The 54,435-nt window shown below is 64.2% G+C and carries 59 protein-coding genes (2 of these 59 running past the window's edge); 25 read left to right on the top strand and 34 right to left on the bottom strand.

Features of this window, described 5'->3' with window-relative positions:
• The 6 genes from lpxK to HYH07_RS10825 form a co-directional block, all read right to left on the bottom strand.
• A protein-coding gene (gene lpxK, locus HYH07_RS10850; RefSeq protein WP_220002479.1) for a tetraacyldisaccharide 4'-kinase crosses the window boundary here: on the bottom strand, positions 1-498 show its beginning. The gene continues 519 nt to the left of window position 1, outside the view; the window shows 498 of its 1,017 coding nt (coding positions 1-498); it begins with the start codon at positions 496-498; its stop codon lies off the left edge, out of view.
• Positions 491-1,849 (bottom strand): 3-deoxy-D-manno-octulosonic acid transferase, encoded by a 1,359-nt coding sequence (locus tag HYH07_RS10845; RefSeq protein WP_220002478.1) that lies wholly within the window; start codon positions 1,847-1,849, stop codon positions 491-493. Before HYH07_RS10845 ends, lpxK begins: the two co-directional genes overlap by 8 nt.
• Positions 1,812-2,525 carry a lysophospholipid acyltransferase family protein gene (locus HYH07_RS10840; RefSeq protein ID WP_220002477.1) on the bottom strand — a complete coding sequence of 238 codons (714 nt, stop codon included), beginning with the start codon at positions 2,523-2,525 and terminating at the stop codon, positions 1,812-1,814. The genes HYH07_RS10845 and HYH07_RS10840 overlap by 38 nt, the downstream gene beginning before the upstream one ends.
• Complete coding sequence (locus tag HYH07_RS10835) at positions 2,522-2,770, bottom strand: DUF4170 domain-containing protein (RefSeq protein WP_220002476.1); 249 nt, start codon at positions 2,768-2,770, stop codon at positions 2,522-2,524. Before HYH07_RS10835 ends, HYH07_RS10840 begins: the two co-directional genes overlap by 4 nt.
• Before the next feature lie 62 nt (positions 2,771-2,832).
• Positions 2,833-3,645, bottom strand: a complete 813-nt coding sequence (locus HYH07_RS10830; RefSeq protein WP_220002475.1) for a 3'(2'),5'-bisphosphate nucleotidase CysQ — start codon at positions 3,643-3,645, stop codon at positions 2,833-2,835.
• Positions 3,632-5,029 (bottom strand): TldD/PmbA family protein, encoded by a 1,398-nt coding sequence (locus HYH07_RS10825; RefSeq protein WP_220002474.1) that lies wholly within the window; start codon positions 5,027-5,029, stop codon positions 3,632-3,634. The genes HYH07_RS10830 and HYH07_RS10825 overlap by 14 nt, the downstream gene beginning before the upstream one ends.
• A 283-nt stretch (positions 5,030-5,312) precedes the next feature.
• Between HYH07_RS10825 and HYH07_RS10820 the strand changes: the two genes are divergently transcribed.
• Positions 5,313-5,831 (top strand): DUF6101 family protein, encoded by a 519-nt coding sequence (locus HYH07_RS10820; RefSeq protein WP_220002473.1) that lies wholly within the window; start codon positions 5,313-5,315, stop codon positions 5,829-5,831.
• A gap of 158 nt (positions 5,832-5,989) precedes the next feature.
• Here HYH07_RS10820 and ubiA read toward each other — a convergent pair whose 3' ends face one another.
• Together ubiA and HYH07_RS10810 are read right to left on the bottom strand one after the other, a co-directional pair.
• Complete coding sequence (gene ubiA / locus HYH07_RS10815; protein WP_220002472.1) at positions 5,990-6,922, bottom strand: 4-hydroxybenzoate octaprenyltransferase; 933 nt, start codon at positions 6,920-6,922, stop codon at positions 5,990-5,992.
• Entirely contained in the window at positions 6,919-7,575 is a 657-nt protein-coding gene (locus HYH07_RS10810; RefSeq protein WP_220002471.1) for a hypothetical protein, read from the bottom strand. The genes ubiA and HYH07_RS10810 overlap by 4 nt, the downstream gene beginning before the upstream one ends.
• Positions 7,576-7,782: 207 nt before the next feature.
• Here HYH07_RS10810 and HYH07_RS10805 point away from each other — a divergent pair, with 207 nt between their 5' ends.
• Positions 7,783-8,538: a 16S rRNA (uracil(1498)-N(3))-methyltransferase gene (locus tag HYH07_RS10805; RefSeq protein WP_220002470.1), complete on the top strand. Its 756-nt coding sequence runs from the start codon at positions 7,783-7,785 to the stop codon at positions 8,536-8,538.
• 30 nt (positions 8,539-8,568) lie between these two features.
• On the opposite strand, the gene HYH07_RS10800 is transcribed toward HYH07_RS10805, so the two are convergent.
• Together HYH07_RS10800 and HYH07_RS10795 are read right to left on the bottom strand one after the other, a co-directional pair.
• Positions 8,569-9,384 carry a helix-turn-helix domain-containing protein gene (locus HYH07_RS10800; protein WP_228749374.1) on the bottom strand — a complete coding sequence of 272 codons (816 nt, stop codon included), beginning with the start codon at positions 9,382-9,384 and terminating at the stop codon, positions 8,569-8,571.
• A 202-nt stretch (positions 9,385-9,586) separates the two neighbouring features.
• Positions 9,587-10,093, bottom strand: coding sequence for a hypothetical protein (locus HYH07_RS10795; protein WP_220002468.1), 507 nt, complete (start codon positions 10,091-10,093; stop codon positions 9,587-9,589).
• 264 nt (positions 10,094-10,357) lie between these two features.
• Here HYH07_RS10795 and HYH07_RS10790 point away from each other — a divergent pair, with 264 nt between their 5' ends.
• From HYH07_RS10790 to HYH07_RS10765, 6 genes are all read left to right on the top strand, one after another.
• Positions 10,358-10,522 (top strand): hypothetical protein, encoded by a 165-nt coding sequence (locus HYH07_RS10790; RefSeq protein ID WP_220002501.1) that lies wholly within the window; start codon positions 10,358-10,360, stop codon positions 10,520-10,522.
• A 278-nt stretch (positions 10,523-10,800) separates the two neighbouring features.
• On the top strand, positions 10,801-11,952 hold the full coding sequence (locus tag HYH07_RS10785; RefSeq protein ID WP_220002467.1) for an ATP phosphoribosyltransferase regulatory subunit: 1,152 nt from the start codon (positions 10,801-10,803) through the stop codon (positions 11,950-11,952).
• Positions 11,953-11,955: 3 nt separating this feature from the next.
• Positions 11,956-12,933: an ATP phosphoribosyltransferase gene (hisG, locus tag HYH07_RS10780; RefSeq protein WP_057741773.1), complete on the top strand. Its 978-nt coding sequence runs from the start codon at positions 11,956-11,958 to the stop codon at positions 12,931-12,933.
• 101 nt (positions 12,934-13,034) lie between these two features.
• Positions 13,035-14,126, top strand: coding sequence for a glycosyltransferase family 2 protein (locus tag HYH07_RS10775; RefSeq protein ID WP_220002466.1), 1,092 nt, complete (start codon positions 13,035-13,037; stop codon positions 14,124-14,126).
• Positions 14,123-14,968 carry a ChbG/HpnK family deacetylase gene (locus HYH07_RS10770; RefSeq protein ID WP_220002465.1) on the top strand — a complete coding sequence of 282 codons (846 nt, stop codon included), beginning with the start codon at positions 14,123-14,125 and terminating at the stop codon, positions 14,966-14,968. The genes HYH07_RS10775 and HYH07_RS10770 overlap by 4 nt, the downstream gene beginning before the upstream one ends.
• Positions 14,969-15,091: 123 nt before the next feature.
• A complete protein-coding gene (locus HYH07_RS10765) occupies positions 15,092-15,910 on the top strand; it encodes a DUF2076 domain-containing protein (protein WP_220002464.1) in 819 nt (272 codons plus the stop codon).
• 586 nt (positions 15,911-16,496) lie between these two features.
• On the opposite strand, the gene HYH07_RS10760 is transcribed toward HYH07_RS10765, so the two are convergent.
• Positions 16,497-17,327, bottom strand: coding sequence for a L,D-transpeptidase (locus HYH07_RS10760; protein ID WP_220002463.1), 831 nt, complete (start codon positions 17,325-17,327; stop codon positions 16,497-16,499).
• A 312-nt stretch (positions 17,328-17,639) separates the two neighbouring features.
• On the opposite strand from HYH07_RS10760, the gene HYH07_RS10755 reads away from it, so the two are divergent.
• A complete protein-coding gene (locus HYH07_RS10755) occupies positions 17,640-18,404 on the top strand; it encodes a protein phosphatase CheZ (RefSeq protein WP_220002462.1) in 765 nt (254 codons plus the stop codon).
• 192 nt (positions 18,405-18,596) lie between these two features.
• On the opposite strand, the gene HYH07_RS10750 is transcribed toward HYH07_RS10755, so the two are convergent.
• On the bottom strand, positions 18,597-19,115 hold the full coding sequence (locus HYH07_RS10750; RefSeq protein ID WP_220002461.1) for a hypothetical protein: 519 nt from the start codon (positions 19,113-19,115) through the stop codon (positions 18,597-18,599).
• 317 nt (positions 19,116-19,432) lie between these two features.
• Between HYH07_RS10750 and groES the strand changes: the two genes are divergently transcribed.
• The 3 genes from groES (at position 19,433) to HYH07_RS10735 (ending at position 22,890) form a co-directional block, all read left to right on the top strand.
• Complete coding sequence (gene groES, locus HYH07_RS10745; RefSeq protein ID WP_014491914.1) at positions 19,433-19,729, top strand: co-chaperone GroES; 297 nt, start codon at positions 19,433-19,435, stop codon at positions 19,727-19,729.
• 186 nt (positions 19,730-19,915) lie between these two features.
• Positions 19,916-21,547 carry a chaperonin GroEL gene (gene groL / locus HYH07_RS10740; protein ID WP_057741796.1) on the top strand — a complete coding sequence of 544 codons (1,632 nt, stop codon included), beginning with the start codon at positions 19,916-19,918 and terminating at the stop codon, positions 21,545-21,547.
• 137 nt (positions 21,548-21,684) lie between these two features.
• On the top strand, positions 21,685-22,890 hold the full coding sequence (locus HYH07_RS10735) for a hypothetical protein (RefSeq protein WP_220002460.1): 1,206 nt from the start codon (positions 21,685-21,687) through the stop codon (positions 22,888-22,890).
• A gap of 129 nt (positions 22,891-23,019) precedes the next feature.
• Here HYH07_RS10735 and HYH07_RS10730 read toward each other — a convergent pair whose 3' ends face one another.
• Together HYH07_RS10730 and HYH07_RS10725 are read right to left on the bottom strand one after the other, a co-directional pair.
• Complete coding sequence (locus tag HYH07_RS10730; protein ID WP_220002459.1) at positions 23,020-23,418, bottom strand: META domain-containing protein; 399 nt, start codon at positions 23,416-23,418, stop codon at positions 23,020-23,022.
• A 135-nt stretch (positions 23,419-23,553) separates the two neighbouring features.
• Positions 23,554-25,218 carry an L-lactate permease gene (locus HYH07_RS10725; protein WP_220002458.1) on the bottom strand — a complete coding sequence of 555 codons (1,665 nt, stop codon included), beginning with the start codon at positions 25,216-25,218 and terminating at the stop codon, positions 23,554-23,556.
• A gap of 312 nt (positions 25,219-25,530) precedes the next feature.
• On the opposite strand from HYH07_RS10725, the gene HYH07_RS10720 reads away from it, so the two are divergent.
• On the top strand, positions 25,531-27,294 hold the full coding sequence (locus tag HYH07_RS10720) for an ABC transporter ATP-binding protein/permease (RefSeq protein WP_220002457.1): 1,764 nt from the start codon (positions 25,531-25,533) through the stop codon (positions 27,292-27,294).
• A gap of 210 nt (positions 27,295-27,504) precedes the next feature.
• Here HYH07_RS10720 and HYH07_RS10715 read toward each other — a convergent pair whose 3' ends face one another.
• The 5 genes from HYH07_RS10715 to HYH07_RS10695 all read right to left on the bottom strand — a co-directional run bounded on the left by HYH07_RS10715 (position 27,505) and on the right by HYH07_RS10695 (position 33,468).
• Complete coding sequence (locus HYH07_RS10715) at positions 27,505-28,509, bottom strand: TorF family putative porin (RefSeq protein ID WP_220002456.1); 1,005 nt, start codon at positions 28,507-28,509, stop codon at positions 27,505-27,507.
• Between the two features lie 416 nt (positions 28,510-28,925).
• The gene (locus tag HYH07_RS10710; RefSeq protein WP_057741813.1) at positions 28,926-29,291 is read right to left on the bottom strand and encodes a hypothetical protein; all 366 of its coding nucleotides are present in this window, start codon (positions 29,289-29,291) and stop codon (positions 28,926-28,928) included.
• Positions 29,292-29,360: 69 nt separating this feature from the next.
• A complete protein-coding gene (gene glcF / locus HYH07_RS10705) occupies positions 29,361-30,683 on the bottom strand; it encodes a glycolate oxidase subunit GlcF (RefSeq protein WP_220002455.1) in 1,323 nt (440 codons plus the stop codon).
• Positions 30,680-31,909, bottom strand: coding sequence for an FAD-binding protein (locus tag HYH07_RS10700; RefSeq protein ID WP_220002454.1), 1,230 nt, complete (start codon positions 31,907-31,909; stop codon positions 30,680-30,682). Before HYH07_RS10700 ends, glcF begins: the two co-directional genes overlap by 4 nt.
• A gap of 65 nt (positions 31,910-31,974) precedes the next feature.
• Positions 31,975-33,468, bottom strand: coding sequence for an FAD-linked oxidase C-terminal domain-containing protein (locus tag HYH07_RS10695; protein ID WP_220002453.1), 1,494 nt, complete (start codon positions 33,466-33,468; stop codon positions 31,975-31,977).
• 227 nt (positions 33,469-33,695) lie between these two features.
• Here HYH07_RS10695 and cycA point away from each other — a divergent pair, with 227 nt between their 5' ends.
• The gene (cycA, locus tag HYH07_RS10690) at positions 33,696-34,091 is read left to right on the top strand and encodes a cytochrome c-550 CycA (RefSeq protein ID WP_057741831.1); all 396 of its coding nucleotides are present in this window, start codon (positions 33,696-33,698) and stop codon (positions 34,089-34,091) included.
• 18 nt (positions 34,092-34,109) lie between these two features.
• Here the strand turns inward: cycA and HYH07_RS10685 are convergent, their stop codons facing one another.
• Positions 34,110-35,066, bottom strand: a complete 957-nt coding sequence (locus tag HYH07_RS10685) for an alpha/beta fold hydrolase (protein WP_220002452.1) — start codon at positions 35,064-35,066, stop codon at positions 34,110-34,112.
• Positions 35,067-35,395: 329 nt separating this feature from the next.
• Between HYH07_RS10685 and HYH07_RS10680 the strand changes: the two genes are divergently transcribed.
• Positions 35,396-35,578, top strand: coding sequence for a hypothetical protein (locus HYH07_RS10680; protein ID WP_057741840.1), 183 nt, complete (start codon positions 35,396-35,398; stop codon positions 35,576-35,578).
• 6 nt (positions 35,579-35,584) lie between these two features.
• Here HYH07_RS10680 and HYH07_RS10675 read toward each other — a convergent pair whose 3' ends face one another.
• The 3 genes from HYH07_RS10675 to ykgO all read right to left on the bottom strand — a co-directional run bounded on the left by HYH07_RS10675 (position 35,585) and on the right by ykgO (position 36,856).
• Positions 35,585-35,845 (bottom strand): hypothetical protein, encoded by a 261-nt coding sequence (locus tag HYH07_RS10675; protein ID WP_220002451.1) that lies wholly within the window; start codon positions 35,843-35,845, stop codon positions 35,585-35,587.
• Between the two features lie 125 nt (positions 35,846-35,970).
• A complete protein-coding gene (locus HYH07_RS10670; protein ID WP_220002450.1) occupies positions 35,971-36,609 on the bottom strand; it encodes a tetratricopeptide repeat protein in 639 nt (212 codons plus the stop codon).
• Positions 36,610-36,730: 121 nt separating this feature from the next.
• Complete coding sequence (gene ykgO / locus HYH07_RS10665) at positions 36,731-36,856, bottom strand: type B 50S ribosomal protein L36 (protein WP_006611362.1); 126 nt, start codon at positions 36,854-36,856, stop codon at positions 36,731-36,733.
• A 341-nt stretch (positions 36,857-37,197) separates the two neighbouring features.
• On the opposite strand from ykgO, the gene HYH07_RS10660 reads away from it, so the two are divergent.
• A complete protein-coding gene (locus HYH07_RS10660) occupies positions 37,198-38,082 on the top strand; it encodes an amidohydrolase family protein (RefSeq protein ID WP_220002449.1) in 885 nt (294 codons plus the stop codon).
• Between the two features lie 247 nt (positions 38,083-38,329).
• Here the strand turns inward: HYH07_RS10660 and HYH07_RS10655 are convergent, their stop codons facing one another.
• Both HYH07_RS10655 and HYH07_RS10650 read right to left on the bottom strand, forming a co-directional pair.
• The gene (locus tag HYH07_RS10655) at positions 38,330-38,848 is read right to left on the bottom strand and encodes a hypothetical protein (protein ID WP_228749371.1); all 519 of its coding nucleotides are present in this window, start codon (positions 38,846-38,848) and stop codon (positions 38,330-38,332) included.
• Complete coding sequence (locus HYH07_RS10650; protein ID WP_220002448.1) at positions 38,835-40,250, bottom strand: DUF2252 domain-containing protein; 1,416 nt, start codon at positions 40,248-40,250, stop codon at positions 38,835-38,837. Before HYH07_RS10650 ends, HYH07_RS10655 begins: the two co-directional genes overlap by 14 nt.
• A 135-nt stretch (positions 40,251-40,385) precedes the next feature.
• On the opposite strand from HYH07_RS10650, the gene HYH07_RS10645 reads away from it, so the two are divergent.
• Positions 40,386-42,104 carry a SulP family inorganic anion transporter gene (locus tag HYH07_RS10645; protein WP_220002447.1) on the top strand — a complete coding sequence of 573 codons (1,719 nt, stop codon included), beginning with the start codon at positions 40,386-40,388 and terminating at the stop codon, positions 42,102-42,104.
• Positions 42,105-42,126: 22 nt separating this feature from the next.
• Complete coding sequence (locus HYH07_RS10640; protein WP_220002446.1) at positions 42,127-42,987, top strand: carbonic anhydrase; 861 nt, start codon at positions 42,127-42,129, stop codon at positions 42,985-42,987.
• Between the two features lie 54 nt (positions 42,988-43,041).
• On the opposite strand, the gene HYH07_RS10635 is transcribed toward HYH07_RS10640, so the two are convergent.
• Positions 43,042-43,368, bottom strand: a complete 327-nt coding sequence (locus HYH07_RS10635; protein ID WP_228749370.1) for a hypothetical protein — start codon at positions 43,366-43,368, stop codon at positions 43,042-43,044.
• Positions 43,369-43,768: 400 nt separating this feature from the next.
• Between HYH07_RS10635 and HYH07_RS10630 the strand changes: the two genes are divergently transcribed.
• Both HYH07_RS10630 and HYH07_RS10625 read left to right on the top strand, forming a co-directional pair.
• The gene (locus tag HYH07_RS10630; RefSeq protein ID WP_220002444.1) at positions 43,769-44,500 is read left to right on the top strand and encodes a haloacid dehalogenase type II; all 732 of its coding nucleotides are present in this window, start codon (positions 43,769-43,771) and stop codon (positions 44,498-44,500) included.
• A 52-nt stretch (positions 44,501-44,552) separates the two neighbouring features.
• Positions 44,553-45,020 (top strand): YbaK/EbsC family protein, encoded by a 468-nt coding sequence (locus HYH07_RS10625; protein ID WP_220002443.1) that lies wholly within the window; start codon positions 44,553-44,555, stop codon positions 45,018-45,020.
• Positions 45,021-45,039: 19 nt separating this feature from the next.
• On the opposite strand, the gene HYH07_RS10620 is transcribed toward HYH07_RS10625, so the two are convergent.
• Positions 45,040-45,276 carry a hypothetical protein gene (locus HYH07_RS10620; protein ID WP_220002442.1) on the bottom strand — a complete coding sequence of 79 codons (237 nt, stop codon included), beginning with the start codon at positions 45,274-45,276 and terminating at the stop codon, positions 45,040-45,042.
• 195 nt (positions 45,277-45,471) lie between these two features.
• Between HYH07_RS10620 and HYH07_RS10615 the strand changes: the two genes are divergently transcribed.
• Entirely contained in the window at positions 45,472-46,296 is an 825-nt protein-coding gene (locus tag HYH07_RS10615; protein WP_220002441.1) for an adenylate/guanylate cyclase domain-containing protein, read from the top strand.
• Between the two features lie 6 nt (positions 46,297-46,302).
• Here HYH07_RS10615 and HYH07_RS10610 read toward each other — a convergent pair whose 3' ends face one another.
• Positions 46,303-46,650, bottom strand: coding sequence for a hypothetical protein (locus HYH07_RS10610; protein WP_220002440.1), 348 nt, complete (start codon positions 46,648-46,650; stop codon positions 46,303-46,305).
• 268 nt (positions 46,651-46,918) lie between these two features.
• Between HYH07_RS10610 and HYH07_RS10605 the strand changes: the two genes are divergently transcribed.
• Positions 46,919-47,176: a hypothetical protein gene (locus tag HYH07_RS10605; protein ID WP_220002439.1), complete on the top strand. Its 258-nt coding sequence runs from the start codon at positions 46,919-46,921 to the stop codon at positions 47,174-47,176.
• A 105-nt stretch (positions 47,177-47,281) separates the two neighbouring features.
• Here HYH07_RS10605 and HYH07_RS10600 read toward each other — a convergent pair whose 3' ends face one another.
• Together HYH07_RS10600 and HYH07_RS10595 are read right to left on the bottom strand one after the other, a co-directional pair.
• Positions 47,282-47,803, bottom strand: a complete 522-nt coding sequence (locus HYH07_RS10600) for an REP-associated tyrosine transposase (RefSeq protein WP_220002499.1) — start codon at positions 47,801-47,803, stop codon at positions 47,282-47,284.
• A gap of 221 nt (positions 47,804-48,024) precedes the next feature.
• Positions 48,025-48,963: a LysR family transcriptional regulator gene (locus tag HYH07_RS10595; protein WP_220002438.1), complete on the bottom strand. Its 939-nt coding sequence runs from the start codon at positions 48,961-48,963 to the stop codon at positions 48,025-48,027.
• Positions 48,964-49,091: 128 nt separating this feature from the next.
• On the opposite strand from HYH07_RS10595, the gene HYH07_RS10590 reads away from it, so the two are divergent.
• The 3 genes from HYH07_RS10590 to HYH07_RS36570 all read left to right on the top strand — a co-directional run bounded on the left by HYH07_RS10590 (position 49,092) and on the right by HYH07_RS36570 (position 50,689).
• Positions 49,092-49,790 carry a pirin family protein gene (locus tag HYH07_RS10590; protein ID WP_220002437.1) on the top strand — a complete coding sequence of 233 codons (699 nt, stop codon included), beginning with the start codon at positions 49,092-49,094 and terminating at the stop codon, positions 49,788-49,790.
• Positions 49,791-49,834: 44 nt separating this feature from the next.
• Positions 49,835-50,434: an NAD(P)H:quinone oxidoreductase gene (gene wrbA, locus HYH07_RS10585; RefSeq protein WP_220002436.1), complete on the top strand. Its 600-nt coding sequence runs from the start codon at positions 49,835-49,837 to the stop codon at positions 50,432-50,434.
• Positions 50,435-50,554: 120 nt separating this feature from the next.
• Complete coding sequence (locus HYH07_RS36570; protein ID WP_271600739.1) at positions 50,555-50,689, top strand: hypothetical protein; 135 nt, start codon at positions 50,555-50,557, stop codon at positions 50,687-50,689.
• A 4-nt stretch (positions 50,690-50,693) separates the two neighbouring features.
• On the opposite strand, the gene HYH07_RS10580 is transcribed toward HYH07_RS36570, so the two are convergent.
• The 4 genes from HYH07_RS10580 to HYH07_RS10565 all read right to left on the bottom strand — a co-directional run.
• On the bottom strand, positions 50,694-51,578 hold the full coding sequence (locus HYH07_RS10580; RefSeq protein ID WP_220002435.1) for a protein-L-isoaspartate O-methyltransferase: 885 nt from the start codon (positions 51,576-51,578) through the stop codon (positions 50,694-50,696).
• 75 nt (positions 51,579-51,653) lie between these two features.
• Positions 51,654-52,796 (bottom strand): GNAT family N-acetyltransferase, encoded by a 1,143-nt coding sequence (locus HYH07_RS10575; protein WP_220002434.1) that lies wholly within the window; start codon positions 52,794-52,796, stop codon positions 51,654-51,656.
• A gap of 153 nt (positions 52,797-52,949) precedes the next feature.
• Entirely contained in the window at positions 52,950-54,302 is a 1,353-nt protein-coding gene (locus HYH07_RS10570; protein WP_220002433.1) for an O-antigen ligase, read from the bottom strand.
• A 50-nt stretch (positions 54,303-54,352) separates the two neighbouring features.
• On the bottom strand, positions 54,353-54,435 hold the 3' portion of the coding sequence (locus HYH07_RS10565; protein ID WP_220002432.1) for a glycosyltransferase family 1 protein. 985 nt of this gene lie beyond the right edge of the window; 83 of the gene's 1,068 nt are visible here — the last part of the coding sequence; the start codon falls outside the window, past its right edge; the stop codon is at positions 54,353-54,355.

Genomic DNA, 54,435 nt, shown 5'->3' with positions numbered 1-54,435 from the left:
CTTGCCATTGCCGAGTCCGCGCTCGCTGTCGATCACGATCAGCGAGGCATCCTTGAGCAGTTTTGGATTCTGGAAGCCGTCGTCCATCAGGATCACGGTGGCGCCTTGCGACTTCGCCAGCGCGACACCGTCGAGGCGGTCGCGCGCGACAGCGACGGGGACGTCGCGCACCATCATCAGCGGCTCGTCGCCGACCTCAGTGGCGGTGTGACGCATCCGATCGACCATGACCGGGCCGCGCAAGTGCCCGCCATAACCGCGGCTGAGCACGACCGGGCTCTCGCCAAGCTCGCGCAGCAGCTTGGTCAGGGCCAGCACGGTCGGCGTCTTGCCGGCTCCGCCGACATGGTAATTGCCGACGCAGAGCACGGGGATGCCGGCGTCAAATCCCCTGCGCGCCATGCGGCGCGCGGTGATGGCGCCATAGAGTGCGCCGAGCGGGCTGAGCAGATGCGACTTCGGAGAACGCGGCCGGTACCAGAAGGCCGGCTCACGCATTGGCGGCTCCCATCTCGATCCGCAACTGCATCAGATACGGCTCGAGCGCCGCCATGGTGCGATCGAGCGCGCCGCCGAGCTGCTCGACCACGCCGCTTCCCGCGCGCTGCATCTTGTCGCGCACACCGGGATCGGCCAGCAACAGGCCGAGCTGTTTCGTCAGCGCCTCCTGCGTGTCGGCCTGGCGCGCGCCGCCGCTCTGGTCGAGGGCCGCATAGAGTTCGCTGAAATTGGCAACGTTCGGGCCGTGGACGATGGCAGCGCCAAGCTTGATCGCCTCGATCGGGTTCTGGCCGCCCTCTCCCACCAGCGACTTGCCCATGAACACGATCGGCGAGAGGCGATAGAACAGGCCGAGCTCGCCCATGGTGTCGGCGACATAGACATCGGTCGTCGCCGCCAGCTGCTCGTCGCGCGAGCGCAGCGCCGGCTTCAGGCCCGATGCCGCGATCATGCCTGCGATCGACGAGCCGCGATCCGGGTGCCGCGGTACGATCACGGTCAAGAGCTGCGGGAAGATGCCGACGAGGCTGCGATGGGCCGCGACCAGCATCTCGTCCTCGCCCGGATGGGTCGAGGCCGCGACGATGATCGGACGGCCGCGCGTCATCGTCATCAGCCGTTCGAGCTTGGCGGGATCTGCCGGCGGCGCCGGCACGTCGAGCTTGAGATTGCCCGTGGTGACGACGTCACGGCCGCCGAGCGCGGCGAAGCGTTCGGCATCGGTCTTCGACTGCGCGAGGCAGATATCAAAGCGCGACAGCAGCGCCGAGATAGTGCCGTGCATCCGCCGCCAGCGCGGGAAGGAGCGCGGCGACATCCGCCCGTTGATCAGCACCATGGGCACGCGGCGCGCCGCGCCGGCCAGGATCAGGTTCGGCCACAGGTCGGATTCGATGAACAGCGCCAGCGACGGCTTCCAATGGTCGAGGAAGCGCGCGACATAGCGCGGAGAATCATACGGCACGTATTGATGGATGACGTCGGGCGGAAAGCGTTTTGCCACGACGGCCGCCGAGGTGACCGTGCCCGACGTGAGCAGGATGCGCAGGTTGAGATCGCGCAGGCGCTCGATCAGCGCCGCAGCGGCCAGCACCTCGCCGACGCTGGCGCCGTGGATCCAGACCAGCGGGCCGTGCGGCCGCACGTCCCGGCTGAGGCCGCGACGCTCGCCGACGCGCGCGGGGTCCTCCTTGCCCTGCTTCAGCCGCCGCTTGATCAGTGCAGGCGCGAGTGGCACGAGGCCGGTGGCGAGGCGCCGATACATCCGCAGCGTCATTGGCAGCGACTTGGGAAGCGCGTGGGGCAACGAGCTAGCCATCTGCAGGCCCCTTGCGGCCGAGCTGCGCATAGGCGCGGCTGGTGGCTTCGTTCAGCGTGTCTTCCAGTTCCTGCCGCAGCTCCTCCATCTTCGCGGCATCGGCGTCTGCGGGAACGTGGATTTCCTTGATGCCGACCAGAGCGCCCCGGCCGAACGGCAGGTTGATGGTGGTGCGGTCCCAGTTCCTGAGCCGGATGAAGCGGCTGGTCGCCATCGCAAAAGGCATGATCGGCCGCCCCGATTCCCGTGCCAGCATGATGATGCCGAGGCCGGCCACGCGCGAACGCTTGGGGACATCGGCGGTCAACGCGACATTACAACCGTCTTGCAGCGTGTACACCATTTCCCTGAAGGCGCCGACACCACCCTTGCGATGGAACGCGCCGCCGTGATCCCCGGACCCCCTGATGGTGCCGATGCCGAGCCGCTCGGCGGCAACCGCGTTGAACTCGCCGTCGCGGTGGCGGGAGATCAGAACCTTGGCGCGGTAAGAGTCCTTGTTCTTGATGAACGGGGTGAGGAAATGCTGGCCGTGCCAGAACGCGAAGATCGCCGGCATCTGCGGCTCGACCAGCTGATAGACGTCAGGCGGATCGAACGTGAACCTGTTGGTCCGCCACACCAGACGCAGATATTCGGCCGCCAGGACCCCGACGGCACGCTGAAACCAGCTGCTTCGCAGCGTATTGCGAAGCAGTTTTTTCAACGCGCCGGCTTCGTTTCTTGGTTCGGGTCGAGCAGCCGGTGCAGGTGGACGATGAAATAGCGCATCTGCGCGTTGTCGACCGTGCTCTGCGCCTTGGCGCGCCAGGCGACATGGGCGGACGCATAATTCGGGTAGAGGCCGACGATCTCGACCTCGTCGAGGTTCTTGAAGACATTGTGCTCGAGATCGAGCAACTCACCGCCGATGACGAGGTGAAGCAGTTGTTGCGGGGCACTATCTGACATGAGTTCGGTTCCTAAGGGGCTGCCCGGCAAAGCAGTGGTCGACAAGGAGGCCGACGGGCGCTTCAGGGCAAGGGACGATTGCGAAAATGCGCGACAATGCTCGCATGACGATCGCGTCCCGCTGCCACCAGCACCCCGTGCGTCACTTCCCGGCGATTATAAAGGATGGGACCTCCAGAGAGGTCGCTCATCCTACCATCCGCTTCCTGCACGATCAAATCGGCCGCCGCAAGATCCCAATCATGGCTATTGCCGCCCGCGAAAGCCGCATCCAGGGCGCCATTGGCGACCCGGCACAGCCGTAGCGCAAGCGAACCGATTCGCGGATGCAGTTTGACGTCGCCGACTTTTGCATTGAGTCGCTCGACCATCGGCTTGGGGCCGGCCATGCGGGCGAAGTCGAGCAAGGACCCGGGCGTCGCCCGGACCCGATGGCCATTCAGCGTGGTGCCCTGGCCGCGGGCGGCAAAAAAGAACTCGTTCGTCACAGGCGCGTAGACCGCGGCCAGCACCGGCGCTGAAACCTCGACCAGCGCGACGCTGACGCACCATTCGTCATGACCATTGAGGTAGTTGCGGGTGCCGTCGATGGGATCGACCACCCAGGTCAGCCGCCGCGACAGCCGCGCCTGATCATCGGCGCTCTCCTCCGACAGCCAGCCATAGTCGGGCGTGGCACCGCGCAGGCGCGCTTCGAGCAGATCGTTGACGGCGATGTCGGCTTCCGAGACCGGCGAGGACGCGCCCTTGATCCACTTCTTCAGTGTGGTGCGGAACATCGACTGCGCCAGGCTCCCCGCCTCCCGCACCGTGTCCTGCAGCAGCGCTGCGTCGCGCGTCAGTGTCGTCGTGTCGGAAAAGTCAGCGTCCGCCAAGCGTCAGTCCCTCGATGCGCACCGTCGGCGCATTGATGCCGTAGCGGAACTCGAGATTGTTGGCCGGCTGCATCGACTTGAAGATCTCGAACAGATGGCCGGCGATCGTCACCTCGCTGACGGGATAGGTGAGCTCGCCGTTCTCGATCCAGAAGCCGGAGGCGCCGCGGCTGTAATCGCCGGTGACGCCGTTGACGCCCGAGCCGATCAGATCGGTGACGTAGAAACCTTGGCCGATGTCGGCGATCAGTTCGGCCGGGCTCAGCGTGCCGGCTTCGAGATGCAGATTATACGGCCCGGGCGAGGGCGAGGAGGAGACGCCGCGATGGGCGTGGCCTGTCGTGGTGAGACCGAGCTCGCGCGCGGTGGCGCAGTCGAGCAGCCAGGTCGTCAGCACGCCGTCGTCGACTAGCGCGGTCCGCTTCACCGCGACGCCTTCGGCGTCGAAGGTCTGCGAGCGCAGGCCGCGCTTGCGCAGGGGGTCGTCGATGATGCGGATGTTTTTCGAAAACAGCTGCTGGCCGAGCCTGTCCTTCAGGAAACTGGTCTTGCGCGCGATCGAGGCGCCGTTGATGGCGCCGACGAGATGGCCGACCAGCGAGCCGGCGACGCGCGGATCGAACACCACGGGCACCTTGCAGGTCTCGACCTTGCGCGGATTGTAGCGCGCCACGGTGCGCTCGCCGGCGGAGCGGCCAACGGCTTCCGGCGACAACAGATCGGCAGCGTGCGGCGCCGAGGTGAAATCGTAGTCGCGCTCCATGCTGGTGCCTTCGCCGACGATGGCGGTCGCCGAGATGCCCTGGCTGGAACGCAGGTAAGAGCCGTGGAAACCGGTCGAGGTGACGAGCACCATGCCGCCCATGCCGGCGGAGGCGGACGCGCCGCCGGATTTCGACACGCCCTTCACGGCAAGCGCGGCGGCCTCCGCTTCGAGCGCGCGGCGCTCGAGCTCTGATGTCGCGGGCACATTGGGATCGAGCAGGTCGAGCTCGGGGAAGTCACGCGCGAGCAACGCGGGATCGGCGAGGCCGACATATTTGTCATCAGGCGCGACACGCGCCATCGCCACCGCACGTTCCGCGAGCTTGGTGACGGCATCGCCGCTCGCGTCATTGGTCGAGACCACGGCCTGGCGCCGGCCGACCAGCACGCGCAGGCCGACATCGTCGCCCTCGGACCGCTCGGATTCCTCGACGCGGCCGTCGCGCACCTCGACGCCCTGCGAGACGCCGCGCACCGCGACCGCGTCGGCCGCATCCGCGCCGGCGCGCTTGGCCGCCTCGACCAAGCGTTGCGCCAGATCCGACAGCGCGGATTGGTCAAACAGGGCGCTGGTGGCTTTGGACTGAAGCGTCGAGCTTGCAGATGGTGAAGAGTTCACGAACGAAATCCTGTTGGGGCGCGCGGGAGGTTTCGGGGCGATCTTAGGCCCTGAACACCAGATGTGCCCAAATGGTGCGGACTTCAAGCATTTTCAGTCCGCAGAAGGCTCAGATTCGCGGCTTTCGCGCAACGTCTCGTCAATCATGCGCGCCAAGGTCTTGTCAATCATGGCGGACGGTGAGGTTGGATTAACCAGCCTTTTTAAGCGGTTTTCGGAAGCCGCCGCGCTAAGGTCCTCGCATCGACCGGGAACATAATCCTGGCGGGGAGAACGAAGGGCCGTGAGGCGTCAAACAGCAATATGCGGGGTCAACCCCGCCGGGTCGAGCCGCTCTCTGCGGCTCGACCCTCTTTCCCTTCCGGTCCGCTTCGACGCGCATGACCCGCGCGCCGACGGCTACACCAGGCAGATCGAGCTTCATCGCGAGCGTGTCGTGCTGCGCCGTGCCGTCCGCGGCATGCAGATGGCGATCAATGTCCGCGTCAGCGACTTCACCGGGCTCGCGCTGCGCGGCAATGACGAGGCGCAGACCCTCGTGCTCGTGCACCGCGATCCCTCGCTCTCCGTTCCGCTGCTGGTCAGCGCCGATGGCGACGAACTCAACGAGGCCTGGGCGATCTGGAGCGAGATCCTTGCGCTGCCGCAGCTCGACGAAGGCGCCCGCAAGCCGGCGCCGCGCCGCCGCCGCGCCAACGCGATCCGCGCGCGCCGTCCGAAATTCCTGATGCGCCGCCGCAGCGCCATGGCGCGCGAGCTGCCGGTTCATCGCGAGGAACGCGAGATCATCGCGCGCAACTAGGCGAGATGCCGTAGGGTGGGTTAGCCCCGTGATTGCGCGAAGCGCAATCACTCGGCGTAACCCACCTCTTTGCTTTCCGCACGGATAGAAGTCGGTGGGTTACGCCCTGCAGATGCGCTTCGCGCAGCTGCAGGGCTAACCCACCCTACGCATTTGCGTCAGGCCGCGCGCATCACTGCGTCCGCGAGCAATCCCGCAAACAGCAGCGCTCCCGCATGCTTGTTCGAATAGAACAGGCGCTTGCACAGTTCCGGATCGTCGATCCGAAGCCGTCGGATCTGCGAGGCCAGATGCACGGCGAAGGCCGCAAGGCCAAGCCAAGCCGGCCAGCGCACATCGCCTGACGCCAGCGCAACGCCGATCAGCACCACCGCAAGTCCATAAAACAGGATCAACGCCTGGTGCGTATGCGCACCAAACAGGCGCGCGGTGGATTTGACGCCGATCAGTGCGTCGTCCTCGGAGTCCTGATGCGCATAGATGGTGTCATAGCCGATCACCCAGGCGATCGACCCCGCATAGAGCACCAACGCGGTGATATCGATGCGTCCGAAGATGACGGCGAATCCCATCAACGCGCCCCACGAGAAGGCAAGACCGAGGAAGACCTGCGGCCACCAGGTGACGCGCTTCATGAAAGGATAGATGGCGACGATCACGAGCGAGGCGATGCCGGTCGCCACCGCAAAGCGGTTGAACTGGAGCAGCACTGCAAGGCCGATCAGCGCTTGCGCGATCATGAAGACCAGCGCCTGCTTTACGGTGATCTGCCCCGCGGGCAGCGGCCGTGAGCGGGTGCGCTCGACCTTGGCATCCAGGTCGCGGTCGGTGATGTCGTTCCAGGTGCAGCCCGCCCCGCGCATCACGAAGGCGCCGACGAAGAACAGGACGATGGTGAGCGGCAGGGAACGGATATCGTGCGCCATTGCGCTGGCGAGCGCCGCCGACCACCAGCACGGCATCAACAGCAGCCAGGATCCGATCGGACGATCGAAGCGGGACACGCGCAAGTAAGGCCGTGCCCATTGCGGCGCGAGCGTATCGACCCAGTTGCCGGTGGAATCGGCAACGCGGGCGGATGTGTCGCTCATCGCGTGAGGACGTTGCCGTTGAGCGTGTCGAAGGTGCTGCCGCCCTTCTTGCTGGCATTGGCCTCCGGCGCCGCGCCCGAACCCACCACCTCGCTCAGCGACGGACCGGCCGGACCGCGCTGCCCGTTCGCCATCTGCTGTGCGACGTTGCAGACCTTGGTCTGCATCGACTCGGTGTTCTTGTGACCTTCCTTCATCTGCGCGGCGACGGTCGGCGGGATCCCGCATTTGGCGGCATGGGCCTCGACATACTTGATCATCTTGAGCTCGGCCTGGCCGAAGCCCCTGATCAATTTGCAGGCCTCGTCAGGCGGGGCGTGGCGATCGCTCGCGGCCTTGATCATCTTGCCGCGCTTCTCGGCGTCCTCGCGCAGCGGGATGAACGCCTTCATGCAATCCTCGCCGGGACCGGCCTGGGTCGGCGGAGCCGCGCTGAAGGCGCCTGCGCCACCGATCGGAGCTGCACCATTGACCGGGAACGAAGCCTGCGGCGCGCCGACGGAGGCGACCGGCGCCTGGCCGTTCACGGGCGGAAATGCGGAACTGGTTGCGGCCTGGTTCGGCAGCGGCGCCGGGAATCCCTGGGCGTAAGCGCCCGCGGCGCCCATGACGACCATGGCGGCAGTAATCGGAACCATCAAACGACGGATCATCAAAAGTGTCTCTCCGGCAGGAGCTACGGGTTCAGGCGTCTTCCCAATTGAAGCGAACCAGCGTGCTGGCGTTTCTACGATTCCCGCCGGCACTTAACAACCCGTCGAATAGGGCAAGAGCGCGGCGTGCCGACACACCGATCCGGCGATATTTACCCCCCAAACTACCGCTTTCGGTTAAGAACGGCGACAAATCGGACCTGAAAGATGCCCTCCCACGATTTTCGCGCCCCCCGCCTGTTCGTTGAGGCCCCCCTGGCCCAGGACGCCAGGATTCCGCTCGACCGCGACCAGAGCAATTATCTCGGCAATGTGCTGCGGCTTGCCGCTGGAGCCGAGGTTTTGGCCTTCAACGGCCGCGATGGCGAATGGCAGGCCGCGATCGAGGGCCGCAAGCGGCCCGATAGCCTTGTGATCCTCCAGCAGGTCCGTCCCCAGGACCGGCTGCCCGACCTCGCCTATGTCTTCGCCCCGCTCAAGCACGCCCGGCTCGACTACATGGTCCAGAAGGCCATCGAAATGGGCGCCGCCAAGCTGCAGCCCGTCCTGACCCGGTTCACCCAAGCATCCCGGGTCAACACCGAGCGGATGCGCGCCAACGTCGTCGAGGCCGCGGAACAATGCGGCATTTTGAGCATCGCCGCGGTTGCCGAACCGGTGCCGCTGGAGCGGTATCTCAGTCAGCGCTCCACGCATCGCCTGCTCATCTTCTGCGACGAGGCGGCGGAGGTCCAAAGCCCCATCCAAAGCCTGCAAGGCGCCAGCGCGGCCGGCCAAGGTATCGACGTGCTGATCGGCCCGGAAGGCGGCTTTGCCGAGGAAGAGCGCGCCCTGCTGCTGCGGCAGCCGAACATCATGCGGCTGGCCCTGGGCCCGCGGATCATGCGGGCCGACACCGCCGCCGTCGCCGCGCTTGCCCTGGTCCAGGCCGTGCTGGGCGATTGGGGCGGCGGAAGCGGTTAGCTGGTCGCGCCTGGCGAACCGTCAGCGCATCTAGCTGCGCTCGCGCAGCGATCGATGCAGGGTCTCGGACGGCAACTCTCCGAACGCCGCCCGATAGCTCGCCGCGAACTCGCTCAAATGCCAGAAGCCATGCGCGATGGCGCAGGCCTTGACGCTGCGCCGTGCCGGGCCGGTGCGCAGCTGCCGGCGCACCGACCAGAGGCGCAAGACCCTGGAATAGCGATGCGGGCTCATGCCGCAGATGGCCTGGGTCGCACTCTGAAGAGTCCGGACCGACACGCCCACACGCTCCGCCATTTCGGTGGTCTTGTGCCAGATCGTCAGATCGTGCCGGATCAAGCTTTCCATCTCGGCGACGATCCGCAGATAAGTCGAGGTCGTCGCGTGCGTAGAACGGCTGTCTATGCTCATTGCGATGGTGGCGTCCATCACGCTGAGCAACGATCGTTCGACAGAGGCTCGCGACGCCGGCTCGTTCAGGACGTCCGGATCGTTGGCTGCAGTTTCAAGCGTCGTGGAAATCCGGCCGCGCAGGGCGGCAAGCATGTCCGATGCCGGGCTCAGCAAATGATAGCCATCCAGGCGAGACCATGGCTCGCATGCGGGCGGCGTGAAGTAGATGACACCGATCAGACGGCCGACCGGTTCATGGACAAGGCAGTCGGATGCACCCTTCAGAACGACGATGGAGCTGCCGATTGACTGCCCATTGATCCGCGTCGAGGTCACATGATCCATCGGCACCACCACGGCCGCGGCATGTGCCAGATGGTACCCTCTGACAATCCGCGGGAAGGTCTTCACCAGCGACAGGCTCAGATTCGGCAGGCCGAGGCGCGCACGCATGATCGCCGTCGAGCCCGAAGACAACGGCATGCTCGACGCGCCGGCATATTTCTCACTGTCGCCGAAATGATCGATGTCGTAGGTTTGCAACTCGAGCGCCGAGGACGGCTTGAGATCCTGGAACGACAACAGGCGTTCCGCCGCACTCTTGTTCGCTCCATCGCGGGCGATGTCGAGAAGGCTTTGATCCATATCCCGTCGCTTACTTCGCTTCCTTTGCCGCGACCGCGAATTTGGCGGCGCTCAGATCATCCGGTCCGCTGATGCCGGCGCGCTTGAGATCGCGAAGCAATTTCGTCAGCAGCAGCATGTTGGTCTTCTGCAGTTCGTGATTGTTGCCGAACCTGAATGCGTTCTGCTCGGTCACGATCAGTCCGGCCTTGGTCTCGGCGAGAATCTTCCGCCGCTTCAGTCCCGCCACGCGACGGCGAACCGTCTCCAGCGGCAGGCTGAGGAAACGAGAGAGCGCCGCGCGCGACACGCCCTGCTTGATCGCGTCAGGCTCGACGGCGTGAATGCTCGAAAACTTCTCGTCCAGCGCCGGATCGTTCATCACATTGATGACGTTCGCATTGAGAATCGCATGAACGATCAGAAGGTCCATCGGATCGAATTCTTCGTAGTTCCGGAACATCTCGCTGATCGAAAACAGCATGTAGGCCAGCGTGTGCCGCGAGACCGTCCGGATGACATCAGAAGCAGTACGCATGAATCGGCAACCAGCATTGATCTTGTAAACGAAGGCAGCAGCGAACGTACCATTGAGCGTACCCAAATTGAGTATGTGACAACTTGCCAAGCAGTCTCAATCTCTCACTGTGACTCACTGTGCGGGGGGACGCGCGGGTCGGACGATGTCCCGTCGACATCGCGGCTGCGAAGCGATCGTCAGGTCGGCGGCTGCCGTGACTTCGATGCACGACAGCGCTCTTTCGATGCTGCCTGCTCCGTTCAGCCGACGGGACGAATGGCCATGCACGATGATGTTTGCGAGCGCCAGGCATCAGGTCTGATCAAAGCTTTCCGCGGCATCGCGGACCCGCGCAAGCGGCAGAGAATTCTCGATCTGGCAGAGCAACTCGCCAATGACCCGCCGTCGGACACCGCAGAAGCTGGCGTGCAAGAAGCACCGAATTGAGTGAAGCAAGGCAGCTCCGGCAGGTTTGACGACGCCGCGGAAACCGGCATATAGGTATAATGTTACTTTTATCGCGAGCGTCTTCCGGTTTGGAGAGCCGTGCAGGGGATCCAGGCGAGACCGGCTGCGCGGCTCCAAAGTCGTTAAGCGATTGATCCTTTGGAGGTCGAAACCGTTTTCCGGCCATGCTAAGGGCTGCGCCAATATCGGTGCCTGCCTTTGACGCCTCCCCTTGCCTCCCTTGCCTGCCCGGTTCTTCCGGGACGATGGACCCCGAGATGACCGCGACTGCCACCTCAAATGCTGCCGGCTCCGCCGCCTGGGCGGACACGCTGCTGTTGTCCTTCGCGCAGGCCGGCTATGTCAGGGCCGAGCCCGCCATTCTGCAGCCGGCCGAACCGTTCCTGGACCTGTCGGGCGAGGACATCCGCAAAAGCCTCTATCTGACCACGGACCTGTCCGGCGAAGAGCTTTGCCTGCGTCCCGACCTGACGATCCCCGTGGCGCGCGATTACCTCGCATCCAGCCGCGCCGGCCAGCCGGCCGGGTTCAGCTATCTGGGTCCCGTGTTCCGCTATCGCAGCGGACAGGCCAGTGAATTCCTTCAGGCCGGAATCGAGTCGTTCGGCCGCCAGGACCGCGCTGCCGCCGATGCCGAGACGCTGGCGCTGGCGCTGGAGGCGACCGCCGCTTTCGGCGTGCGCGACATCGAGGTTCGTACCGGCGACGTCGCGCTGTTCAACGCGCTGCTCGACGCGCTCAATCTCTATCCGGTCTGGCGCCGCCGCCTGGTCAAGGACTTCAACCGCAAGATCAGCCTCGAGCAGGATCTGGAGCGGCTGGCGGCCGAGACCACCGCCACCCGCAGCGAATATGAGGGCGTGCTGGCGGCACTGGCCGGCTCAGACCGCAAGGCCGCGCTGGCCTTCGTCACCGACCTGATGTCGATTGCCGGCACCACCAATGTCGGCGGCCGCACCACGGCCGAGATCGCCGACCGCTTCCTCGAGCAATCGACCTTGAAGAGCGGCAAGCTGCCGCGCGATGCGATCACTGTCCTGAAGCGCTTTCTGTCGATCTCGGGCAATCCGGACGAGGCGGTCGCCGCGCTGCGCGCGCTCACCGCCGAGGCAAGGCTCGATCTGAATGGCGCGATCGACCAGCTCGAGAGCCGGGTCGGCTTCATGGCCGCGCGCGGCATCGACGTGAAGAGCACGCGCTTCTCGACTGCGTTCGGGCGCGGCCTCGACTACTACACCGGGTTTGAATTCGAGCTGCATCACAGGGGTAACGGCGCCGAGCCGCTGGTTGCCGGTGGTCGCTATGATGGACTGATGACCCAGCTCGGAGCCGCCGCTCCCATACCGGCGGTCGGCTTCTCGGTCTGGGTGGATGCGCTGACGAGTATCGGCCGCAAGGTGGGAGCTTAAGCCATGAGCGCGCCATTCGTCCTGGCCGTTCCCTCCAAGGGCCGCCTTCAGGAAAATGCCGAAGCCTTCTTCGCCCGCGCCGGGCTCAAGCTGTCCAAGGCCGGCGGCGCCCGCGACTATCGCGGCACCATCGCGGGCCTCGACAATGTCGAGGTCGCCTATCTCTCGGCGAGCGAGATCGCCGCGCAATTGTCGCGCGGCTACGCGCATTTCGGCGTCACCGGCGAAGACCTGGTGCGCGAGAACATCGCGGACGCGGACAAGCGCGTGTCGCTGATCGACGGGCTGGGCTTCGGCCATGCCGACGTCGTAGTCGCGGTGCCGCAGGCCTGGATCGACGTCCGCACCATGGCCGATCTCGACGACGTCGCCACCGGCTTTCGCGAGCAGCATCACATGCGGATGCGGGTCGCGACCAAGTTCATCAATCTCACCCGCGCGTTCTTCTCGCAGCGCGGCATCAGCGATTACCGCATCGTCGAAAGCGCGGGCGCGACCGAGGGCGCGCCGGCGGCCGGCAGCGCCGAGCTGATCGTCGACATCACCACGACGGGCGCGACGCTCGCCGCCAACGGCCTGCGGGTGCTCGACGACGGCGTGATCCTGCGCAGCCAGGCCAATCTGGTCGCCTCGAAAGATGCCGACTGGTCGCCGCAAGCCCGCGAGACCGCACGAATCATCCTCGACCACATCGCGGCCCGGGCCCGCGCCAACAAATACCGCGAGGTCCGGACCCGCTTCCGGCAATGCGACGCCGCCCTGCTCGGCGAAGCCCACAGCCGCTTCGGCGTCGAGGCTCCGTTCGGCGGGCCGACCTCGTCGGGCATGCTCACGCTGCACTGCCCACCCGGGCAGCTCTATGCGCTGGCGAGCTTCCTGCGCGAACATGGCGCCGAAACCGTCTCGGTGGTCTCGCTCGACTACGTGTTCGACCGGGAGAACCCGCTGTTCGCCAAGCTCGAAGCGTTCCTGCGGCAGTGAGCCCAAAGTCTATTGAGCAGCTCCGTTCAGCGTAGCGACAGCAGGCTGCAGCTACCATATGCTGCCCCGATGACCTTGAACGCGCTCTGGAACCTTGATCGATGACGCTGGGCTCTGACGTTTCCGCCCTGACGACCACCGCAGTGAATGCCGCCGCGAAGGGGCTGTCGATTGTCGTCCCCGTCTATAACGAGGCGGCGGGCCTTGCCGCCCTGCACCAGCGTATCTGCGATCTCGCCAAGACCTTGCGGCAACGCTACCGCCTGTCCTGCGAGGTCGTCTATGTCGACGACGGCAGCAAGGACAGCACGCTGTCGATCGCACGCTCGCTGCCGGCCGACGCGATCGACGTCCAGGTGGTGTCGCTGTCGCGCAATTTCGGCAAGGAGGCGGCGCTGATGGCCGGCCTCGACCATGCCCGGCTCGGCGCCGTCATGTTCATGGACGGCGACGGACAGCATCCGCCTGATCTGATCGAGCAATTGGTGCAGCACTGGATCGATGACGGCTATGACGTCGTCTATACCGCCAAGGCGCATCGCGACAACGAGCCCTTCCTGCGCCGCCTCGCCGTGCACGGCTTCTACGCGCTGATCAATTGGGGCGCACGCCAGAAGATTCCGGAGGACGCCGGCGACTTCCGCCTGCTGTCGCCACGCGCGGTCACCGCGCTTCGGCAGCTGCCGGAGCGCAACCGCTTCTTCAAGGGGCTGGCCAGCTGGATCGGCTTCCGCCAGATTCGCGTCGATTACGAGCCTGCGGCGCGCGCCCATGGCGTCACCACCTTCAACGCCGCCCGCCTGCTCGGCCTGTCGATCGAGGGCCTGACCTCGTTCTCGGTGGCGCCGCTGCGCTTTGCCAGCCTGCTCGGCGTCGCGCTTGCCGGCGTCGCCTTCCTGTTCGGCCTCTCGATCCTCTGGGAGGTGTTCACGACGGGCAAGCAGGTGCCGGGCTATCCCTCGCTCGTGGTCGGCCTGATGACGATCGGCGGCGTGCAGCTGATCATGATCGGCATCGTCGGTGAATATATCGGCAAGATCCTCTCCGAGCTGAAGGCGCGTCCGATCTACTTCGTCGCCGAGCACAGCGAGAGGCATTTCGAGGCCGGCAAGGCCCAGGGCACTTCAAGTCAGGGCACTTCAGGTCAGGATACTTCAAGTCAGGCCGCATCCGACAGGACCGCGGCCGAATGAGCACGGCCGCGCGCCTGCGGCATGTCTGGCTCTGCGCCGACGATTACGGCATCAGCCCTGGCGTCAACCGTGCCATTCGCGACCTGATCGAGCGGGGCCGCCTCAACGCCACCTCGGTGATGATGGTAGGCCCCGCCATCGATCAGAGCGAGGTTGCGGCGCTTTCTGCCGCCGCGAAAGCAAGCCCGCGCTGCGCGATCGGACTGCACGTGACGCTCTCGGCGCCGTTCCGGCCCCTCACCATGCATTTCCGCCCGCTCGACGGCGACATGTTCATGGCTTTTCCCAAACTGCTGCGCGCCGGACTGATGCGCCGGCTCGACAGCGAGTTCTTCCGCAACGAAGTGAGAGCGCAGCTTCTGGCGTTCGCGGAAGCCTTTGGCCGCCCGCCCGACTTCGTCGACGGGCATCAGCACGTGCAGCTGTTTCCGCAGGTGCGCGACGGCTTTGTCGAGGCAGTCCGCGAGATCGCGCCAAAGGCCTGGGTGCGCCAGGGCGGGCGTGATTTGCCGCTGGCGAAGCGGCTGTCCTCTCCGAAAGCCCTGGTGCTCGATGTGCTCAGCGCACAATTCCGACGCCGTGCGGGCAGCGCCGGTCTTGCATTCAATCCCGCCTTTGCCGGCGCCTATGATTTCACCGGCGTGGCCGATTTCGGCGAGCTGATGCGGCAATTCCTCGATGGCCTGCCCGAAGGCGGCCTCGTGATGTGCCATCCCGGCTTCGTCGACGAGGTTCTCACCGGCCTCGATCCGATGACTGACGTCAGGGAGCGCGAACACGCCTATCTCGCGGGCGATGCGTTCGCGCGCCTGTTGGCGGATAGCAATGTGACACTGGGATGACCGGCGAAAAGCGCGCCAGAGGCAGTCTGTCGCATACCGAAATTTAATCCGGCCGGCACTGTTGGGGCCATAATGGAACCCTACATCTCCTCCGCGCTTGGTTTTGCGCGAAGGAGACAGATCATGACGCCGCAGGAACGCCAGCTCGTCGACGACCTTTTCGACCGGCTTTCAAAGCTGGAAAATGCACCGCGCGATCCCGATGCGGTCGCCGCGATCTCCGACGGTCTGCGCAAGGCGCCCGGCGCCGTTTATGCGCTGGTGCAGACCACGCTGTTGCAGGACGAAGCGCTCAAGCGCGCCCATCATCGCATCCAGGAGCTGGAAGCGGCCCAAGCGCCCGCGCAGCAGCAGTCCGGCGGTTTTCTCGACACCATGCGCGACACGCTGTTTGGCACGAGCCAATCGCGCGGCTCGGTTCCGAACGTGCCGCCGCGTGACTCCCGGCCGGTCTGGAACAGCGGTCAGGCGATGCAGCAGGGTCAGCCCGGCTATGGCCAGCCGCCTTATGGTCAGGCCTATGGACAAGGCCAGGGATATGGACAGAGCTACGGCGCGCCGCCGATCGGCGGCGGCGGCTCGTTCCTGGGCACGGCGGCGGCAGCCGCGGCCGGCGTGGTCGGCGGCTCGCTGCTGCTCTCCAGCATACGCGGCATGATGGGCGGCGGATCGCATCAGGCCTTTGGTGACACCACCATCATCGAGGAGCGTGGTGGCGGCGGCCCATGGGGCGGCAGCGGCGACCAGTCCGGCGGCTCGCTCGCGCGCGATGCCGGCCTCGATGACATCGGATCGAACCGGGATTCGCGGCAAGGCTTCTTCGACCAGGCCTCGAACGATCGGGATAACGACGATCCGGGCTATGACAACAACGACAATGTGGACACGGCCGACGACAGCGACTTCGGCGGCGGAGACGACGGCGGCAGCGATTACGCCTAGGCCATTCGACCGACAGATGTGGAACGGCCGCCTCCGGGCGGCCGACTTCTTTTCAAGAACAGCTCAACGCGCGCTGCTCTGCACCATAGGCCAAGAGGCCGTTCGATATAATATGACTAGTGCTGCAGAGCGAAAACCTCCTCCGACACACGCTGCCGTAGACTCCCGGATTTCCAAATTTGGACATGGGTGTTCAACTGGAAGAACACGTTGCTTATGCCACACGTCGTGGCTGCCTCTCTTGGCACAGTCGGGGGTTTAAGAATGAGTCCACTTCAGCAGCGCATTGCGACCTTGAGCGACGTCGCAACACATCTCATCACCGAATTGTACGAGTTGGAGGGACTGCACGAGCGCCTCAGGAAGGCAGAGCTGTCGCTGCGGCGGCGGCTGAACCGCTCGCCTCGCGCACCGCATTCGGCTTCATCGACCCCTCGTCGTCGGTCCGCTGTCCCTCGTCTCGTGTCGAGGCACCGGACATAGACCATTCAGGCAGGCGTTCGGCGGCGGCAGCGTCCCCTTCGCTGCCGCGCATTTCGCGCCGACGCGGCACGCGGATTGATCGCCCCATCGAGCGCATGACGCTTCACATCACCACGACCTTGGTGCCGACATTGACGCGGCCATAGAGGTCGATGACATCCTCGTTGCGCATGCGGATGCAGCCGGAGGAGACGTTGGTGCCGATGGTCCAGGGCTCGTTGGAGCCGTGGATGCGATAGAGCGTCGAGCCGAGATACATCGCGCGGGCACCGAGCGGATTTTCCGGGCCGCCTTCCATGTGCCTGGGCAGATCGGGACGGCGGGCGAGCATTTCCGCCGGCGGCGTCCAGTCCGGCCATTCGCGCTTGGCGGTGATCGATTTCACGCCGGTCCAGGTGAAGCCCTCGCGTCCGACGCCGATGCCGTAGCGCAGCGCCCGGCCGTTGCCCTCGACGAGGTAAAGGAACTTGTTGTTGGAATCGACCACGATGGTGCCGGCGCTTTCCTTGCCGCTATAGTCGACCAGCTGTTTCTCGAATTTCGGATCGAACGGACGCTGCCGCGGATCGATCGCTTCCTGCTGGTAGCTTGGGCCTTGCTGATAACCGCCTTGTTGATATCCGCCTTGCATCTGCGGGTCGCCGACCGGCGGCAGGCGACGCGGATCGTTGTAGGCGGGCTGCTGCTGATAGATCGGCTGCTCCGGCGCATAGGCCGGGCCGCGGCCGGGCCCGTCGCCGAACAGGAACTCGATGAAGCCGCCGCCCATATTGGCGTTGGAGGCGACGCGCACCGGCGCCGGGGCGACACGCGGCCGGTAGAGCACCGCGGGCGGATCGTTCGGCGCGCTATTGTCGAAGGCGCTGGCGCCGGTGGCGCCGACGATGAAGGCGCATGCGCTGCCGAGCAGCGCGACAGACGTTTTCTTGAACATCGACGTACTCTGTACTGTTTCGTCTAGTTGCATTCGCCGCCGAACGCGCTGGCTGATCGCGTCCTCGACGTGGTCAATAAAGAGCAAACTCGGTTTCGTTTGGTAAACAGAACGGGCGTTTCGATTCACCACGTTGCGAGCAACGCTGCAATTTCCCGATCAGCGTTTATTTTCGATGAAAGGCAAAGCCTCATGGTTAATCGTGCGTTTGCGTGCCGTCGCGCGCGGCTGCACAACAGTTCCTGGTGTGAACCTCGTGTTAAATCGCTTCTGTTTACAAAGACGCGTGAGTGAGGTGGGGGGAGTATCCTGATGGCTGTTCACCGCAAGCGTTTTCGTGTCGAGGATCTCGCCGGTGGCGAGATGCCGATTCTGGACATGACTGAAGAGGCAGGCCCGATGCATAGCGAAATCATGGCGGAGCTGCGCGCGATCCGCGCACAGATGGCGCGAGGCGGCCACGTCGCACAGCCGCAGAGCGACACCGTCGTGGCGCACGAAGTTGCCGAAACGCGCGCGCTGCTGGAGACCTACCGCGCCCAGATCGAGCAGTGCGAGAAGCTGAAAGTCGAGCTCGACCTCATCCACGATGCCATCGACCGTACCAAGCGCGAGATCGCGACCTTGCACGGCAAGAGCTTCGACGGCGGCGAGATGGCCAAGGTCAACGGCGAGCTCGGCGCGGTGGTCGGCGGCACCGAACAGGCGACCCAGCAGATCCTCGAAGCCGCGGAGTCGATCGACCAGGCGGCGAGCGCGATGTCCAAGGTGGACTCGATCGATCAGCAGAAGCGGCTCGCCGACGACATCCAGGAACGCGTCATCTCGATCTTCGAGGCCTGCAACTTCCAGGATCTGACCGGCCAGCGCATCAGCAAGGTCATGAGCACGATGAAGTTCATCGAGCAGCACATCAACGCGATGATGGAGATCTGGGGTGGCGTTGACGCCATCAAGGCCCACGTGCCCGCCCCTGTCGACAACCGCAGCGAGGACGAAAAGCTGCTCAACGGCCCGAAGCTCGCCGGCGACGTCGGCCACGCCTCGCAGGACGACATCGACGCGCTGTTCGACTAAGAGCAAAGCGGGATAGAGACAGCAAAACGCCGGCCCGAGGGCCGGCGTTTTTTGTTTCGGGGTCATTCCCTCTGTTGTCATCGCCCGGCCTCGACCGGGCGATCCAGTATTCCAGAGGCAGCAATGATTGAGCCGAGAGGCCGCGGCGTACTGGATGCCCCGGTCGAGCCGGGGCATGACGGAGTAGAGAGACTACGCCCGCGGCGCGCAGCGGACGTAGACCATGTTGCCGTAGCGGGTGGCGGCATCCTTGTCGACGAAGCGGGTGATCATGACGCGGCCGTCGAAGGAGACGATCTCGCGGTCCTGCTCGCCCGGCGTCGGGCCGGATGGGCCGATATAGTTCTTGCCGCTCGGCGAGCCCTTCAGCCGCAGTTCCTGCGGCGTGGCCTGGTCGGCCAGATGCATGATCACCCCGCCGGAGGAGCCGGCGCCGATGACGTAGGGGTTCTTGCACTGGGCCCGCGCGGCCGCCTCGGTGCGGGCGCGGTCGGCCGGGTTCTGGAACGAGGCGAGGCCCCAGCGGCCGACGATCTCGTCGGCGCGGATCGAGGCCGGCATTTCCGGCGCGACGCCGGGCTCGGCCTCGGGCGCCGGCTGGGACGAGAAGGACGGCAGGCTCATGCCGCCGCCGCAGGCCCCCAGCAGCAGCGCCAGGCAAGAGGCCGCCGCCAGATTGGCAAGCGTGCGCGCGTGAGCTGAACTGATCATGGCATTCCCCCGAACAAGACCATGGCCGCATCCCTCCCGCAGCCAAGCGCAAAACCGCAGCCAGGGCAATGACGTCCTAAGATACGCCTCTGCCCCAAACGAGTTTCCAGTGCCACCATCCTATATCCGCCTCACCAATCGCTTAACCACCTTTGCTTGACAGGATCACAGCCAAGCCATATCCCCTGCGCCCTATTAGCACTCGGAAAGACCGATTGCTAAGCGCGCCGCTCGCCCCTCGCAAGAGGGAGAACGGCAGCGCCGCCCCCACTCACTTCCGCTGCTTATCGAAAAGCGAGCCTCCAAAGGGAAACGTCATGGCTAAGTCCAAATTTCGTCCGCTGCATGACCGTGTCGTGGTCAAACGTATCGACGCCGAGGAAAAGACCAAGGGCGGCATCATCATCCCCGACACCGCCAAGGAAAAGCCGTCCCAGGGCGAAGTCGTCGCCGTCGGGCCCGGCGGCCGTGACGAGGCGGGCAAGCTGATCCCGATCGACCTCAAGGTCGGCGACCGCGTGCTGTTCGGCAAGTGGTCGGGCACCGAGGTCAAGATCGACAACGAGGAGCTCCTGATCATGAAGGAGTCGGACATCATGGGCGTGATGGCCTAGAGCCATCCGTCTGAACGGCCGCTGAATATCTCATCGTCATGCCCGGGCAGAAGCGCGAAGCGCGTCTTCGCGCTAGATGACCCGGGCATCCATCATTCTTCGCAGTGAGATGGATTGCCGGGGCAAGCCCGGCAATGACGAACGGAGTGCGACAGACACATCACGGATTAAGAAGGATTGCAGACAATGGCTGCCAAGGACGTCAAGTTTTCCGGAGACGCGCGCGATCGCATGCTGCGCGGCGTCGACATTCTCGCCAACGCTGTCAAGGTGACGCTCGGCCCCAAGGGCCGCAACGTCGTCATCGAGAAGAGCTTCGGTGCGCCGCGCATCACCAAGGACGGCGTCACCGTCGCCAAGGAGATCGAGCTCGAGGACAAGTTCGAGAACATGGGCGCCCAGATGGTGCGTGAGGTCGCCTCCAAGACCAACGACCTCGCCGGCGACGGCACCACCACCGCGACCGTGCTGGCCCAGGCCATCGTGCGCGAAGGCGCCAAGGCGGTCGCCGCCGGCATGAATCCGATGGACCTCAAGCGCGGCATCGACACCGCGGTCCATGCCGTCGTCAAGGACATCGAGAAGCGCGCCAAGCCCGTCGCCGCCTCCTCCGAGGTCGCCCAGGTCGGCACCATCTCGGCCAACGGCGATTCGGCCATCGGCAAGATGATCGCGCAGGCGATGCAGAAGGTCGGCAACGAGGGCGTCATCACCGTCGAGGAAAACAAGTCGCTCGACACCGAAGTCGACATCGTCGAGGGCATGAAGTTCGATCGCGGCTATCTCAGCCCGTACTTCGTCACCAACCCCGAGAAGATGACCGCCGAGCTCGAGGACGCCTACATCCTCCTGCACGAGAAGAAGCTCTCCGGCCTGCAGGCCATGCTGCCGGTGCTCGAAGCCGTGGTGCAGTCGGGCAAGCCGCTCGTCATCATCGCCGAGGACGTCGAGGGCGAGGCGCTGGCGACCCTGGTCGTCAACCGCCTGCGTGGCGGCCTCAAGGTCGCCGCCGTCAAGGCGCCCGGCTTCGGTGACCGCCGCAAGGCCATGCTGGAAGACCTCGCCATCCTCACCGGTGGCCAGCTGATCTCCGAGGACCTCGGCATGAAGCTCGAGAACGTCACGGTGAAGATGCTCGGCCGCGCCGGCAAGGTCGTGATCGACAAGGAGAACACCACGATCGTCAAGGGCGCCGGCAAGAAGCCGGACATCGAGGCTCGCGTCGGCCAGATCAAGGCCCAGATCGAGGAGACCACCTCGGACTACGACCGTGAGAAGCTGCAGGAGCGCCTGGCCAAGCTCGCCGGCGGCGTCGCGGTGATCCGCGTCGGCGGCGCCACCGAGATCGAGGTCAAGGAGAAGAAGGACCGCGTCGAGGACGCGCTCAACGCCACCCGCGCCGCGGTGCAGGAAGGCATCGTCCCCGGCGGCGGCGTGACCTTGCTGCGCGCCAAGAAGGCGGTCGGCCGTCTCACCAACGCCAATGCCGACGTGCAGGCCGGCATCAATATCGTGCTGAAGGCGCTGGAAGCTCCGATCCGCCAGATCTCGGAGAATGCCGGCGTCGAGGGCTCGATCGTGGTCGGCAAGATCCTGGAAAACAAGTCCGAGACCTTCGGCTTCGACGCCCAGACCGAGGACTATGTCGACATGATCGAGAAAGGCATCATCGATCCCGCCAAGGTGGTGCGCACCGCGCTGCAGGACGCCTCCTCCGTGGCCGGCCTGCTGGTGACCACCGAAGCCATGGTCGCCGAGACGCCGAAGAAGGAAGCCGCGCCCGCCATGCCGGCCGGCGGCGGCATGGGCGGTTTCTAAAGCCCGTCCTTCCCGCGGATATGATTGCGAAGGCCGCCTCCGGGCGGCCTTCTTTTTTGCCCACCCTGGCCTGCGCTTCAACCGGCGGACAAAACCCACTACGGTGGCGCGCCGATTCTGATTTGAGGATTTCGTCAATGCGCGCGCTTTTTCCGACGGCTCTCTTGGCGAGCCTGCTCGTCATGTCTCCGGGACTCGTATCAGCCCAGATGAAGCTGTCGCCGAAGGCCGCGGCGCCCGGCGGCACCGAGACGCGCTATTTCACCTCGATCGACGGGCTGATGGACGGCAACGCCGACGTCATCCTGAAGGAGACGCGGCAGGGCAAGACGGTCACCGCGGCCGTGCTCGACGTTTGCTATCCCGTGGCGAAAAATTCCGATCGCAAGGACCGCTTCGTCGTCAATCTCCAGGTCTCCGGCCAGACCTTGACCGGCACGACCACGAGCCTCGGCGCCAAGGCGCCCGTCACGGTCAAGCTCACGCGCAAGCCCACCGGCGACACCTTTGAGTTCCGCGGCCAGATCGGCATCGGCCAGGCCGTGACCGAAGTGACCTCGCCCGACAATTCCGATCTCAGCGAGAAGGAGTTTCTGGACAACCAGACCACCGACGACGGCATCACGCCCCAGCCGAAGGACTTTACCGAAGTCTCGCCGGAGGCGATCGCGGTCAAGGTCAAGCTCGATGCCGCGACCGACTTCCTGAAGAGCCTCAAGGGCCAGGACGTCGAGGTGACGCTGGCAAGCCTGACGGTCGGCTGTGACGCGCTGCGCGCCGGCGAGCAGACCATCAACATGTCGGTCGATCCGGAGCGTGCGGCCGCGCTGCTGGCAAAATTCAAGACGATGCCGGGCGTCACCACCGCCGGCTGGACCGCGGGACTGGTGGAAATGGATCGCACCATCCGCATTGGCGCCGCCGACTGGCGCGAGGGCGACAAGATCAACCGCGACAAGCTCGCAGGCGCAATCGCCGGCGTGCTGAGCAAGACGCTGGCGGCCAAGCCGGTCTCGCAGAGCTTCAACGCCGCCACCGGCAAGCTCAAGCTGGTGTTCAAGCGACCGAATCAGGACTTCCCGGCTCTCGAGCTCACCGACACGATCGAGGTCTCAGCCCTTGTCTCCGCCGACAAGCCGGGGACATCGGACAAGCTGATCGTCTGGATCGGCAGCCCCTCGACCACGACATCAGACGAAAGCAGCGGCGCCAAGCTCAACCTCTCGGATGAAGCGACGGCCGATGAGGAAGGCGACCAGCCCGACGACAACGGCTCGATCGAAGCGCTCGCCAAGGAGCTGAAAGGCCAGCGCTGGGACGCAGACAAGTCGGTGTGGAAGTGACGCGCACACCAACTCTCGGTCATCGCCCGGCTTGACCGGGCGATCTAGTACTCCGAGACAGCCGTGTTGAATCGATAAGCCGCGGCGTACTGGGTACCCCGGTCAAGCCGGGGTACGACAGCGAACAACCTAATTCCCGTTCTCGCGAAACCGCAGCGTCTTCGGGCCGATCAGCGTGAGCATGTCGCCCTGGCGTTTCCAGGTTTCGACCGCGGCGAGCGCGGCGATGAGTTCGTCATCGGCCTGAGCTTTGGCCGGCGGACAGGAACGATCCTGGATCTGGCCGGGGACGAAGATCACGGTATTGCCGGCCACCGAGAACTGGCCCTTGCCGCCCTTGCACCAGAGCTCGAGCACCACCTCGCCATTGTCGCCGATCTCGATGTTCGGAATCCGCTTCGAGCCGGGCTGCGGCACGGCCTCCAGCGTCATCTCGGCGCCGAAGGGAAAGCCCTCTTCCGAATGTGCGCCGACGGACATCACAAGCAACGCAGCCGCACCACCCATTATCCGCTTCAACAACACCATAAGACCTCTCGACCACGCCGATTTGCCGGTCTTCTATAAGACGGCAAAGCCCTTGAGAAGGTAGGTCGGCGCTCGACGCAAAAATCCCCGCGGGTCGATCCCGCGGGGATTTTGCGTCGAAGCGGGGCCTCGCTGCTACTTCAGGACGAGCTCCGTGAACGGATAGACATAGGCTTGCAGCGTCACGAACACGCCGACGAGGCAGGCCAGCACGATCGAGTGCCAGAACACGAAGCGCAGGATGGTGCCTTCGTGCCCGTACCAGTTGGTCGCGGTGGAGGCGACGACGATCGATTGCGCGTCGATCATCTTGCCCATCACGCCGCCGGACGAGTTCGCCGCCGCCATCAGGATCGGCGAGAGGCCGAGCTGCTGCGAGGTGATCTTCTGGAGGTTGCCGAACAGGATGTTCGACGACGTATCCGATCCCGTCAGCGCCACGCCCAACCAGCCGAGCAGCGTGCCGAAGAAGGGATAGAGCACGCCGGTCGCGGCAAAGGCGAGACCCAGCGTCGCGTCGACGCCGGAGAGCCGCGTCAAGGTGCCGATCGCGAGCATCGCCGAGATCGTGATCAACGAGATCGCGCACAGCCTGATGGTGCGTCCGTATTCGACCAGCAGCCTGACAGGACCGACACCCATCAGGAAGCCTGAGATGATCGCCGCGATCAACATGCCGGTGCCGGTGAAGGACAGGTAGGTGAAGCCGAACACCGCCGCTTCCTTGGTCGGCGCAGGCGCGACCGGCGGCATCTTGTTGATCATCTGGTGCAGCTCGGGAACCGGATAGTTCCAGACGAAGATCCCGTTCGCCCAGGTCTTGAAGGCTCCGTTGCCCCAGATCAGCATCACGACGCAGACGATGATCCACGGCAGCAGCGCGCTGAACAGCTCGCCCTGGGTGAGCGGCGTCTTGTCGATCGGCTTGGCCGTCGCCATCGTCGCGGCCGATTCGTCATGTCCGCGCAGTGCCGGCGACAACCAGAGCTGCCTCGGCTGCCAGACCCTCAGGAACAGGATCAGCGCGCCCATCGAGATCAGCGAGGCGCCGATGTCGACGATCCAGGGATTGACGAAGTTCGAGATCACGAATTGCGGGACCGCAAACGACACGCCGGTGACGAGGATCGCCGGCCAGACGTCCTTCATGCCTCTCCAGCCCGCGAACGCCCACACCACCCAGAATGGCACGATCAGCGAGAACAGCGGCAATTGCCGTCCGACCATCGCGCCGAGGATGTAGGGGTCAAGCCCGGTGACCGAGGCGAGACCCTGGATCGGCGTGCCCAGCGCGCCGAAGGCGACCGGCGCGGTGTTGGCGATCAGCGAGAGGCCGGAGGCCGCAAGCGGCGAGAAGCCGAGACCGATCAGCACGGCACCGGTGATTGCCACCGGCGTACCGAAGCCCGAGGCGCCCTCGAAGAACGCGCCAAACGAAAATGCGATCAGCAGCAATTGCAGCCGCCGGTCCTCGGTGACGCCGCCGACCGCGCGCTTGAGCAGCTCGAAGCGACCGGTGGTCACCGTCACCTGGTAGAGGAAGATGACGTTGAGAACGATCCAGCCGATCGGGAAGAAGCCGGTCACGATGCCGAGGATCGAGGCGCGGATCGACATGTTCGCCGGCATCGTGAACACGAAGATCGTGATCAGGTTGGTCACGATCACGGCGATGATGGCTGCGATGTGAGCCTGAACGCGCCCGCTCGCGATCAGCACCAGCAGCGTGACGACGGGTACCGCCGCCGCGATCGTCGACAGCACGGGACTGTGCAACGGATCATAGATTTGATTCCACATGGTCTTCCTCCCCACGCTTGTGTACGGCAGGTGACCCGCGTGGACGGCCGGACCTGCTTGGCGCTGGAAGCGATAACCCCCGAGTTGGACGCGAATTCCTCGGATGAGCAGCGGTTCCCGCCTGCTCACAAGGTCGCGAAAATCTGGAGGCCCCCACCCCACACCGTTATGCCCATGCTAGGGTTGCAAGCTGCGGCTCGCCAACGCAAATTGCAGACCGTGCGACTTTAGTCTAAGTGCGCCGCTTTTCCGCTACGGCCAAGCCGCGTGGCTTCGGGGCCGCTGTGAATATCCCTCAGGAGATCTCGCTCTGTGAACAACATCCGCGCCACGCTCGCGATCGTCTGGCGAATCGCCATCCCCTATTTCCGATCGGAGGACAAATGGGCCGGTCGCGGCCTGCTTGCGGCAGTCGTCGCCATGGAGCTGGCACTCGTCGCGATCGACGTGCTGGTGAACCAGTGGCAGAACCGGTTCTACAGTGCGCTCCAGGCCAGCGACTGGGATGCCTTCATCACGCAGATCTGGATCTTCGTCGGCCTCGCCTCGCTCTATATCGCGCTCGCCGTCTACAAGCTCTATCTGAACCAATGGCTCCAGATCCGCTGGCGGCAATGGCTGACCCGGCATTATCTCGGCGAATGGCTGAGCGGCGCCACGCACTATCGCATGCAGCTCAAGGGCGATGCCGCCGACAACCCCGACCAGCGCATCACCGAAGACGTCAAGAACTTCGTCGAGCAAACCCTGACCATCGGCCTCGGCCTGCTCTCATCGATCGTCACGCTGTTCTCCTTCGTCATCATCCTCTGGGGTCTCTCCAACGCCGCGCCGCTGCATCTGTTCGGCAGCGACTACATGATCCCGGGCTATCTGTGCTGGGGTGCCTTGATCTACGCGATCTTCGGCACCGCCCTGACGCACTGGATCGGCGCACCGCTGGTCAACCTCAATTTCGAGCAGCAGCGCTTCGAGGCTGACTTCCGCTTCAATCTCGTTCGCGTCCGCGAAAACTCGGAGCAGATCGCACTGCTGAAGGGCGAAGGCGCCGAGCGCGGTCGCCTGCTGGACCGCTTCGGCTTCGTGATCGGCAATTGGTACGCGATCATGAGCCGGACCAAGCGCCTCACGATGTTCACGGCGAGCTATCAACAGGCCGCGGTGATCTTTCCCTACGTGCTGGTCGCACCGGCCTTCTTCGCCAAGAAGATCCAGCTCGGCGACATGATGCAGACCGCATCGGCGTTTTCGAGCGTGCAAGGTGCCCTGTCGTTCTTCGTCACAGCCTATCGGTCGCTGGCGGAATGGCGCTCGATCGTCGCGCGTCTCGACGGCTTCGAGATGTCGGTCAATTCGGCGGCGAACCTGCCGGCGCATGAGGCCACGATCGAACTCAAGGCGGCCGGCGGCGGCCGCAATATCGGCCTCGAGAAGCTCTGCGTGTATCTTCCCAACGGCACGCCACTGGTCGCAGCCGACGGCTTCGCCATCCAGACGCCAGAACGCGTGCTTGTGACCGGGCCGTCGGGCGCCGGCAAGTCGACACTGTTCCGGGCGATTGCCGGCATCTGGCCGTTCGGCACCGGCAGCATCGTCATCCCCGCCAAGGCGAAGCTGATGATGCTGCCGCAACGCCCCTATTTCCCGGTCGGCGCGCTCGGCGATGCCGTGATCTATCCGGCAGCGCCCGGCGCGTTCCAGGCAGCCCAGATCCGCGATGCGGTGGTATCGGTCGGCCTGCCCGACCTTGCCGATCGGCTCGGCGAGGACGGCCATTGGAACCGGATGCTGTCGCTCGGCGAGCAGCAACGCCTGGGGCTTGCGCGCGCGCTGCTGCATGCGCCGGACTATCTGTTCCTGGACGAGGCCACCGCCTCGCTCGACGAACCGTCGGAGGCCCGCCTCTACCGGCTGCTGACTGAGAAGCTGCCGCAGGCCACCATCGTCTCGATCGGCCATCGCTCGACGCTCGATGCCTTCCACACCCGCAAGGTGGCGATGGTGAAGGACGGCCCGATCCACGTGCTGGGCAAGGACAGTGCCCCCGCCGAACCGGAGCCGAGTGCGGCGCGCTGAGGGGGAGGCCCCAGCTCAGGACTCGTCATTGCGAGGAGCTCTTGCGACGAAGCAATCCAGACTGCCTCGGCGGAAAGATTCTGGATTGCTTCGCTGCGCTCGCAATGACGAAGCTTGTAGCGACCCGCCCGCTAAAGTGAATCTTCAGCTCCCAAAGCAAGAGGGCGGCAGGTTGGCCTGCCGCCCTCGAAAGTCCTCTCGGGATAAAGCTTACTTCAGGTTGGTCATCGCCGTCAGGTCGAAGGACAGCTTGGCGATACCGGCCGAGCCGCACCAGTTGGAGCCAGCGCCGCCCGGGTTGATCGGGGTGACGTTGGTGGTGCCGGTGGCGTTGAAGGCGCTGGTGAAGGCGTTGCAATCACCCTTGTTCAGGTCGGTGCCGGAGTAACGCAGGTCCAGCGTGAACACCTTGTAGGTGAAGCCGACGCCGACGTTCCAGGTGTTGTAGTCCTTGTAGGGGATACCGTTGGCAAAGACGGTGCCCGGACCGGTGCCGTAGAAGGCATCCGAGGTGCCGAACCACTGGCGGCCGAACTCACCCGACACATACATGCCGACGCCCGAGGCGCCGAACACCGTGCTCGGCGCGGTCCACTTCGCGGTCAACGACGCGTAGTTGCCCCAGGCACCCGAGTTCAGGAAGTTCGGCGAGTAGTACTCGTTCACGCCGACGGCCCAGTTGTCGTTGATGGTGTAGTTCATCTTGCCGTAGACTTCGAAGAAGCTGACGTCCTTCTTCATGACGTTGCCGTCGGCAAGGAAGATGGTCGTGGTGCTGGCGGGACAAACGTTGCCGCCGGGAATGCCGCCGGGAGCGACGTTGTCGGCGCAGCTTCCACCCGGATACAGATAGCCCCAGATGCCGACATCGAAGGCGAAGGCGCCGAAGGTCGGGCGGATACCGCCATAGACGTCGACTTCAGCCGCAGCGCGGTTGGCGAAGGAGATGCTCTCGGCCGACACGCCAGCGTACAGCTGCAGGTCCTTGGTGACGTTGTAGCGCGGCTCGAAATAGGCGGCGACCGAAGGCTGGTGGTTCGACTGGGTCACGCCACGGAAGATGTAGTCGCTCATGATCGCGCCACCGAAGGCGATATCCCAGGGATCGAACGCAGGCGCCGGAGGAGCCTTCAGGGCCTTCACAGGCATGTCCGCCGCGAAAGCCGACCCGGTCACCATTGCCAGCGCCGTTGCCAACAAAGTTACTTTCTTCATTTCGATCCCCATCACCAAGTTCTAAACCCCGGTCGAGCTCCGGAAGCCCCCCGGGGCACCCGACCTGATTGCAAATTTCATAACTGAGGCAATCTGGATGGTGGAACGCAAAGCGAGAAGCAAAAAACACAAGCATCTGCCGACTTTTTAGGCGTTCTGGCGATTCCACGAAATGTTGTCGGTGGGTGTTGCTTCTCGATCACATTATTTTCACGCCAAAGTGCACAAAGGTGCCCGGGATACTACGGAGACCCCGGCTCTGTGGCACGCACGCTACGAATCAGGTGACTCAAAAACGGGCAGCCTCCGGCAGCCTCTGACGCCGGCAAAAAGGCCGCAACGTCGCCGCTGCGGCCTTCCTGCTGTCGACCGGTCGACCGGGGGGAAGCCTGGTCCGGTGGACCTGGCCTTCGACCTTAACCCTGGCCTTCGGCCGGCGTTGATTCCGCAGAAGACGAAGGCATCGCCCAGCTTGTCTCAGCGGCAGGCTCGGGGGCCGGCGCGGCTACCGGGGCCGCCGGCTTCGGCGCGGGAGCTGCCTTCGCCTTCTTCGGTGCCGCTTTCGTTGCGGTCGTCTTGGCGGCCTTCTTCGGCGCCGCCTTCTTGGCAGCGGCCTTCTTCGCTGTCTTCTTCGGTGCAGCCTTCTTGGCCGATTTCTTCGCGGCCTTCTTGGCAGACTTCTTGGCCGCCTTCTTCTTCGTCGCCTTCTTCGCCGCTACAACCTTCTTGGCCTTTTTGGCCTTCTTGGCTTTCTTGCTTTTCTTCTTGCTCGCTTTCGCCATCGTGGTCCTCCTGTTGCCGCCGAACACTGGTCGATCGGGCGCCTTCAGCCGTCACATCGGGACGAAGGTTCAGCTCGACGCATTCAATGCCGGCCGCGACCCGCCCGTAGCCCAATCGAGAAGCTCAATCGTGTGTACGACCGGAACTGACGTGCCACCGGCAATCTGCACCATGCAGCCGATATTGCCTGCGGCAATCATGTCCGGCTTGACGCTTGCGATGTTGGCGACCTTGCGATCGCGCAACCTGCCCGCAAGCTCGGGCTGGAGAATGTTGTAAGTCCCCGCCGAACCGCAACACAAATGGCTCTCCGGCACATCTTTCACCACGAATCCATTCTTGGAAAGCAATTCTTTCGGAAGGCCCGTGATTTTCTGCCCGTGCTGCAACGAACATGCGGAGTGATAGGCGACGACGATGTTGTCCTGTTGCGTGCTCGGCGCGAGGCTGAGATCAGCGACATATTCGGTGATGTCTTTCGCAAGGGCGGACACCTTTGCCGCATCGGCTGCGAACACGGCGTCCTCGCGCAGCAGATAGCCGTAGTCCTTGATGACGGTGCCGCAGCCGGACGTCGTCACCAGGATGGCATCGAGCCCCTCGCCCGCGGCCTCCCTGTGCCACGCCGCGACATTGGCGCGGGCGCGCGCCAGCGCATCCTCGTCGTCTCCGAGGTGATGGGTGAGCGCGCCGCAGCATTGCTCGTCCTTGACCAGGACGACCTCGATGCCGTGGCGGGTCAGAAGGCTGATGGCAGCCTGGTTGATGCGCGGCGCCAGGACCTGCTGGGCACAGCCCTGGAGCAGCGCGACCCGGCCCCGCTTCTTGCCGAGCGCCGCGAACACGCTGCCAGGAGGAGCACCCGGCGACGGCAGCCGGCCGGGAGCCAACGCCAGCATCGCCTTGAGACGCTGGACCAGGCCTGGCGTGGCCGAAGGCCGTGGGGTCGGCAGGAAGACGGCAAGGGGCCGGGCGAGCTGTGCCAGCCGCATGCTGATGCGAAACCATCGCGGGTCCGGCAGGATGAAGGCCAGCAGGCGGCGCAACAGCCGCTCGGCGAGCGGGCGCTGATAGCGCTGCTCGATCCGGACCCGGGCCTGGTCGACGAGATGCATGTAGTTCACCCCGGACGGGCAGGTCGTCATACAAGCCAGGCACGACAGACAGCGATCGACATGCTTGACCACCTCCGGCGTCGGCGCCTGGTCCTTCTCCAGCATCTCCTTGATCAGATAGATGCGGCCGCGCGGGCTATCGAGCTCGTCGCCGAGCAGGACATAGGTCGGACAGGTCGCGGTGCAGAAGCCACAATGCACGCAGGCGCGCAGGATCTTGTCGGCTTCCGCGATGTCGGGGTCAGCAAGCTGGACGAGTGAGAATTCGGTCTTCATGCCGTAGCCCGCCTCAGGCGTCCCCGGTTCAGAATCGACTTCGGATCGAAGCTGGCGCGGACCCGTTCGCTCAGGGCGGCGACGCCCGGCGCTTGCGGGTGGAACACGTCGACGCCGCGCCTGACGTCCTCGGTTGCCCGGATCAGCGTGGCATGCCCGCCGATTGCACGCTGGCGCACGATTGGAGCATGCGCATCGGCTGTCGGCGGCAGCGCCGCCCAGATCAGCCCGCCGCCCCAGTCATAGATCACTTCGCCTCCGGTCTCGCGCGCCAATTGCGTGCCGAGCAGCGCCCCCGAGGCCGGCGGGCAGACGATCCGCCACACCGGCCAGGCGCCGAGCGCGCCGCTGGTAGCAAACGGCAGCACGTCGCGGATGGCGGCCCATAGCACTGACGAGGCGGCATCCTCGATCAGGGTCGCCGTGCCGAACGGCGCCAGCAGCTCGCGCAACGATCCGGCCCGGTGAGTGGCGGAGGCCGTGATGCCCTCGAGCCGCAGCGCGGTCACCGCCTCGCCTTGGCCGGCAATATCGCCGAGCTCGTCAGTCCTGGTCCGCAGCGCCGATTTCGGCAGATGCGCGGCACCGGAGACGTCGTAGGGGGAGCCGAGGGCCACGGTCATCGCCTTGTTCGCGGCAGCATCGTCGAGGCCGCGGAGCAGCAGCGTCCGCTCCGCTTCCGGCTTCGGCATCACCTTCAGCGTCACTTCGGTCATGACGGACAGCGTGCCCCAGGAGCCCGCGAGGAGCTTGCAGAGGTCATAGCCGGTGACGTTCTTCACCACCCTGCCGCCGGTCTTAAAACTGTCGCCGAACCCGGAGACGGCATGCGCCCCGAGGAGATGATCGCGCGCCCCGCCCGCCTTGATCCGGCGTGGGCCCGCAAGCCCTGCCGCGATCATGCCGCCGATGGTTCCTGAGACGGGCGTGCCGAGCAGCGACGCGGTGTCAACAGGCTCAAAGGCGAATTGCTGGTTCTTGGCGTCGATCAGCGACAGCACGTCCGCCAGCGGCGCACCGGCCTGGAGCGTGACGATCAATTCGTTCGGCTCGTAGGATGTGACTGCATTCAGCGCCGAGACGTCGAGCACGGCATTGGTCGCCATCGCGTGCCCGATACTGCGCTTACCGCCATGGCCGACAATCTCGAGCGGCTGCTCGTTGGCAATTGCCGCGCGCACCACCTCTTCGACGTCTTTGGCGTCTCTGACTTTGAGCGTATCCACGGGAGAAGGCGGTATCCAAGTTTAGAGCGGAAAGCAAATCTTGCGCATTGCAGCGACGATGAGCGCTAGAACCGCGGAATGTCCGGAAACGCCAGCTTGCCCGCGTGCACATGCATGCGGCCAAGCTCGGCACAGCGGTGCAGGGTCGGAAACACTTTTCCGGGATTGAGCAGGCCTTGCGCGTCGAAGGCGCATTTCAACCGTTGCTGCTGGTTGAGGTCGATCTCGGTGAACATGTCGCCCATGAGATCGCGCTTCTCGATGCCGACGCCGTGCTCGCCGGTGAGCACGCCGCCGAACTCGACGCAGGCGCGCAGGATGTCGGCGCCGAAGGCTTCGGCGCGCTCGATCTCACCGGGCTTGTTGGCATCGTAGAGGATCAGCGGATGCAGATTGCCGTCGCCGGCGTGGAACACGTTGGCGCAGCCGAGCTGGTATTTTTCGCCGAGCTCGCGGATGCGCGCCAGCGCCTTCGGCAGCGCGCCGCGCGGAATGGTACCGTCCATGCAGAGATAATCGGGCGAGATGCGGCCGACCGCGGGGAACGCGGCCTTGCGGCCGGCCCAGAACAGGTTGCGCTCGGCCTCAGAACTGGAGATCTGCAGTGTCACCGAGCCGCAGCCTCTTGCGATGGTCTCGACGCGCGTGATCAGCTCGTCGACCTCGATCTTGGGACCGTCGAGCTCGATGATCAGCAGCGCCTCCACATCCAGCGGATAGCCGGCATGGACGAAAGCCTCCGCGGCGTGGATCGCCGGCTTGTCCATCATCTCCATGCCACCGGGAATGATGCCGGCGCCGATGATGCGCGCCACGCATTCGCCGGCCGCCTCGACCTCGGCGAAGCCGACCATCAGCGCGCGCGCCGTCTCCGGCTTCTGCAGGATGCGCACGGTGATCTCGGTGATGACGCCGAGCAGGCCCTCCGAGCCGGTGATGACGCCCATCAGATCATAGCCGGAATTCTCGCACCCCTTGCCGCCGATGCGCAGGATCTCGCCGCTCATCAGGACGATCTCGCAACCGAGCACGTTGTTGGTGGTCATGCCGTATTTCAGGCAATGCACGCCGCCGGAATTTTCCGCGACATTGCCACCGATCGAGCAGGCGATCTGCGAGGACGGATCTGGCGCATAGTAGAAGCCGGCATGCGCGACGGCCTGACTGATGGCGAGATTGGTGACGCCCGGCTCGGTGACGACGACACGGTTGTCGAAATCGATCTCGCGGATGCGCTTGAACTTGCCGAGGCCGAGCAGCACGCCGTCCTCGAGCGGCAGCGCTCCGCCCGATAGCGACGTGCCCGAGCCGCGCGGCACCACCTTGATGCCATGGGCGGCACAATATTTCAGGACCAGCGAGACCTGCTCGGTCGTATCGGGCAGCACCACGACCATCGGCGGCTGCCGGTAGGCGGTCAGCCCGTCGGATTCATAGGCCCGCATCTCGGCAGGCGTATCGATCACGCCCTCGCCGGGCACGATTGCGCGCAAGGCGGCGACGATCTCGCTGCGGCGCGCCAGCACCGCCTGATCGCTCGCGGGCATCATGATGGCCATGTTGCAAAACCTTCGTCGGGCATTGGAATTTGTTCCGGCAAATCAATCATGTCTGCCCACGTTTGGGTAGGGTCCTCCGAAGGTCGCATTGCTTTGTCGCAGCGCAAGTTCTCTCTGAGGCAAGTCTGCTATCAGGAAACCTGTCAGGGTTTGGCGGCTTGTCCACGTGCACCGGACCTGCCAAAAACCACGATCCCCCCTCTGACCCCGGGAAGAGACGAAGAGCTATGAAAAAATTGACTTTCGGCGCGTTGGTTGCCCTTGCCATGACTGCCTCAGCCTCCACCGCGATGGCGCAGGATGTCGCGGCCGGCAAATCGTCGTTCAACAAGTGCCTGGCCTGCCACGCCATCGGCGAAGGCGCCAAGAACAAGGTCGGCCCCGAGCTCAACGGCCTCGACGGCCGCAAGTCCGGCACCGCGCCCGACTACAATTATTCCGATGCCAACAAGAATTCCGGCATCACCTGGAACGAGGCGCAGTTCAAGGAATACATCAAGGATCCGAAGGCCAAGATCCCCGGCACCAAGATGGCGTTCGCCGGCATCAAGAACGAAACCGAGATCAACAATCTCTGGTCCTTCATCTCCCAGTTCGACAAGGACGGAAAGGTCAAGCAGTAGGCGGACATACGGCGGCCGCTAATCGGCGGCCGCCTGCGCCGGGGCAATGCGACCGATCATCGTCTCGATCTCGGTCTTCACCAGATCCGGCACGGCATTCTGCACCATGTGGCCGAGATCGGGCAGCACGATCAGCTTTGCATTTGGCACCGTCGCGGCGAACGGGCGCGCGTGGACGTCGGTCCTCACCGTCTTGTCGGGCGCGCCTGCGATGATTGTGACGGGCACTCTGATCTCGCCGTAGCGCGGAGCCTGCGCGACCACCGATTCCTTGAGCGTCACCAGATCATAGGCATTGGCGATGAATTCGCGCGGCCGCAGCAATAGCGGCGTTGCGGACTCCTTCACGAATCCATCAGGCATCGTCTGCGGCAGGAAGACGTTGCGTGCGCCCGATTCGGTGACGAACAAGCCCAGCGGCAGCGTGATGGTGGAGGCGAGCAGCGGGCCGATGACAGGTGTTGCGATGATCTCGTTGTAGCGGCCGACGCCGCCGCGCCAGGGATGGGTCACCGGTGCCAGCATGACGAGACCGGCGACGCGGCTTGCATGATCGAGCGCCAGCCGCGCGCCCAGCGCACCGCTCCAGGAATGCGCGACGAAAACAGCGCGATCGATTCCGAGCTTGCCAAGCGCCTCGTCGATCATCCGCGCCTGAATCTGAGGCGTCGAATCCTGCCGTCGCGCACGCGTGCTCCAGCCGTGCCCGGGCCGGTCGATCAGGATGACGCGATGATCCCTGGCGAGCATGTCGCCGAGCGGTCGCCGCATCACTTCGAGATTGGAGCTTGCTCCGTGCAGCATGACGATCGGCAATCCCGCATCGCGCGGGCCGATGTCGACGACGTGCAGCGTTGCACCCTCGACCTCGATCATCCGGCCCTGCGGCGGAAAGGAGCGTTGCACGAGGACGATTCCGGCCTGCGTGACCAGCGCGAGCAGGGCCAGCGCCGCCACGGCTGATAAAACGATCATGAGGACAGTCCGGACGATCCTGGGCACATGGCAGTTACGAATGACGTGGACGGCAGTTTCGCGCGGGGAGGCTCAGGGCTTCCACCGGGAATGCTGCCCTGTGGATATGTGCATAATTGCCGAACTGAAAAATACAATAAAATCAATGCTGCAGCTGGATGACACACAAGCCTCCGACCAGCTTCATGCCGTCGTCATCGCGCCGTCCTTATAATCGCCACGGTCGGTTCCGCCATCTAGACGCGGATGGGCGCCGATCCCTCCTCGCATCCTCAGGGGATGCAGGAAAGACCGGCAGGATTGTCCTGGTTTGAACCGGAGGATTTTCGATGAGCTTCAGATCCAATGACACCGCAATCGACGAGATCGTCGCAAGCTGCAACGGCGATCTGCGCGGTGCGGTGCGGGCGCTGCTGCTCATCAACGAGCATCTCGAGACCGAACTCGCCAAGGCCTACGCTGCGGCGGCCGATCGCGGTTTCGCCGAGCGCGGCACCAACGTCCTGCACTGACCCAGGCTAGCCGGCGCCGTCCTCGGCCTTTTGCTCGTCTGGCGTGAGCACGGGACAGGCGCGGATGGTCGAGCGCGCAAGCTTGGCGTCGTCCTTGGATTTGTAGGGACCGTCGCCGAACCAGATGTCGCCGTAGATGACCGGATTGCTGGTCACGATGTTGCATTTGCCGGTGGCGCGATTGCCGACCACCCAGAACAGCCCGTTGGCAAGGCTGATCGTTCCCGACGCCAACAGCAAGCTACAAGCAAAGATCAAGCGCTTCATGGCTGTGCTCCCTGCCAAGCAGGTAAACCTGCGGCACCGCCGGCAATAGTGCTTGCGACACTGCGCTTGCGATCGTGGTTAATCTCCACGCGCCGCAACCGCTCGAAAGATGATCGAAATATCGGCTAGATGTCGCGGCCTTCGACCTTCTCGGTCAAGGCCTTCACCTGCTCAGGGATCTTCTCCAGGTGCGGATTGACGGCGAGCGCCTTGCGATAGGCCTCGAGCGCGCGCTTCTCGTCGCCGACCTCCTGCATGATCATGCCGAGGCCGGCCAGCGCGCCGAAATGACGGGGCTCGCGGGTCAGCACCTCGCGGATGTCGGCGAGCGAGCGGGCATAGTCGTTCTGCATGTAATAGAGCGTGGCGCGCCGGTTCCAGGCTTCGATGTAGTCGGGCCGGAGCTTGATGACGGAATCGAGCAGCTTGATCGCGACGTCGATCTTCTGCGCATCGACCGCCGCCTTGGCCCGCGTCATCAAGAGCGCGGCGGTGTCGCTCGGGGTCTGCAGCCAGATCGCCCAGATCCGCGCCTCGACATGCTTGGCACTGACCTCATCAGGGGCGGCCTTGAGCGCGCCGAACAGGAAATCGAGATTCTTGGTGCGGTCGGCCCTGGGCAGCTTGGCCGGCGCCTCGGGCAGCTTCTTCTGCTGCTTCGCCGGCGGGGCCGCATCATCCTGCGCCAGCGCCGGCGCGAGGCCGGCAGTTGCAAGCGCCAGGGCCAGGCATAGCGTGCGCGGGATAGGGAATCTCACGGTCATGGTGAAAGTCTAAACGCGCAAAGCCGCCCTTGCAAAGCAAAGGCGGCGTCAAACTCGCGTGAGACCGTGGTCTTGCGGGGGCGCGCGCAGGCCCTCGGCAGGGCTTCAGCTTTTTGGCAGATCAGCCCTGGCGAGCCTTGAAGCGGCGCTGCACCTTGTTGATCACATAGACCCGGCCCTTGCGGCGGACCAGGCGGTTGGCGCGATGGCGACCGCGCAGCGACTTCAGCGAGTTACGGACCTTCATGGCAGAATCCTGGACGTTCGAAAGGCCGTGTTCGGCACACCCGTTTCGGCACGCGCGAATGTGGCAAAATGAGATCTTTCCCGCTGGCGGACCGACCGCCCGGGACGGGGCGGTTCTTAAGGCATGGCGGGAGGTCATGTCAATGTTAACTGGCCGGTTCCCAACGACCAAATCGCGAAAACAACCCCATGCACAGTAGAAGCGGCCGGATCGGTCCGATTCTATCCAGCCGCGGCGAGACCCTGCAAAGATCTTCGCGGGCCGGCGATTTCCCCGCCGGCGACGCTTGCCAAATTCGTTATATTCTATAATCAATTTGGCAACCCGTCGGGAGGACACAAATGCCCAAGCTGAAGCTGCCTGATATCGACAAGGTCATCGCCATCGACATCCACACCCATGCCGAGGAGCCCTGCGGCACCCATCCCGACGACGGCTATGACGATTTCCAGGCGCAGATGGCGGAGTATTTCAAGTCGCCGCACAAGCATCCGCCGACCGTGCCGGAGACCGCGGCCTATTACCGCTCCAAGAACATCGCCGCGGTGATCTTCCCCGTCGACGCCGAGCGCGAGACCGGCTTCCGCCGCTACAAGAACGAGGAGATGCTGGAGATCGCCTCCGACCATCTCGACGTCCTCATCCCCTTCGTCTCGATCGATCCGCACAAGGGCAAGCTTGGCGTGCGCGAGGCACGCAAGCTGATCGAAGAGTACGGCGTGCGCGGCTTCAAATTCCACCCGACGATGCAGGGCTTCTACGCCAACGACCGCATGGCCTATCCGCTCTACGAAGAGATCAACAATGGCGGCGCGATCGCGCTGTTTCACACCGGCCAGACCGGCGTCGGCTCGGGCATGCCGGGCGGCATGGGCATGCGGCTGAAATATTCCAACCCGATGTACATGGACGACGTCGCGGCCGATTTCCCCGACCTCAAGATCATCCTCGCCCATCCCTCCTTCCCCTGGCAGGAAGAGGCGCTGTCGGTCGCGACCCACAAGCCGAACGTCTATATCGACCTGTCCGGCTGGTCGCCAAAGTACTTTCCGCCGATCCTGGTGCGCTACATCAACTCGATCCTGCAGGACAAGATGCTGTTCGGCTCGGACTGGCCCGTCATCACGCCGGACCGCTGGCTGTCGGATTTTGCCAAGATCGACATCCGCGACGACATCCGGCCGAAGGTGCTGAAGGCCAACGCGAGGAAGATTTTGGGGATCTAGAGGCGACTGTGTTGGCGCATGGAGGGCCTCGGTCGTCATTGATCGAAGCCCTCACGCTCATCGCAACAAGGATGCCCCAGGGTCTTTCGCCTGGCAATTCAGGACGTCGTTGGTTTTTCCCAAAGGATCGACACGCTCACCAACAGAACCCACAAAGGAAATACGAGCAAAGTCCAGTCGAGATAATAGCTGCCAATCATGAGCATCAGTGCAATGAGGTACCCTCCGATCGCAAGCCAGCGCGGGATCAGGCGGGTGAGAGCGCGATGGTCGATGTTGTGATCATGAAGACGCAAGCGGTTTTTACCAGGTAGATGTTTATCATTGCGTACGCCAGGCCGCGTCCGAGATGAAATGCTGCGGAATGCTCAAGCGCTTCGGGGCTCGCGCGAAATGCGATGATGATCGCACCAAAAACGGCCGCAGCGGCAAAAAGCATGGCCAGCAGCAGAAAAGCGCTTCCCAGGAACACCGTCGCAAAAAACTGGTCTTCCCGCGAACCAAGCTTGTCGCGAAGCACCCCCACGAACCAAAGAAAGGCTATTCCGGCGAACGGCACGAGGTTCATTGCCGGCGTGACATAGGTCAGACCGCCCCGAAGCCAAGCGCCGGATTCAAAGGGATCACCGGGGATCGAAAGCCGGAGCAGTCCGAACACCAGGATCAACAGCACCGAAAAGAGAATACCGGCGACCGCCGCGGCCCGCGGCGTTCGCAAGTGCGCGTGGGTGAGGCTGGCTTGGTTGGTATTCTCATGCTTCCACAAAGGCTTTGACCTCGCCTTTCTTCACCGCAGCCTTCAGTGCGGCATGGTCCCGCTCAGCCTGATCGGCGTAGTCAACCGCAAACCGGCTCACCGCCTGATCGAACTCGTCACTGGATGATCCAAGATAGCCGCTGATCGTTACCGATATCTCGCTGACCTTGGCATGCGCGCGCGCCAGCACCCATCCGCAGGCGGTCGCATAGACCTCCAGAAGGTGCGCGTCGAAGGTTTCGATCAAGGGTTTTATCTTGGCGTCGTGGAGCTGCCGCACGTAGAACTGGCGGTCGTGCGGCCCGGTGAGCCATCCAAGGAATATGTCCGACGCAGGCTGCATGAGGCGCTGCCCCATGACCACGCGCTGCCCGTGATGACGATAGGTACTCCGTCCAGCATACGGCTCCAGAACGGATTGCGCCGCTTCCTTTACTTGCAAGAACAGCGGACTGTTGGCTTCGGACATCAGGAGGACAATCCAGCATCGCCGGCCCACACTCCCGACGCCGACGACCTTGAGGGCCGCGTCAACCAGCCGGTAGCGATCGAACAGCTGACGCCGGTCATCGGACAGGGAATCCCGATAGGTGCTCAAGATGGATTCGAGCGTCGGAAGGAAATCAGGTGCGCGAGCCGCCTCTGGATGAAAGATGAGAGGAGGCTGTTCCGTGATGCGGATTTGCCCACCGACGCTGCCGGCGAGCTTGGGAAAATCCAGCTCCGATCCCCTATCTTTGGCGGCCTGATCAATCCGCCGCTGCAGCTGCTTCCTCGCACTCTTCGGCGCGATCTTCATCACGTCCTCAGCGCCGATGTTGGTGTACCAGACTGCGAGCGGATCCATTCCGGAAAATTCGCGCATGTGCTCGCGATAGCTGCGCGCAGCGGCGGCAGCACAATCGCGACCCTTGGCGTCGGATAGCCCGATCGATCGCGCGGCGAGCACAACCGAGGCAGCAAGACGTTTGACATCCCATTCCCATGGCGCCGGCGATGTCTCGTCGAAATCGTTGATGTCGAAGATGATGTGGCGCTCGGGAGTGGCAAAGCCTCCGAAATTCGCAAGGTGGCAGTCGCCGCAAGCCTGCACGTTCAGTCCGGTGCTGGGAGTTCGCGCGAGGTCCGCAGCCATGACGCCCGCGGAGCCACGATAGAACGCGAACGGCGATTGCAGCATCCGGCCATAGCGGATCGGCACCAGTTCCTGCACCCGACCGGCATCCGACTTGTGCAGCATCTCGATCGGGCTCGGCCGGTTCTTAGGCGGCTTCCAGCGGCCATGTTGCTCGCGCGGGACCTTGTCGCGAAGAGCTTTGCCTGCGGCGGAGCGATCGTCCGGAGAAACGATGTGAGCCGCCTTGCCTTCGACCGGCTTCGCCTTCTCGAATCTGCTGCTTGCACGATCCATTACAAGACCGGAAGTTGTGAACCGACATGTCTTGGATGTTTCAATGCGGAATCCCGAGAGCGTTGACTTGGATCAAGCAATCGGCCGTTCTGCCGCGTCAGCCTTGCCGTTCATCAGCCGAACAGGCGTGGCACGATGGCCGATGCGACAGAAGGAATGGGCAAGGTCAACGGGCGCACGGCGTGGCTGTCGTGGTTGCCGCCAACCCGATGGCTCGCAAATTATTCCGCGGCCTGGCTTCCATCCGACATCGTTGCCGGAATTACGCTCGCAGCCTACGCAATCCCGGTATCGCTTGCATATGCCGGGTTGGCCGGGCTGCCTCCGCAAGTCGGGATTTACGGCTACCTGCTGGGTGGGATCGGCTACGCGCTGTTCGGATCTTCACGCCAGCTCGCGATCGGGCCGACTTCGGCCATATCGCTGATGATCGCCGGCACGGTGGGCGCGATGGCTGCCGGCGATGCCGTCCGGTACGCGCAGATTGCAAGCCTCGCGGCCTTCACCGTAGCTGCACTCAGTTTGCTGGCCTGGCTGCTGCGATTGAGTGCGCTGGTCAAGTTGATCAGCGACAGCATCCTCGTCGGATTCAAGGCCGGTGCCGGGCTGACCATCGCAATGACGCAGTTGCCAAGCCTGTTCGGCGTCAGTGGAGGCGGTCACAACTTCTTCGAACGAGTTTATCTGTTTATCTCGCAACTTGGTCAGAGCCAGCCGTTGATCCTTCTCGTTGGGGTCGTGGCCCTCGCTCTGCTAATCGCGGGCGAACGTCTGCTGCCGGGGCGCCCGGTCGCGCTAGGCGTCGTCGTGCTGGCCATCGTTGCGGCGACTGTGTTCGGCCTGCCGGCGCTCGGCGTTCCCGTGACAGGCAAGATCCCCTCGGGTCTGCCGAGCCTCGCCGCGCCAGCCCTGCGGATACGAGACGTCGAAGGCATCGTGCCGCTCGCGGGAGGGTGTCTGTTGCTCGCCTACATCGAGGGCGTATCCGCCGCACGAACGCTCGCGGCCAAGCATGGCTACGCCATCGATGCACGTCAGGAGCTTCTCGGCATCGGGGCCGCCAATCTCGCCGCAGCTCTTGGGCAGGGCTACCCTGTCGCCGGCGGATTGTCGCAGTCGGCCGTCAACGACAAGGCGGGCGCGCGCTCTGCCCTGGCGCTCGTCTTCGCCTCGATCACGCTGGCCTTGTGCCTGCTTTTTCTCACGGGGGCGCTTGAAAATCTTCCGAAGGCTGTTCTCGCTGCAGTCGTCCTCACAGCAGTGTATGGACTCCTGGACTTCCCGGCGATGCTCCGCATGTGGCATGTCAGCCGGCTTGATTTTCTGGCGGCGACGATCGCGCTGCTCGCCGTGCTGTGGCTGGGAATTCTGCACGGCATCCTGCTGGCGGCTTTGGCTTCCATCCTGTTGCTGCTCGCACGTGCGTCCCAGCCCCACGTCGCCTTCCTCGGAAGGATTCCGGGAACTGAGCAATTTTCCGACATGGAGCGTCATCCTGACAACGAGCCCGTGCCCGGCGTGATCGTGTTTCGGCCGGAGGCCTCACTGATCTATCCCAACGCCGACGCCGTGCTGGAAGCGGTCCTGACCCGCGTTCAGTCCATCCCCGGCCCGATCCGTCTGGTGGTCTGCGATCTGTCGGCTTCGCCCTTCATCGATCTCGCGGGCTCACGGATGTTGCGCGACCTGGCAGCTGAACTCTCCAGCCGCAGCATCACACTGCGGATCGTAGGCGCCCACGGAAGGGTGCGTGATCTCCTGCGCGCCGACGGCCTCGAGGACAAGGTCGGAGGGATCGACCGCACCGCTACAGTCGAGAAGGTGCTCCTCGTCTCATTGAGACAGACAGGCTGAGTTCTCGGCCAAAGGAGCCGATGTGAAGACGGTCGACGTCATTTATCGATATCAGGCCGACGCGCCGGCGAGATCCCGACCGTCCGGTAGCAGCGAAGCACGGTTTCGTCTTGATGAAGGCAACCGGACATTCGCGGCGCTGCTCGATCAGGTCAAGGACGAGTTTGGGCGGACGGAGAGAGTTGTGCCGGTCGACGCACGTGACCTGGGCCTGATCTCCGGCGAGGTTGGGCTGCCCATCCAGCATCCCTTCGCCGCCGTTCTCGGCTGCTCGGACGCCAGAGTGCCGATCGAGCTCATTTTCAACGAAGGTCCGAACGACCTCTTCGTCGTCAGGGTGGCAGGCAACGTGCTGGGCACAGATGTGCTCGGTAGTTTGAAGTTTGCCGTCGAGCACCTGGGCGGAAGTCTGAAACTCATCGTTGTCCTGGGACATAGCGGATGCGGCGCCGTGACCAGCGCGGTCGACGTGTTCCTGAATCCGAGCGGCTACGTCTCGCTCGCAACGAAGCATTCGCTGCGCAACATCCTGGATCGCTTGCTGGTCGTGATTCAGACCTGCGCAAGGAAGTTGACCACGACTTTCGGACCGGACGTCTTGCAGCGACCACAATACCGAGAGGCCCTGATTGAAGCATCGGTCGTCACAAACGCCGCGCTCGCGGCTTATTCGATCCAGGAGGCAGTAGGGGCGACGAACGACGCGGAAGGCCTGCGAGCGGTCTATGGCGTCTATCTGCTCGAGAATCGAGAGGTATGGGCACCTCGTCCGCGCGGCACGGAAGTCGTTGGTCTTGCGGCAGCCCCACGTGACCTTGCCGCATTTGTCGATCTGGGCGACGCCATTGTCAGGTCGGAGCGAATTGCCCACCTTCTCAGATAGGGCAAAGAACCGGCAGGTCTGCTGGAGCGCGTTGAGGCTCAGTAGGATCTGTCGCTAAGGTCGCGGCGTTGGCTGCGGCGTCGGTGTCGCGGCAGGTTGCTGCGACGCTGGAGCAGAAGGCTGCTGTTGCGGTGCTGTGACCTGTTGCGGATCGCCGCCGCCGTGCGGAACGCACGTCCCCACGTTGCTGAGCAGCCGTTTGGCCTCGATATCGCGGGCCTTCTTGTAGTCGCTGCGGCGGTCGATCCTTGCGGCAGCCGTGCGATCCCACGCATCGAACGCGTCAGCATAGTGCTGCCGCATCTGCTCCTCAGCCGAAAGGCAATCACTGAACTTGTCGAACACCAGATCGGTGTTGACGGGTGAGATGCCGCCGACCAAGACGACCAACATCCATTTCATCGCGCCAGCCTACGTTCGTGCCCGCTAACGGGAACGAAGAGGCTTGGGCAAAGTTCCGAGGGGAGCCCAGATGCTGACGATATGCGCGGGGTAATCGCAATAGGAGAGCACTTCCCGTGTGGCCATCCTTCGAGACGCCCGCCCTTGGCGGGCCCTCAGGATGAGGACCGAGCGTGCGGCCTTCGTTTTGACGAGCGCCGATGCAGCTTGGCCTCATCCTGAGGAGACCGCGAAGCGGTCGTCTCGAAGGACGAGGCGTGCGCGGGTCGCGCAAAATGGCATATGAGCTGGCCTCCTTCCGCTGTCCTTTGGTAAGCTGACGATACACGCACTCTCCAAAGCGGAATTGTTGTGACCGCACCGCCCAAAAGGACAGCCCATGAGCATCAAAGCCGTCGTGTTCGACGCCTACGGGACGCTCTACGACATCCAGTCGGTCGCTGACATCACCGAGGATGCGTTTCCCGGCTATGGCGAGATCATCACGCAGGTCTGGCGGATCAAGCAGCTCGAATACACCTGGCTGCGCTCACTGATGCGGCGCTATCGGGATTTTGCGGCCGTGACACGCGACTCGCTGGCTTATACGCTGCGCATGCTTGGGCTCGCTTATGACAACGAGGCCTTTGAGCGCGTCGTCGAGAAATATCTGCATCTCGATCTCTATCCGGACGCGACCACCGCGCTCACCGCCTTGAAGCCGCGAAAGCTTGCCATCCTCTCCAACGGCAGCCCGGACATGCTGAACGCCCTGGTGCGCAATTCCGGGCTCGACCGCCTGCTCGATGCCACCATCAGTGTCGACGCGAGGAAGATCTTCAAGCCGAGCCCGGAGGCCTATGAGCTGATCGGCGAGGTGCTCGGCACCGCACCTGAGGAGGTGCTGTTCGTCTCCTCCAATCCCTGGGACGTCGCCGGCGCCAAGTCATTCGGGCTGAACGTCGCCTGGATCGAGCTGATAACGCCGGAGGCCATGGCACTGGCTTGCGTCGAGACCGAACTCGTGGCACCCCTGACAATGTTCAAGGCGATCCGCACCCAGATGGACGAGCTCGGCTTTGCGCCGGATTACCTGATGCGTTCGCTGTCGGACCTGCCCGGGATCATCTAGCGATGAGCCTGACATTGCCGCCCGCCCGTAAGTCCTCGATGAGCCCATTGGAATGAGCCTTCAATCCGTTCGCGCCTTTTTCGCCGAGAAAGCCCCCGATATCTCTGTCATGGAATCCCCGATCAGCTCGGCGACGGTGGCGCTGGCCGCCGAAGCCTATGGGGTCGAGCCCGGCATGATCGCCAAGACGCTGTCCTTGCGCATCGGCGAGCGCGTGATCCTGATCGTCGCCGCCGGCACCTCGCGCATGGACAACAGGAAGGTGAAGGCGCAGTTCGGCGGCAAGCCGAAGATGCTGGGGCTGGAAGAGGTCGCCGACATCACCGGCCACGAGGTCGGCGGCGTCTGCCCGTTCGGGCTGAAATCACCGCTGCCGGTCTATTGTGACATTTCGCTGAAGGCGTACGAGGTGGTGGTGCCGGCCGCGGGCTCGACCCACAGTGCCGTACGCATCACGCCGGAACGGATGGCCGAGCTGACCGCCGCTAAATGGGTCGATGTCTGCGAGGTCAGGCCGTAACGCGGCGCGCGTCTCACATCTAGCCACCCCAGCCGCAATAGGGCCGGCAGCGATAGCCTGCACGATGCCAATGGCCCCAGTGCCAGCCGAAACGCGCCTGCACCAGGTCGCTCTCCTGCACCATCGGCCTGGCGGCTCCGGACAAAGCAGTGACTGGAGCTGCCATTGCAGGGGCGCCGAGCAACAGCGCGCCAATCACGAAAGATGCAGCAGGAATTCCGGTCATGGATTTGGTCGCGGATTTGGTTCTGGACATGACATTCCTCCGATCCACAGCTTGCGACCGCAATCAACCTGGCAGAGGGCAATTCGTTGCACCGACATGACGGTTTCGGGACGGGACGGCCGGTCCCTGAACCGTGATGGCGCAAGATGCAATGCCTGATGCATTTGCCGGTCAGCTCCGAAAACCGCTGCACAGTTTTCCGGATCATGCTCTAATGTGGGGACCATGCCCGACGACAAGGTGAAACGACGACTGACCACCGTGCTGTGCGCCGACGTGTACGGCTATTCCCGTCTCATGGAAGCGGACGAGGCCGGAACGCTGGAGGCGCTCCGCCGCTCCCGCGCGGCCATCGCCCGCCTGGTCGAGCGTCATGACGGCCGCATCGTGAACACCTGGGGCGATGCCGTGATCGCCGAGTTCGCCAGCGTGGTCGAGGCCGTGCAATGCGCGATCGAGATCCAGCAGGAAATATCCGATCAGGAATCGGTCGCACCTGAAGCGAGCGCGATGCGGTTTCGCATCGGCATCAATCTCGGCGACGTGATGGTGGACGGCACCAACATCTATGGCGACGGGGTCAATATCGCATCGCGGCTGCAGGAGCTCGCTGACCCCGGCGGGGTCGTGATCTCGAGCTCCGTCTACGACCAGGTGCACAACAAATTATCCGTTGGCTTCGACTGTCTCGGCCAGCGCCCGATGAAGAACATCGCGCCCCTGACCAGCTATCGGGTGACCCTGGGCGGCCAGGCCGCCGCGCAAACCAGCATCCCGATGCAGGAAAACCGGACTCCATCACAGAGCGCGCGCGCTCCGCGGATCGACGACAGGCGCGAGCCATCATCGTCCACGAATGCCGTTTCGGATTGGCTGGGAAGGCTGCCGCGGCCGGTCGCCGTGGCGCTAACCGTCTCGGCCTTCCTGATCACGATCAATCTGTTCACCGGCGCGCACAAGATCTGGTTCCATTGGCCAGTCGCGATCATCCTGCTCGGCGCCGCCTTGCGGACGGTGCTCGGACGTCGACCGGAACGGGACAGAAGCTAGGCAGCGCTAATCATTGTCATAGGGCCGTGGCAGCACCTGCCGAGGGGGCGGCGCATTGTCATAGCGCGGCGGCGGCGCTGCGCGATTGCGCGGGACTTGCTGTTGCGGCGGCATCTGATTGTTGGACTGGAACACAGCGCGGCAGCCGCTGGAGAGTTGCGGCGTGTTCTGTCGCAGGCAAGCGGTGATGCGGCTCACATCCGGAATCTGGTCGCTGCACAGCCGCCAGACGTCCGGCGTGCAGGCCATCTGCTGCTCCAGGGTTCCGCGATATTCTTCGGCGGATGCTGCGCCCTGTGCGACGATGCCGGCAATTGCAAGCGCTACACCCAACGCAATCCGCTCTTCTCGCATGTCTTCTTTCCTTCCCGAGTCCCGTCGAATTGTCGTTAAACAACGAGACGCAGGAAGGTTCGGGATCACAAAAAAATGTGAAGGGAGCTGGAACCTATTCCACCCTCCCGATCTGCTTGACGGCCGCGTTCCTCCGCGGTGTTCGCCGACAGCGTGGCGGTCGGCACGAGCACAAGCCGTTTACGAAGCGTTAGCCATGTTCGGTCCCGTCGGGAACGCATCTCTTCACCCTCCGTTGCCCCGACAGGGCGTGCGGAGGGAGTGTGTTATGGGAAAACTTGCGACCATTGACGTCGCCCTGGACGAGATGCTGGTGAACCTGGCGGCGATCGTCCTGCGGCTTTCAAAGCCCGAGATCACGCGCACGCCGGAAGCCCGCCGCGCCCTGACGCAATCGGTGCAGCAATACGCGGTGTGCGCCGCGCGCTCGACCGACCCGCGCGTGCATGAATTGAAGACGCAGCTGGAGAACACGATCAAGCCGAGCCTGCGCATTGTCGCGATCGACGGCGTGAAGGTGTCGTAGTCAGCAGACAAAGACGTGGGCACGCTTTCGCTTTGCCCACCCTACGATAGTAGCGAGCTGCGGTAGGGTGGGCAAAGGCGCGCTCTTCGCGCGCCGTGCCCACGATCACTCGCCGAAATGCCCGGCAATCTCTCGCATGTCGCCTCCCCAATCCACGGGAAGCGTGCCCTGCTCCACATACTGATGGAAACTGCTGAGCGACCAATCGCGCACCCGGGTGACGAGGCCGTGCTTCACGGGATTGAAGTGAATGTAATCGACGTGTCTCTCCAAATCCGCCTTATCACGAATGGCGTGCTCCCAATAGCGGCGCTGCCAGATGCCCTTCTCGCGCTTTTTCAATTTGCTCATTGAAGGCGGGCCGGCCTCCATACCTCGCGAAAAGCCGCCTTTGATCAGATTCCAGCGCGATGAAAAGTCGATGTCATGGTCCGGAAGCGACCAAATCGCATGGAGATGATCGGGCAGGACACAAATAGCAACCGTCTCGAACGGACGGCGCTGCTGGACGGTCCGATAAATTCGTCTCAGGCGATCAGCTTGATCGACAAGCAGCGTGCTCGAGCGATCTTCGAGTGCGACCGTGAAGAAGAACGTGCTGCCCTGTGCGCGCCGATATCGAGACAGTTGTGATCTCCTCGAGCAAAGGCGTGGGCACGCTTTCGCTTTGCCCACCCTACGATAGTAGCGAGCTGCCGTAGGGTGGGCAAAGGCGCGAAGCGCCGTGCCCACGATCACTCACAAATTGCCCGGCTGTCGCGCATAACCCTGCAAGCACGGCGGCCGCTGTGCGCGCCGATATCGAGACACTGGCGATCAACTCGGGCAAAGACGTGGGCACGTAGTGGCTATCCCGTCGCCTTCGCACGCTTCTGCGGCTTCCGCTTGCAGGTGCCGGGCAGCTTCGCCGCCAAGAAATCGGCGAGCGCTTCGACGCGCGCGGGGCGCGGGCCGCCGGGCGGAGTGACGAGGTGCACGGCGCCTTCGGCCTGCTTCCAGTCTTTCAGGATGACCTCGACGGTCCCGGACGAAATGGCTTCGCCGACGATGAACTCGGGCAGCTCGGCGATGCCGAGGCCGGCGATGAGCGAGGGCATCACGGCTTCACCGTTGTTGACGCGAAGCTGGCCGCCGGGACGGACGCTGGCCTGCTCGCCGGCGGCGTTGGTGTAGTGCCAGAGGTTCGGTGTCGAGAGATAGGCGTAAGCGAAGCATTTGTGCTCGGCGAGATGCATCGGATGCGTGGGACGGCCGTGCTTCCTCAGATAGGACGGCGCGGCCACGGTGAAGCGCGGCATGGTGAACAGCCGCCGCGCGATCAGCGAGGAATCCGGCAGGCGCGCGATCCGCACCGCCATGTCGAAACCTTCGCCGATCAGATCCACGGTCGCATCGCTCAAGTGAAGATCGACCGAGACCTCCGGATAGGTCTCGAAGAACTCCGGCAAGAGCGGCGCCACCGCCTTGATGCCGAACGTCATGGGCACCGCCAGCCGCACCAGGCCGCGCGGCGCCACCGATTGCGCCAGCGCCTCGTTCTCGGCTGCTTCACCATCGGCCAGGAGCCGCGTGGCGCGATCGGCGAGCTTGTGGCCGGCATCGGTCAGCGCGAGACGCCGCGAGGTGCGGTTGAACAAGCGGGCCCCTAACCGCTCCTCCAGGCGGGTGACAGCCTTGGACACCGTCGCCTTGGACATTGTGAGCTCGCTGGCGGCCCCCGCAAACGACCGTAGCTCCACGACTTTTGCGAAAATCGCGAGCGCCTCGAAATCGGGGAGTTTGGCCATGGCTGGGTCCGTCAGGGCTATCCTGGGAAACAATGTGTTTCAACAGTTTCTATTTCTATACCACAGGCGGCGGCTTATCCAAGGTCCATCAGGAATTGAGGACTGGTCCAACCCGGGGAATGACGCAAATGATCGAACTCAGACCTTTCGACAAGCTCGGCGGCGCCGATGACGGCTGGCTGAAAGCCAAGCATCATTTCTCGTTTGCCAGTCACTACGACCCGAACAACATGGGTCATGGCGCCTTGCGGGTGTGGAACGACGACGAGATCGCGCCGAACACCGGCTTTCCCGCCCATCCCCACGCCAACATGGAGATCATCACCTATGTACGCGAAGGCGCGATCACCCATCAGGACAGCCTCGGCAACGAGGGCCGCACGGAAGCGGGTGACGTGCAGGTGATGAGTGCCGGCAGCGGCATCCGCCACTCCGAGTACAATCTCGAGCCGACCAGGACCCGGATCTTCCAGATCTGGATCGAGCCTGTGGCGCGCGGCGGTCAGCCGACCTGGGGCTCAAAACCGTTTCCGAAGGCGGATCGCTCCGGCAAGCTCGTCACCATCGCGAGCGGCCTCGACGGTGACACCGACGCGCTGCCGATCCGCGCCGATGCGCGGGTGCTCGCCACCACGCTGAAGGCCGGCGAGAGCGCGGAGTACGAGCCGCACAAGGCGCGCCACCTGTATCTGGTGCCCGCGGCCGGCGCGGTCGAGGTCAACGGCGTGCGCGTCAATGCGCGCGACGGGGCCGCGATCCGCGACGAGAGCAAGCTGACCATCACGGCGCTCGAAGATTCCGAGCTCGTACTCGTCGACGCGGCGTAACACCCAGCAACCAGCCATCACATCCAATCCCAACGGAGACCACCATGACCAAAGTTCTCGTCCTCTATTATTCCGCCTACGGCCATATCGAAGCGATGGCGAACGCCGTCGCGGAAGGCGCGCGCGAAGCCGGAGCCACCGTCGACATCAAGCGCGTGCCTGAGCTGGTGCCGGCCGAAGTCGCGAAGGCTTCGTATTACAAGGTCGATCAGGCCGCCCCCATCGCCAAGGTCGAGGACCTCGCCAATTACGATGCGATCATCGTCGGCACCGGCACCCGCTTCGGCCGCATGGCCTCGCAGATGGCCAACTTCCTCGACCAGGCCGGCGGGCTCTGGGCCAAGGGCGCGCTGCACGGCAAGGTCGGTGGCGCCTTCACCGCAAGCGCGACCCAGCATGGCGGCCAGGAGACGACGCTGTTCTCAATCATCACCAACCTCCTGCATTTCGGCATGGTGATCGTCGGCATGAACTACGGCTTTGCCGGCCAGATGAAGCTCGACGAGGTCACCGGCGGCGCGCCCTACGGCGCCACCACGATCACCGGCGGCGACGGCAGCCGCCAGCCCAGCGCCAACGAGCTCGCCGGCGCGCGTTATCAGGGCCGCCAGATCGCGGAAACGGCGAAGAAGCTGCACGGTTAGGCCAGGGCTTCAATCTGCTGCATGGCAGATGCGACGCGGGCGGCATTCTTCTCACGGGGATGCCGCCCCATCTCTATGAGCGACAACGAGACGACTTCCGGACAGGACTTTGCGATAGCGATGGCTTTCGAACTTCTCTTGATTGCACAGATGATCCGCAGGCCGGCCCAGGCGCTGGCGCGCCGCTGGTATTGCCGCAGCCTGTTTCGCGCCTCGCGCGGCCGGTTTCACTGCGCCGAGTGCACCGGCTCGTAATCCGTCACGCCCGCGTGATGTCCGCGTGCGGCGGGATGCTGACATCAGGCGCAGATGCGGGTGCCGTTGAAAGCCACCAGCCGTCACCGGCGAACCAGCAGGTCTTGTCGGGCGCCTCGCCCCGCCGCAGCGACTGCACGCTCTCCCAGTCCTTTGTGAACGCTTCGGCCAGTCGCCGGCCTGCCTCCGCATCCTGAAGCCCGGCGCAGCCGATGAACTGGGCGCGGCTCAGGAATTTCGCGGGCCAGGCCGTGCCCTGCTGCGGGCGCGTGATCATCAACATGCCGCCGAGCACGCCCGCCGGCGCCAGCGGAAACACCAGCCGGCCGCCGGGCCGCAGCGCCTCCAGCCATTCCGCAGCCGGCTGCGCCGCGCCCGCACAGACGTAGATCACGTCGACATCGGGCAGATCGGAGGAAACGCCCGAGCGCGCGCGCAGCTCGACACTGGCGATGTCCTTCAGATTCTCGCGCGCAAGCGCTGCGAGCCGTTCGTCGACCTCATAAGCGTAGACACGGCCGCCCGGCCCAACGAGCTCGGCGAGGATCGCGGTGTAGTAGCCCGTGCCCGCGCCGATCTGGAGAACCGTCTCTCCTTCCTTGACACCGCAGCCGCTGAGCCAATGCGCGTGCGCGCCGGGCATGCCGATGTTGATGCCGTGCGCCGGATCCAGCGCCAGCAGCGTGTTCTGATAGAGGAAGGCGGGATCGTCATCGGGCGTCACGACATAGGGATGGCCGCCCAGCGTGATCGACCACGGCCCGGGCCCGGCGAAGGGTTCGCGCCTCACCGTGCGAAAGGCCTGTTCGAGGCGAGGGTCCGTGGCCCTGGCCGCGGCGCAGATCAATTGCGCAAAGAACGCGCGATATTTGTTCGAACGATCGTGCATGTCGCCTCCTGGCTGAGGCGGTCACGATAGCACAATTAATGCGATATTCGAGTGACCGCTGCAACCGGCGACAGTTCAGCGCGCCTTGCCCATGGCCCGCGCGGCCAAGGCTGCAAGCCTTGGATGACGGCGCAGTCCCTGCGCGGCATGGTCGCGCAGAACAAAAGGCAGCCCGCGCCAGGACAGCGCGACGGTGACATCGGTCAGGGCGACCGGCTCGGCACCGAAGCGGCGCTTGTAGTCGTGATTGCCGATGCTGAGATCGAAGCGCCGCACGCCCTGCGCATGCAAGGCCGCCATGGTGCGCTCGGTCACGAGCAGCCCCGGCGAGCAATTCGCCCATCGCTTGCCGGCATGGCCGATCCGCAGCAAATAATACGTCGCGCCGGATCTGACGCCGAACGTGGTCGCGACGATGCCCTCGTCACAGACCAGCGCCGAAACCACCGCATAGCCTTCGGCAACGCCCTGCCGGGCGACATCGCGGTAGAAGCGGGCATGGGTGGGGTCGTTAAGGACGAACCGCGAGCCGAGCTGCTGCATGCGCTCTTGCTGCTGGATGTCGATCACGTCCAGAAGCTCGTGTGCCCGTGCAACGTCGGCGGCGATTTCGAAGCGGGCGCCGGCATGCCGGCTGAACACGCGCCAACAGCGTGACATCTGCATGCGCTTGATCGAGGCCTGATAGTCCGCATAGTCGTCGCCCATCAGCACGAGATTGGCGTTCAGCGAGCAGGAGCCGGAGCGGCCGAGCGACACCAGCGGGTTCGGCTTGGCGCCGACATAGGACGGCATCTTCTTGAAGCGAAGCAGGTCGAAACGGTCAGGCAAGGCGCGCAAGCCGTCGACCAGCGCCGCACTGATCGCCTCTGCGCCGGCCGCATCGAAATTCGCATCGCCAGCAACGATCGGAGCGTTATTGTCGGAGACGCCGAGATCGGCAAACTCGACCATACGGATGCCGCGCCTAAAGTGGCTGAACATCGGCACGACGGCGATGTCCTTGGCCGTCGCCGCGTCGGTGATGACGGCGATCAGCGGCGAGACGCCTTCAAACGCCCCGTACCAGGCACCCAGCCAGTAACCATGCTGAAACGCGGTGCGATGCCCGGCGTTCAGGCGCAATGCCGCCTGTCGCCAGTCGCGCAGGAAATCGATCGAGATTCCCGACACGCTGGGGGCCCGACCGTCTAGCTGCTCGACGCTGAGAAAGGCCATTTGCGGGGCATACAGTTACTGAACACGTCCAGATAGATGATGTTTTGCCGCTGACTACAAGTTAGGTTGCTGCTTATCGTTAAGCGGTTACCGTCAGCCCGCGCGCATGTTTTCAGCCGTGCCGATATCCGAACGCGCGGCTGCGACAGGTTGTCAGGCATCGGGTTCACCTTGCGCGACGCATTGGAACCTGGCCAGAAAGTGCAGCCCTGCGACCGCAAGCGCAAACATGAACCAGACCGGATTCTGCCGCTCGACCAGGAAGGTCTCGGTCGTTCCGAAGTAGAGGCCGAACAGCCAGATGGTCAGGAACAGCCTGCCCAGCGCATGGCTGCGATTGTGGGCCTGGACCTCCTGGAAATTGCGCAGCGGTGCGAGCACGAAGATGAGGATGACGAGCAAGAGGCCCGGCAGGCCGATGGTGACGGCAAGGTCGAGATAGCTGTTGTGGCTGTGCGCCGCGGTCACCGCCCATTCCGAGCCCTGGATAGTCTTCCCCTCCGCCGCGCCGTCCCAGAACGCCGCATAGCCATGACCGGTGATCGGCCTTTCAGCAACGGCTCCGAGCGCAAACTCCCAGATCTCGGAACGGCCGGTGAAGGTGGGGTCGATCGGAAGCGCCCGGGTGATGCCGCCGAGCACCGGGCTCATGACGCTGCCGACCGTCAGCAGGTTCATCACGATCAGCGGCGCGAAGCAGATGATCCGCTTCAGCCACAGGCTTCTGATGGCATAGACCACCGATGCCAGTGCATAGACCGCAAGACACAGCACCGAGGACGTCTTGCCGCCGGTGAAGATCAGGAAGATGCCGGAAAGCAGCGCGATCGCCGGCCCCATCACGAAGGAGCCCACGGCCGTCAGGTAAATGCCTGTATAGACCAGGATCGACATCACCGGCGAGGCGATGTTCTTGTGGCCGAAGCTGCCGCGCCAGTCGCCGGCAAGCTGCGGCTCGGTGATGTCGAGCGCGGTGTGGATCGAATATTGCGGGGCAAGGATGATGCCGAGATAACATATCACCAGCAGCACCAGCGCGGCGCCGCCGAGGCACAGATCGAAGCTTCGCTGCGTCGGCGGCAGCAGCGGCAGCAGGATAGCCAGCGTGGTTGCGCTGGCCGCGAGCACGAAGCGCTGGATCGAGATCTCGCGGCTCTCGGAGAATGCGAGATTGATCATCATCCAGCCGATCAGGCAGAGATGCAGCGGCGTGACCAGGCTTCTGAGCGAGGGCGCGTCGGTCGTGCAGGTGAGCAGCACCGCGATCGCGGCCAGCAATCCGAACGAGACATAGGTCGTCGCCAATCGTCCGCTGCCGATGGCGGCGACGTCGGGATTGCGCAGATCGGCAAACGGATCGAGCGTGATCAGGACCAGCAGCAGGCTTGCAACGGCAACAAGACAACGCGCCGTGCTCGCGACGTCGAACTTCGCCAGCGAATCGCGCAGCGCCTCGCCCAGCGAGCGGGCCTCGACGTCGGTCATGTCTGCGGCGCTGCGATCCATGCCTCAAGGCCTGCCGGAACGATGGGGGACCCCAAGGGCCTACACCGGGTCTAGCCCATCCCCGTTAACCATCCGTCAACCAGCACGCCCGAGGCGGCAGGGACCCGGCTCTGCCGCGCGACGCTGCGCGCGA

Origin of the sequence: Bradyrhizobium sp. BR 10261 (assembly GCF_019455395.1) — a bacterium.
Lineage (GTDB): Bacteria > Pseudomonadota > Alphaproteobacteria > Rhizobiales > Xanthobacteraceae > Bradyrhizobium > Bradyrhizobium manausense.
The sequence above is the reverse complement of the archived record's forward strand: the minus strand, read 5'-3'. Positions and strand labels throughout refer to the sequence as shown.

Excerpts from the sequence above, each read along its gene's own strand:
- HYH07_RS10845 (WP_220002478.1), bottom strand. The coding sequence starts at position 1,849 with ATGCGCAGCTCGGCCGCAAGGGGCCTGCAGATGGCTAGCTCGTTGCCC.
- HYH07_RS10835 (WP_220002476.1), bottom strand. The coding sequence starts at position 2,770 with ATGTCAGATAGTGCCCCGCAACAACTGCTTCACCTCGTCATCGGCGGT.
- ubiA (WP_220002472.1), bottom strand. The coding sequence starts at position 6,922 with ATGAGCGACACATCCGCCCGCGTTGCCGATTCCACCGGCAACTGGGTC.
- HYH07_RS10810 (WP_220002471.1), bottom strand. The coding sequence starts at position 7,575 with ATGATCCGTCGTTTGATGGTTCCGATTACTGCCGCCATGGTCGTCATG.
- HYH07_RS10805 (WP_220002470.1), top strand. The coding sequence starts at position 7,783 with ATGCCCTCCCACGATTTTCGCGCCCCCCGCCTGTTCGTTGAGGCCCCC.
- HYH07_RS10800 (WP_228749374.1), bottom strand. The coding sequence starts at position 9,384 with ATGCGTGCGCGCCTCGGCCTGCCGAATCTGAGCCTGTCGCTGGTGAAG.
- HYH07_RS10795 (WP_220002468.1), bottom strand. The coding sequence starts at position 10,093 with ATGCGTACTGCTTCTGATGTCATCCGGACGGTCTCGCGGCACACGCTG.
- HYH07_RS10790 (WP_220002501.1), top strand. The coding sequence starts at position 10,358 with ATGCACGATGATGTTTGCGAGCGCCAGGCATCAGGTCTGATCAAAGCT.
- HYH07_RS10785 (WP_220002467.1), top strand. The coding sequence starts at position 10,801 with ATGACCGCGACTGCCACCTCAAATGCTGCCGGCTCCGCCGCCTGGGCG.
- hisG (WP_057741773.1), top strand. The coding sequence starts at position 11,956 with ATGAGCGCGCCATTCGTCCTGGCCGTTCCCTCCAAGGGCCGCCTTCAG.
- HYH07_RS10775 (WP_220002466.1), top strand. The coding sequence starts at position 13,035 with ATGACGCTGGGCTCTGACGTTTCCGCCCTGACGACCACCGCAGTGAAT.
- HYH07_RS10770 (WP_220002465.1), top strand. The coding sequence starts at position 14,123 with ATGAGCACGGCCGCGCGCCTGCGGCATGTCTGGCTCTGCGCCGACGAT.
- HYH07_RS10765 (WP_220002464.1), top strand. The coding sequence starts at position 15,092 with ATGACGCCGCAGGAACGCCAGCTCGTCGACGACCTTTTCGACCGGCTT.
- HYH07_RS10760 (WP_220002463.1), bottom strand. The coding sequence starts at position 17,327 with ATGTTCAAGAAAACGTCTGTCGCGCTGCTCGGCAGCGCATGCGCCTTC.
- HYH07_RS10755 (WP_220002462.1), top strand. The coding sequence starts at position 17,640 with ATGGCTGTTCACCGCAAGCGTTTTCGTGTCGAGGATCTCGCCGGTGGC.
- HYH07_RS10750 (WP_220002461.1), bottom strand. The coding sequence starts at position 19,115 with ATGATCAGTTCAGCTCACGCGCGCACGCTTGCCAATCTGGCGGCGGCC.
- groES (WP_014491914.1), top strand. The coding sequence starts at position 19,433 with ATGGCTAAGTCCAAATTTCGTCCGCTGCATGACCGTGTCGTGGTCAAA.
- groL (WP_057741796.1), top strand. The coding sequence starts at position 19,916 with ATGGCTGCCAAGGACGTCAAGTTTTCCGGAGACGCGCGCGATCGCATG.
- HYH07_RS10735 (WP_220002460.1), top strand. The coding sequence starts at position 21,685 with ATGCGCGCGCTTTTTCCGACGGCTCTCTTGGCGAGCCTGCTCGTCATG.
- HYH07_RS10730 (WP_220002459.1), bottom strand. The coding sequence starts at position 23,418 with ATGGTGTTGTTGAAGCGGATAATGGGTGGTGCGGCTGCGTTGCTTGTG.
- HYH07_RS10725 (WP_220002458.1), bottom strand. The coding sequence starts at position 25,218 with ATGTGGAATCAAATCTATGATCCGTTGCACAGTCCCGTGCTGTCGACG.
- HYH07_RS10715 (WP_220002456.1), bottom strand. The coding sequence starts at position 28,509 with ATGAAGAAAGTAACTTTGTTGGCAACGGCGCTGGCAATGGTGACCGGG.
- HYH07_RS10710 (WP_057741813.1), bottom strand. The coding sequence starts at position 29,291 with ATGGCGAAAGCGAGCAAGAAGAAAAGCAAGAAAGCCAAGAAGGCCAAA.
- glcF (WP_220002455.1), bottom strand. The coding sequence starts at position 30,683 with ATGAAGACCGAATTCTCACTCGTCCAGCTTGCTGACCCCGACATCGCG.
- HYH07_RS10695 (WP_220002453.1), bottom strand. The coding sequence starts at position 33,468 with ATGGCCATCATGATGCCCGCGAGCGATCAGGCGGTGCTGGCGCGCCGC.
- cycA (WP_057741831.1), top strand. The coding sequence starts at position 33,696 with ATGAAAAAATTGACTTTCGGCGCGTTGGTTGCCCTTGCCATGACTGCC.
- HYH07_RS10685 (WP_220002452.1), bottom strand. The coding sequence starts at position 35,066 with ATGATCGTTTTATCAGCCGTGGCGGCGCTGGCCCTGCTCGCGCTGGTC.
- HYH07_RS10680 (WP_057741840.1), top strand. The coding sequence starts at position 35,396 with ATGAGCTTCAGATCCAATGACACCGCAATCGACGAGATCGTCGCAAGC.
- HYH07_RS10675 (WP_220002451.1), bottom strand. The coding sequence starts at position 35,845 with ATGAAGCGCTTGATCTTTGCTTGTAGCTTGCTGTTGGCGTCGGGAACG.
- HYH07_RS10670 (WP_220002450.1), bottom strand. The coding sequence starts at position 36,609 with ATGACCGTGAGATTCCCTATCCCGCGCACGCTATGCCTGGCCCTGGCG.
- ykgO (WP_006611362.1), bottom strand. The coding sequence starts at position 36,856 with ATGAAGGTCCGTAACTCGCTGAAGTCGCTGCGCGGTCGCCATCGCGCC.
- HYH07_RS10660 (WP_220002449.1), top strand. The coding sequence starts at position 37,198 with ATGCCCAAGCTGAAGCTGCCTGATATCGACAAGGTCATCGCCATCGAC.
- HYH07_RS10650 (WP_220002448.1), bottom strand. The coding sequence starts at position 40,250 with ATGGATCGTGCAAGCAGCAGATTCGAGAAGGCGAAGCCGGTCGAAGGC.
- HYH07_RS10645 (WP_220002447.1), top strand. The coding sequence starts at position 40,386 with ATGGCCGATGCGACAGAAGGAATGGGCAAGGTCAACGGGCGCACGGCG.
- HYH07_RS10630 (WP_220002444.1), top strand. The coding sequence starts at position 43,769 with ATGAGCATCAAAGCCGTCGTGTTCGACGCCTACGGGACGCTCTACGAC.
- HYH07_RS10625 (WP_220002443.1), top strand. The coding sequence starts at position 44,553 with ATGAGCCTTCAATCCGTTCGCGCCTTTTTCGCCGAGAAAGCCCCCGAT.
- HYH07_RS10620 (WP_220002442.1), bottom strand. The coding sequence starts at position 45,276 with ATGTCCAGAACCAAATCCGCGACCAAATCCATGACCGGAATTCCTGCT.
- HYH07_RS10615 (WP_220002441.1), top strand. The coding sequence starts at position 45,472 with ATGCCCGACGACAAGGTGAAACGACGACTGACCACCGTGCTGTGCGCC.
- HYH07_RS10610 (WP_220002440.1), bottom strand. The coding sequence starts at position 46,650 with ATGCGAGAAGAGCGGATTGCGTTGGGTGTAGCGCTTGCAATTGCCGGC.
- HYH07_RS10605 (WP_220002439.1), top strand. The coding sequence starts at position 46,919 with ATGGGAAAACTTGCGACCATTGACGTCGCCCTGGACGAGATGCTGGTG.
- HYH07_RS10595 (WP_220002438.1), bottom strand. The coding sequence starts at position 48,963 with ATGGCCAAACTCCCCGATTTCGAGGCGCTCGCGATTTTCGCAAAAGTC.
- HYH07_RS10590 (WP_220002437.1), top strand. The coding sequence starts at position 49,092 with ATGATCGAACTCAGACCTTTCGACAAGCTCGGCGGCGCCGATGACGGC.
- wrbA (WP_220002436.1), top strand. The coding sequence starts at position 49,835 with ATGACCAAAGTTCTCGTCCTCTATTATTCCGCCTACGGCCATATCGAA.
- HYH07_RS36570 (WP_271600739.1), top strand. The coding sequence starts at position 50,555 with ATGGCTTTCGAACTTCTCTTGATTGCACAGATGATCCGCAGGCCGGCC.
- HYH07_RS10580 (WP_220002435.1), bottom strand. The coding sequence starts at position 51,578 with ATGCACGATCGTTCGAACAAATATCGCGCGTTCTTTGCGCAATTGATC.
- HYH07_RS10575 (WP_220002434.1), bottom strand. The coding sequence starts at position 52,796 with ATGGCCTTTCTCAGCGTCGAGCAGCTAGACGGTCGGGCCCCCAGCGTG.
- HYH07_RS10570 (WP_220002433.1), bottom strand. The coding sequence starts at position 54,302 with ATGGATCGCAGCGCCGCAGACATGACCGACGTCGAGGCCCGCTCGCTG.